Origin of the sequence: Seohaeicola nanhaiensis (assembly GCF_042654245.1) — a bacterium.
GTDB lineage: Bacteria > Pseudomonadota > Alphaproteobacteria > Rhodobacterales > Rhodobacteraceae > Seohaeicola_A > Seohaeicola_A nanhaiensis.
In genome coordinates, this window is sequence record NZ_JBHSGI010000015.1 from 1 (window position 1) to 55,636 (window position 55,636).

Below are 55,636 nucleotides of genomic sequence, written 5' to 3' on the forward strand. Positions count from 1 at the left end.
AGGATGAATCACAGATCAGCCCTCAAGGGAATCCATTCCGATTCAGGTTTTGCGTCGGACGCTTTAGGCCTCGCGACGGATCAGGGCAGGTCGAACGCTGCGCTGGTGCCGAGTTCCCCTTTGATGACGCGGGTGGCGGGCGCACAACCTCTGGCCGGGCTGATCGGGATTGCAACTGCAGGGCCGGGCAGCGTGACGGATGCCTCTATCCCCGAGGGACGCGCCGTTGAGGCGCTGCGCGAGGGTGCAGCGCAGGGCAGTGCCGTACCTCAGGCGGTGCAATCGGGCTTCTATTCGAGTCTTGCGACTCAGCTTGGTGGGATGCGGTTTGAAGCAGGGACGGCGCGAGTGCAGCTGTCGCCGCCCGGGTTGGGCGCTGTGGTCCTTACCGTTACGCGCACCGCGGCGGCTGCGACGGAGGTGACGGTTCGCGCCGAGAACGCGCGCGTGCAGGCGGTATTGCAAAACAACGCCGGGAAGCTGGCAGGCGTGTTGCGAGACGCTGGCGTTTCGGTCAGCCCGGAGGCCATCTCCTTTGCGTCGTCGGGCCAATCGGGACAACCTGAGGCGGCGATTCAGATTCCCGGCCAGACCGATCTGCGTCGTTCGGCGGCGGAGATCAGGCCAGCGACGGTTGTTCCGGATCCAACGGCCGCGCTGTCGGATGGGCGGATTGCGATGTCGGTGCCGGAACCTCTTTTGCCGCGACCGTCGGATGTGACGCCGCCGTCTGCGCCAGCGCATGGCTCGCCATCATCGCATCTTGCGGGAGATGTCACCGGCCAGATGCGAGGCCATCCGATTGCCGAGGGTACTACACGGATCGGGCTGTCGCCCCAGGGGCTCGGCGCGGTCGAGATTGACCTTGGGCATGACGATACAGGAGCGTTGCGCATCACCATAAGGGCCGAGAATCCCGCCGTGCTGAGCGCCCTGCGCGAAAACCGCGAGATGCTGCTGAGCGTGCTGCGCGACAACGGGGTGAGCGTTCAGGAGTCGGCGTTGGGGTTCGAGGAATACGGGCAGGGCGAGCGACAGCAGCGCCAGGCGATGCCGAAGCAGGCCGATTATACGCTGACAACGCCGGAGGATGAGGTGTTGCAGACGCTGCCGCAGATTCAAGCCATTCTGCCTTATGGGCGGATCGATATCATCACCTGAGGGTGCAACGGGGACCCCGATCATGCAGATCGACAGCAGCACGACGACCAATACCGCCAGCGGCACCGCGCTCAAGAAGCTGAGCGAGGATTACACCAGTTTCCTGAAGCTTTTGACGGCGCAGATCCAGCATCAGGATCCGTTGCAACCGATCGACTCGACGGCCTTTGTCAGCCAGCTGGCGCAGCTGACGCAGGTCGAACAGACTGTGCAGTCGAACACAAATCTGGAACAGATCAACTCGCAGCTGGCGGCGGCTGCCGCGATGTCGGATATCCAACTGATTGGGCATGATGTTCTGCTGGCGACGGATCGGGTCGAACTTGAGGATGGTGCGGCGAAGTTCGAATATCAGGTGGACGACGACGCCGGGCTGGTCAAGGCGGTGATCAAGGCGGAGGATGGCACCGTCGTGCGCGAGCTGACCGGATTGGCGGGACTGGCCAGCGAGGTGCACAAGATGACCTGGGATGGGTTGGACAAGAACGGCATGCCAGTGCCGGATGCAGTCTTTACCGTCGAAATCGAGGCGGAGACGACAGAAGGGATATCGGTTTCGGCCAGTGTCTACGCGACAGCGACGGTCGAGGAAATGTCATTTGAGGCGGGCAGGCCGATGCTTATCCTGAGCAACGGCACGACCACTTATTCGGGGCAGATCGTAAGCGTTCGCTGAAGATCAACTGCGCGGCACGTCCTTCTTGAAGAGCGTCAGGAAGAGCACTTCCTCTGCTTCACCGAATTCGGCACGCAGGTTGTCGGAGAGGGTTTTGGACAGCCAATCGGAATCCAGCGAGGCGCGGCGCATCTTGGGGTTTTCAGTGGCCTTGCGAAAGGTCTGCATGATGTTGTCTCGCAGACGAACGGCATTTTCCGCGACGCGGTAGTGCGCCGCCATTTCCGCGCTGGACATCGCAACGCCAAGGTCTGCAACGACGTAGGTCACGCTCATCGGCTTGTAGATGGGTACCGTCACCTGACCGAGTTTTACCACATCGCTGGAAGCCTTCTTCGGCTTGTCCGTCGATTTTGCGTGCTCGTCGGTCTTGGGGTGGTTCCCGGCATCGGCGGCGGCTTTCGGAGTGTGGCCGTGGTCTTCCTGCGCCGGATGCGCGGTGGCGGCAGACTTGTCTTTCTTCTCGGCAGCCTCGATCAACGCCTTGGCTTCCTGTTCGCCGGCATCGGACTGGTTGGTTACGGCGGCTTCGGCTTCGGCGTGGCTGCCGGTGAGCATCTTGCCGGCGCCGAAACCCGCGCCGACACAGAGGACCGGTACGACAGCTGCGGCAATCAAAAGCATTTTCATCCGGACACCCCACGTCAGTCGCGTGGGATATCCTCTGCCTGCGCAATGCGGCGCAATTTATCCCTTAGAAGGGCAAAATTATGTTGAGGGCACCTTCGCCATAGCCGCTTTTCTGCTGGCGCGAAATCTGGCCGCGACCACCGTATGTGATCCGCGCTTCGGCCATTTTCTCGTAGGGTATGGTGTTGTTGGTCTGCACATCCTGGGGGCGGATGATGCCCGCGACACGCAGTTCACGCAGTTCGCTGTTGACCTTGACCTCTTGCCGGCCGGCGATGACCAGATTGCCGTTGGGAAGCTGCTGCACCACCATCGCGGCGACTTTCAGGCTGATCTGTTCGTCGCGATTGATCGAGCCGCGGCCAAGTGCCGAAATCTGCGAGGTCACGTCGACGATATCCTGTCCTTCGGGCAGGTCGTCCTCGCCCACATCGGGCAGAATGTTGTCGAGCTTGTTGCCATAGCCGAAGAACTTGGGATAGCCGATCGTGCCGCCGCCTGATCTCGTTCGGGTCGACGCGTTGGACAGGCTGGCTTCGTCGTTGATTTCGATGACGATGGTCAGAATGTCGCCAACCTGGCTGGCGCGTTGGTCGGCGAAGAAGCCGCCCGAACCTGGCGCCCAGAGAGACGATTTTTCGGCGCGGTCGGGAACGCGCGGTGTCTTCGGCGGGGGCATCGGAACCGAAACGAACTGCATCTCGGGCATGGTCTGCCCGTTCAGCGAGATATCGGTGATGTTCGGATCCTGTTTGAACGGATCGCTGCTGCACCCGGAAAGGACCACACAGAGCGCCATGCAGGAGGCGGTTGCGCGAAAGGCGACACTCATCTGACGATCTCCACGAGGCCGCCCGGCATGGCGACCCCGGTTACAAGGGTGTTGCTGACAAGATTGACGACGCGGATTTCGGCGCCCCGAAAGCCGTCGTCGAGAGCCCGGCCCGGCGCGGAAAGCGACAGGCGGCCATCGTTGAACCGGATCGACACCTTGTCGCCCCGGGTGATCACCAGGGGCTCGGTCACCGATTGCGCCATGACCGGGCGACCCTGAGTGAGTGTGCGGCGCACCTCCTTGCCGACCAGTCCGTCATGATCAGTCACGGCAAAGGCGCCGATACGCGCATAGGGCACGTCGAGGGTTTGCAGATCGGCCTCGGTGATCAGCTCGCCCGGCATCATTCGCCGCACCGGCACGGGCACCTGCAGGGTGAGGATGGCAAGACCTTGAAGGCGCGTGACCGTGCCTTCGCTGCGCACCGCGTTGGCCAGAAACTGGCCTGTGGCGCGGTCCATCCAGAAAGCCGAGATCAGCTCGGCATCGTCGTAGTCCTTTCGCTGGAAGGTGATACGGAAGCGGCCCTGTTCGGGCATCTCGACGCCAAAGCTCTCGGCCGCCTTTTCCGAGATCAGGTCTTCGACAGGCGTTGCACCGGCCGGGAGGCCGCAGAGCGCGAGCAGAGTGGCGAGCAGGAAGCGGTGCATCACTTGATCTCGTTGGCGACGGACATCATCTGATCGGCCGTTTCGATGGCCTTCGAGTTCATCTCGTAGGCCCGCTGGGCTGAAATCAGGTCGGTGATCTGCTGGATGATGTTCACATTGGAGTTTTCGAGAAAGCCCTGGCGGATCATCCCGACACCCGGGTCACCAGGCAGGGCCTGCTGAGGATCGCCCGAGGAATTGGTCGCCTCGAGCAGGTTGTTCCCCAGCGGACGCAGGCCTGCATCGTTGATGAAGGTGGTCAGGGAGAGCTGGCCTAGCTGAACCGGCACAGGATCATTTTCGATATAGGCGCTGACGATGCCCTGTTCGCTGATTTCAATATCGACAGTGTTCTCGGGGACGACGATGCCGGGATCGACCTCGTAGCCCTGCAGGGTCACGATCTGGCCTTCGGCCGAGAGCTGGAAGGAGCCGTCGCGGGTATAGGCGACATTGCCGTCGGGGAGGTTGACCGTGAAATAGCCACGCCCCTCGACGGCCATGGCCAGCTTGTTCTCGGTGCTGATCAGGCCGCCCTGGATGTTGAGGCGGACGGTGCCGACGGTGCGGACCCCGAGGCCGATGTCAACGCCGGTCGGGCGCACGGTCCCTTCTTCGGCGGTGACCGCGCCTTCGCGGCTGCGGTGGTCGTAGATCAGATCTTGGAAGGCCGCGCGCGCAGACTTGAAGCCGGTGGTGTTGGCGTTCGCGATGTTGTTTGAGATGACGTCGACGTTTGTCTGCTGCGCCATCATTCCTGTCGCAGCGATACCCAAGGCCCGCATGGTTCGTCTCCCTTATCCCAGCCGCCCGAGCCGCGCAAGCGTGTCACGCCTCAGGCCATCGCCGTCATTCATCAGATTGATCGCGCGTTCGTAGGCGCGCTGTATTTCCATCATCCGAGTCATCTCTGCGACGGGTTGTACGTTGCTGCCCTCGATCGAGCCCTGAACCACCTCGGTTCGGGTGGCGGGCGGAGGCATGCTGACACCTGCGCCCTGCGGCCGAGCCAGCATACCGTTGCCCAGTCTTTCGTAGGCCTGTAGGTCGGGCAGGTCGAAGACCCCGATCCGCGCGATCGGTCCGATAATCGAGCTTGAGATCGTTCCATCCCGCGCGATCTCGAGGTCACCGGCCCCGGGAGGGATCGAGATTTCGCCGCCGCCAGTGTCAAGCACTTTGGCCCCGGTGAGCGTGACGAGCGTACCCTCGGTGTCGAGCGTGAAGCGCCCGTCGCGGCCATAGGCCGTCTCTCCCTGATCGGTGCGATAGGAGAACCAGCCTTTGCCGAGCAGCGCGAGGTCGAGCGCGTTGCCCGTCTGGGTCAGCGGTCCCTGAGAGTCGTCGGTGAAAGAGCCGGTTTCCGCCACGAAACTGATCTCCGAGCCGGCATTTTCCGCACCGCCCCGGTGCATGTAGCTTTCGAAGACGATGTGTTCGCCCTTGAATCCCACGGTGTTGGCGTTCGCGATGTTGTTCGAGGTCACGTCAAGATCACGGCGCATGGATTGCGCCAGTGACAGCGCCACGTAGGTTGAGTTATCCATTGTCGGACCTTCCGGAATTGGGTCGACTGCCGATCTGTTCTTGTGTATCATGGATAATAATCTATGATTACGCAAGAGAATATACAAAATAGTGGGAAACTTGCGGTTATATTCTTTGAGCTTCTTGGCAGGCGCTGCGGGTTTTTTCTTGTCCGTGATGCCCGTTGTCTCATGGGCCGGCGACCCCGCCGAAACCGTCCTGTTGCCGCCTCAGTTCCGGATGCTGCATTTCGAGCCGGGTGGCTTTGTCGAGCGACGGCGCGACTATTTTGCCCATGTTGCAAATGCCCGCCGGGCCGAGCCACCCGGCGAGAACGGCGAACGGGTTCAAGGCGCGGCAGAGATCCGGGCTCTGCTGGAGCTGGCCGAGTTCGATCTTGCACATGGGCTGGCGTCTGAAGGGCTGGACGTGCTTGCGGGGCTCAATACCGCGCTGCTGCGGACGCACGAACTGAAGCGTGCCGCGCTGGAGCTGGCTCTTTGGGTGATAGATACCCGAGATCTGCCTTTGTCGGACGGGGCGAGGGCCTTGCTGGACCCGAAATACAATCTTTGGCGCGATCAGGCTGTGCTGCTCGCACTTTATCACTGGAAGACCGGTGATGTCGAAGCGGCCGGAAGATACGTCGATGTCGCGGCTAAGCGGCTATATCAGTATTCCCGGCCCTTTGTGCGCCGGGCGCTGCCGGCACTTCTGGATACCGCTGTCGCGTCCGGTGAATGGCCAGCCGCGCGCCGGCTGGCCGGGCGGTTTGCACTGGAACCAGAGCTTGCCGGTTCGTCCTGTTATGCCTTCCAGCTGGCGCGGACGGCGGAGGCTGGCGGCGACGACCTGACCGCCTTCGACAACTATCTGAAGGCTGGTCAAGGGAACGATCTGTGGGCGCACCGGGCACGCATGGGGCTGGTCCAGCTTGGTCTGCGCACCGAGACGCTGGAGCTGGCGGATGCGCGGGTTCTGCTGGCGCAAGTGAGCCGCGACTGGTCGGGCGATGCCTATGGCGTGGCTGTGCTGAAACAGCTTGCGGATATCGACCTGCGGCTGGGTGACACGCTGAGCGCGCTTGGCGATTTCTCAGCCATCATGTCGCGCTATCCTGATGGGGCGGATGCGCAGCTTGCGCGGCAGCAGGCGCGAAGCCTGTGGACCGAGTTCTATGAACGGGGCGCCGCGGGCCAGATTTCACTTTCCGACTTTCTGACCGGTCATCGGCGGATTTCGGAAGGCTATCGGTTCGAACCGGGGTTCGACCTGCAAACCGAGGCGCTGGCGGACCGGTTCATGGCGCTGGGAGCGACGATGGTGGCCGCCGACGAGTATCGTGAGACGCATGATTTTCTGCTGGTCGCTCGCGATCTGGGCCTGGCCGAAGCAGACGACCGCAGGCTGGATCTGTTGCGGCTCAAGGAAGCGGATGCGCTGTATCGCGGCGGGCAACTTGACGAACTGGCCTATCTGCTGGCCGAAGGGGTGCGCAGCGAGGACGCCGACCTTCAGGACAAGCTGAATCTGATGAGGGCCAGGCTGCATGCGGACCGCGGCGAGGACAGGGACGTCACAGAGACCGCGGTTTCGGAACCGCCTATCCGCTATCTTCGCCTGCGCGCGGCCGCCTATTTCGGACGCGGTGAGTGGGAAGAGGCAAAGCGCCTTTACGGTCAGATCGTGGACCGCGCAGGGAACGAGGTTGCGGACAGCGACGCGGTCCGGCTGCTGCTGGCCGCGCATCGGTCCGGCGACAAGGCCGCCGCCATCGACGTGGCGCGGCGGTTCCAGGCCGTGACGCAAAACCCGAAGTGGGCGCGCATCGCGGAGAGCATCACCGAGGAAGCGCCGGATTTGCTGCCTTTGCGCGCGGCGACGGCGCAGGAGCGGCTGGATAAGGCCGGGCAGACGCTGGAAAACCTGCGAAACCTCCAGGCGGCGGGGAACTGATGAACATTTACAAGCAGCGCCGCAAAAAGAAAAATACTCAGTTCTTTAACCCGCATGAAATTTCCCAAGCATACTTTAGGGTGAGCTAAGCAGAAAAACGTCAATAGGGGCACGTTCATGAGCATTTCGAGCGCGATGCAAACCGGGGTCGCCGGGCTTCTCGCAAATTCTTCGGCCGTCAGCACCATTTCGACAAACATCGCAAACGCAAACACCGACGGATATCGGCGCAGCTTTTCGCAGATGGTCACCTCTGCTTCGTCGACCGGGGCGGGCGGACATGCCGGCGTTCGGGCGGTATCGCGCCAGAATGTGGCGCTCGATGGTTCGGCTCGCACTACCGGGGTCGATTCCGACATGGCGATCAGTGGTACAGGCTTCTTCGTGGTCTCGCGCGCCCCGAACGATCCGGTCTCATCGAATTACGCCTTTACCCGCGCCGGTTCGTTTTCGCCGGATGCCGATGGCAATTTGAAGAACGCGGCGGGCCTGTATCTCGCGGGCTTCCGTTATGACGATAATGGCTCGCTCGGCACCATCGACCGATCGCAGTTTTCGGACCTGCAGACGGTCAATGTGGGCGATGTGAAGATCCCGGGCAAGGCTACCACATCGATGACCCTGATGGGCAACCTTTCGTCGCAGATGACCGGCCCCACCAGCCAGATGGCGCTGGATGGCGAGACGATCATCACTTCGGAGAAATACTACACGCCGCTTGGTGCGTCGGAGTCTGCGCAGTTTACCTGGACGCCGTCGACCACGCCGAACGTCTGGACCCTGGCGATTTCGGCGAATGGCGCGGACCTTGGCACCGTCGATGTCGAATTCAACGACAGCGGCCCGAATGTCGGCACCCCGCTTGCCTATACCAACGTCACCTCGCTGGCCACGGCGCCCGCCGCCTTTGCCTTCGACACCTCTACCGGTGTCGCCACGTTGACGATCGACAATGCCTCGGTGCCGCAGGTGATCGACCTGACCATCGGCGCCCCGAACCAGGGCAAGGGCATGATGCAGCTGGCTGGCACCGGCGTCGACATCGAGGCAGATATCGATGGCTATGGTACCGGCGAGATGGTGCGGTTCGAGATTGATGATCAGGGCAATCTTTACGGGATCTTCGACAACGGCGCGCGCCACATCATGTATCACATCCCGCTGGCCGAAGTGCCGAACCCCGACGGACTGAACATGGTGGACGGCAACGCCTATCTGATGACGCAGGCGTCGGGCAGCTTCAAGCTGCTGGGGCCGGGCACCGGGTCGACCGGGACGATCACGACCGGATCTCTGGAATCGTCGAACGTGGAACTGGCCGAAGAGCTGACCCGTCTGATCCAGACGCAGCGGGCCTATTCCTCGAACGCCAAGATCATCACCACGGTCGACGAGATGATGGAAGAGACCACGCGTCTCAAGCGCTGACGGGTCGGCCGGCTGAGAAGGTCACGCCATGAGCGGCATCAACAGCGCATTCAATATCGCCAGGTCCGGCCTGACGATAAATTCGCAATGGTCCGAAATCGTTTCGGGCAATATCGCGAATGCTGACAACGCCGACTATGGCCGGCGCACGCTGAGCCGCACATCAACCGAGAGCGGCAATGTGCTGGCCACCGGTGTCCAGCGGGCGGCTGATGCCTCGTTGACGCGGATGTATCGGGAAGAATTGGCCCGGGCGATGCGGCAGGACGCGCTTTCGACCGGACTGACCGCTTATACCACCGGGCTCGGTTCGCTCGACGATCCTAACTCGCCGATGCAGTTGCTGAACCAGTTCCAGACCAGCTTTGATTTTCTGTTCAACGATCCAGGACAGACATCGCTGCAGCAGGCCACGCTCCAATCTGCCCAGTCGCTGGCGCGGGGGCTGAACCGGGTGTCGAACAACCTGGATACGGCCGTGGGGGAAACCCGGCAGCGTCTGGCTTCGGACATCACCGAGACCAACAAGTTGCTGAACCAGCTTGCCGATCTGAACAGCAAGATGGCGAACACAGAACCTGGGTCGGCGCTGTATGTGACGCTTGAAGATCAGCAGACGGCTTCGCTGAACCGGCTGGCGGAATACGTCGACATAAAGGTCACGCCGAGCGAACGCGGGATGGTGGATGTCCGCACCATGGGCGGCGCGCGCCTTGTAGAGCGCGAGGGGGCGTTCAACCTGGCCTATGACTCTGGCACTGGACAGCTGACGGCCGGCGGGGTCGATGTCACGCCGGGCCGGACCACCGGCGTGAACGAAGGGCTGCTGGCCGGGCATGTCGAGCTGTTGAACGATATCCTGCCGAAGGTACGCCTGCAGATCGATGAATTCGCCCGTGGGCTTGTGCAGACTTTCGAGAACGCAGACGCTTCGCTGGGGGCTGGGGACGCCGGCCTGTTCACCGACGCGGGCGGGGCGTATGATCCTGGGGCGCTGACGGGACTGGCAGGACGGATCACTGTCAACGATGCGGTCGATCCGAGCGCGGGTGGAGCACTTTGGCGCCTGCGAGATGGTATCGGCGCGACCACGTCTGGCAGCCAGGGCGATTCCTCGCAGATCGACGCCTTTATCGCGGCGCTGGACGGACCGCAGTCCTTCAACGGCAGCACGGGGCTCCCGACAGGAATTTCGCTGTCGGAATTCGGGGCGGCGATGATCGCCAACCAGCAGGACGCGCGCGCGCGGGCCGACAAGGCCTTTGAGAACTATGCCACCTCTGCGGCCAGCGTGGACGATGCCCGGCTGAACGCGCAGGGCGTCAACATCGACGATGAATTGCAGCAACTCTTGCTGATAGAAAAGAGCTATGCCGCGAATGCACAGGTGATCAGCACGCTGTCGGACATGCTCGATGCGCTGCTGGCGGCAACCTGATGAACGGAATGGATTGAATGGCCGACCTGCTGAGCAATATCTCCACCCTGCAATCCTCGCTGGCGCGCCGGCGCGAGAACGCGCGGCTGACACAGGGTCTGGCGAGGGCCGAAAAAGAGACCACTACCGGCCTGCGGGCCGACCTGTTCCGGGACCTCGGCCAGCGGGCCGCTGAATCGGTGCGGCTGCGCAACATCGTGTCGCGCAACGAAGGGTTCATCGCGTCCAACAAGCTGTTGGCAGGGCGGATGGAGGTCACCTCGATGGCGATGTCTGACATCCGCAAGGTGGCAGAGGGTTTTCTTGCGCTGGCGGTCAGCGGGTCGAACCCCGGCAGCGCCATCAGTTCGGAGCTGCAGGCCAACGCGCGCATCGCCATCGACCAGATCATCGCGCAGGCCAACACGGTCTATCAGGGCAGCCATGTCTTTGCCGGCGTCGATCAGGACAAGACCCCGATGCAGGGATGGGAGCGGACAAATCCCTCGACCGGCCTTTCTCCGCAGGACGTGATGAGCGCCATTGTCGCGAGCGGACCCAGCAGCGTGGCAGACGTTGCCGCCATTGCCGCCGAAGTGCAGAGCGCGTTTGACGGAACGCATCCCAATTCCGGGTTCAACTACGAGGCCTCCTTCTTCAACGGGACACCCCAGTCGGCAGGTCAGCGTGTCGAAGCGCGGATCGGCGAAGGGGTGACGATCACCCATGGCATCCAGGCCAATGACGACGGTTTCCGTCAACTGATGCAGGGGCTGTCGATGCTGGCTTCCACCGACATTTCTCAGATTCAGGACCAGGCCACTTATTCGGCCTATCTGGATGTGGCGGTGCAGAACATTTCGCAGGGGTCGCAGACGCTTTTGGGCGACCAGACCCGGCTTGGGTCAACGCAAGGGCTGGTCGAGGAAACGATCGAGCGCCACGAGAGCGTCATCCAAGTCTATTCGACACGGATGCTCGACCTGGAGGGGGTGGACGAATACGAGGCGGCGACACGGCTCAACCTGCTCAAATCGCAGCTGGAAGCAAGCTATGCGGTTACTGCACGACTGCAGAGCCTTTCGCTGCTGAATTTCCTGGCCTGATCATTCGGCCGCGACCGGGCGCAATCCGTGGTCGGGTTCGGAGGTATCGAATTTGTAGCCGCGTCCGTGGACGGTTTCGATATAGGGGTAGCCCGATGGCGCGGCCTGCCCGATCTTCTTGCGGATCTTGCAAATATAAACGTCGATAACCTTGTCGAAGGGCTGATCGTCTGACATGCCGTAGACGGCGTCGTAGATTGCGGCCTTGGACGTGACCTTGCGGGCATTCAGGACAAGTTGCTGGAATACCTTGTGTTCGCGCCGCGACAATTTCACCCGGTGGCCACCGACTTCGGGGTCGCGCCCATCGAAGAAGGCCGTAACCTCGCCAATGGTGATGCTGTCCGCCGCGTGACCGTGCGCGCGACGCAGCACAGCATTGATGCGCGCCTTGAGCTCAACTGCGCGGATCGGCATGACAATATCGTCATCAGCCCCGGCATCCAGAGCCTGTGCGGCGTTATCGGCGTCCCGCGCCGCGCGGAGTACGAGGATCGGGTTAGAGATTCCGGACCGGCGGAGTTGCAGGATCTGAGCGATCAAATCGGGGTTGGCGACCAGCAGAAAAGCGTGGGTTTCGTGCCCTGCCCTGTTCAGGACGCGCAGGTCGCCACGGAAGAACTGCGGCCCGATCTCGATCGGCACCATCCGTTCGGACCGGAGGTCATTCAGCGGCAGCTGCGACCGGCCACCGGCCTGATACAGATAGACGTGCATCCTACCCTCTGCGGAACACCGCGTCGGAGACACGGCAGATTTTCAGATCATAAGAATAGAATTCAAATATAGTCAACAATAACTCGGCGGAACATTGCTAGTATTCTTGTTATTCGTAGGAAATTTTGACATTCTGCTTGCTAGGTTGGGCTATGGCATGTTTAAAACTGGATATTCTCATCTGACCCGGATCTGCGCGGTCAACCTTGGAGCGGCACCTATGCGCCCCACGATGCAACGACTGGCAATGGGGTTTTCGGCCCTGTTCCTGCTGTTGGCGGGTGCCGTCGCGGCCGAGGTTCGCATCAAGGATATCGCAATATTTGAAGGCGTCCGGGAAAACCAGCTGGTCGGATACGGGCTTGTCGTCGGGCTGAACGGCACGGGCGACCGGCTGCGCAACAGCCCGTTTACCGAAAAGAGCATCAAAGGCATGCTCGAGCGTCTGGGTGTCGGTAACCTGAACGAGGACGAGCTGAAGACGGCGAATACAGCCGCGGTGATGGTGACGGCCATGCTGCCGCCTTTCGCGCGACGGGGTTCGACAATTGACGTTGTGGTCTCGTCTTTGGGCGATGCCGGCAGTCTGCGGGGCGGCACTCTGGTCGTGACGCCGATGACCGGCGCCGATGGCGAGGTTTATGCCGTGGCGCAGGGACCAATCGCGGTGGCCGGCTATGCCGCGCAGGGCATCAATGCTTCGGTTGTCGAGGGCGTCCCGACTGTCGCGCGGATCGAGAACGGCGCGACGGTGGAGAACGAGATTCCGTTTCGGCTGAGCGAGCTGTCGTCGCTCCGGATCGCGCTGCGCAATCCCGATTTCACCACGGCAGTGCGTGTGGCGGACGCGATCAACGACCGGCTGGGGGGACGACGAGCAGCGGCGCTGGACCCAACGACGGTCGAGATAGATATCTTTGACAAGGCCAATATTCCGCAGCTGATGTCGGAGATCGAGAACCTGACGGTCCAGCCAGACACCACGGCCAAGGTTGTGATCGACGCGCGGTCGGGGACGATTGTGATCGGGGCAAATGTGCGGATCGACCAGATCGCGGTGAGCCAGGGCGGTTTGACCGTCATCGTGAAGGAAGAAGTCAAGGTGAGCCAGCCCGAACCGATTTCGGTGGGGGGTACAACGGTTGTGGTGCCGGACACCACTGTGGTGGTGAACGAAAAGGAAACCAAGTTCACCATCCTGGAGGGCGATGTCAGCCTGCAGAAACTGGTGGACGGACTGAATGCCATCGGGCTGGGCGCGACCGAGACAATTTCCATCCTTCAGGCCATCAAGGCCGCAGGCGCGCTGCATGCCGATCTGGAAATCATCTGACGGGGCGCCATGAAGATCACCGCCAATCCTCTCGCTTCGCTACAGGTCGCCAATGCCCGGCTTCAGGCCCAGGCCGAGGCCGCCGCCTCTCCCGCGGCGAAAAAGGCCGCAAAGGAATTCGAAGCGGTCTTTCTGACCCAGACGATCGAGGAAATGTTGAAAAGCGTGGGTGTCGGGGATTTCGGCGGCGGCAGTGCGGAAGAAACCTGGCGCAGTTTTTTGGCCCGCGCCTATGCCGACGAACTGGCTGGACAGAACTCGACCGGCATCGCGCGCAGCGTGCTGAGCACGATCTCGGCCTATGAAAAAGGCACGCAGGCGCAGGAGCCCGAAACATGACCGCAGCAACACAGATCATCGAACGGCTGACCCGACTACTGCGGGATGAGATCGCCGCAATCGGCGCTGGAAAGCTGGAAACGGTACGGGACCTTTATCCGCAGAAACTGGCTCTGTACGAAGAACTTCAGGCACAATCGGGCAGCGTGGAGCGACAGATTCAGGCCGGAACGCCCGAGTCGCAGGCGCTGCGCGATAGCCTCGAAACGCTGCATGGACTGATCCGGAAGGATTTTTCCTTATTGCAAAACCTGACTGCTGCAACCGAACGCGTGGTCAGGGAGTTGACCCGTATCCGCGACCGGCACGGGCTGGGAGGCATTTATGAATCGAGTGGTGCGCTGCGTCCCCGTGATGTGGCGCTGCCGCAACAGGTCGACGAGTCGATCTGAAACTTTAACCCTGCGTTAATATCTGGCTCCAATCTCACCGTTCACGGGCAGGTCCCGTTTTCGTCAGAAAGACGATTACGAGAGAGAACTAACAGGAGCAGAAAATGTCCTCCATTCTCACCAACAACTCGGCTATGTCCGCGTTGCAAACACTGCAATCCATCAACAAGGGCCTCGACCAGACTCAGAACCGGATCAGCTCCGGCCTGAAAATCACGTCTGGTAAAGACAACGCGGCCTATTTCTCGATCTCCGAAACCATGACCGGCGACTCCGGCATGTACAAAGCGATCGACGAAAGCCTCACGCTGATGGTTAACTCGGTTTCCACTGCCCGTCTGGGTTCGGAGACCATCAAGGACGTGGCACAGGAATTCGCCGAGCGCGTGGCCTTTGCTCAGGGGGGCACCGCTGAGGTGCGCGCCGACGTTCAAGCAGAACTCGACGAACTCGTGGCCCGAATTCAGACCACGATCTCGCAATCGACGTTCAACGGCGCCAACCTGGTGTCCGGCTCGGCCACCGTCACCGTCGTTACCGGTATCAGCCGTGGTTCGGCCGGTTCGGTGACCACGACCACCATCACCTTCAACGAGCAAGACCTTGGCGCAATCCTGTCGACGCTTTCGGCCATCGACCTGACCACCAGCTCGACCACCGCGCTGATGGAAGCCGATCTGCAGACCGCGGAAGGCGCGCTGGACGCTGCCATCGCTTCGGCAACGGCCCTCGGCATCGCCGAGAAGTCGATCGAGACCCAGAAGGAGTTTCTGGGCGCCCTGACCGACAAGCTCGACTCGGGCGTGGGTTCGATGGTCGACGCGGACATGGAAGAAGAGGCAGCACGCTTGCAGTCGTTGCAGGTGCAGCAGCAGCTGGCCACGCAGTCGCTTTCGATCGCCAACCAGGCTCCGCAGAACATTCTGAGCCTTTTTCGGTGATCTGAACGCTGAGGAATGATCCGCGGGGTCTTTGGCCCCCGGACGTTTTGGTGAAAAGACCGGAGGGGGCCCGGATTCGGGCCCCCTCCCCCTCGAGGCAGAAGCCGAGAACTCCCGCAAACGGGAGAGCGGACCAACAATCTAACGACGCCAGAATGGCGCGGAGGAACGGCAGAATATGAGCATCAGTGCTTACAAGCGCACGTTGCGCGAACTGGAATCGCCGCGACAAATCGAACGGCGGGTGATGGCGAACATCACCGGAAGGATGGCGGAGAGCGCCGAAGCCTTCGACCTTGCTGAAACATCCTTTGATCGGGTGACGATCCTTGCCTCGGGGCTTCGCGATGCGCTGGCGGACAATCAAGCGCTATGGAATGCGCTGAAGCATGACCTTTCGCTGCCGGGCAATGCCCTGCCGCCGGATTTGCGAGCAGGCCTGCTGTCACTGGCGATCTGGGTCGAGAAATCGACGCGTGCCGTGCTGGGTGGCCGAGGCAGTGTGCGGGCACTGGTGACGGTCAACAGCAATATCGTCTCTGCGCTCAACGACACTCCGCTGCGGAGGAGCGCTTGAGACATGGTTCTGAAACTTACCCTGAAGCCCTATGAACGCTTCATCGTCAACGGCTGTGCGATCCGCAATTCCGGACGCCGCCACAGCCTCGTGATCGAGGCGCAGGCGGATGTCGTGCGCGGAAAGGATCTGCTGGACGGATCGCAGGCCGTCACGGTCGTGAACAAGGTCTATTTCCTGATACAGACGGCGCTGACCCGGGCGGATCTGCGCGAGAAACTGGTGCCGACGATCCAGCAGAACCTGGCTCAGTTGGCCACAGTGTTCGGACCGCCGACGGTCGGCCATATCTTCGAAGCAGCAAATTACGTCAGCAAGTCGGATTTCTACAAGGCTCTCAAGCAATTGCAGCCGGTGATGGAGTATGAGAACGAGCTGATGAACCATATCAGCGCGACCCATGCGGATCCCGACGAGGCGCAGCCTTCACAGGTGCACGGTTGATTCCGATTTCCGGTATGTCGAGCTTTCTGGCGCTCAAGCTGGCTGACCGCACGGAACAGGTTCAAAAGGACCAGATCCGCAGCGCCTTGCAGCACAGCCGGGCTATCGAGACGTTCCAGGAGCGGATCGGCGATATCGAGACAGTCGATCAGCTGGTCGACGATCCCGAGGTCTATGCGTTTGTCATGCGCGCCTTTGATCTGGAGGATCAGATCTTTGGCAAGGCTCTTATCAAGAAGATGCTCAAAAGCGATGTGGAAGACCGAGAGTCGCTGATCCGCCGCCTGACCGATCCGCGCTTTCGCGTGATGTACGATGCCCTGGGGTTCGAAGAGAATGGAACGCGCAACCCCAATACTCCGGTAAAGGACTGGCAGGACCAGATCGTCGAGCGCTATGTCGATACGCAGTTTGTGAACGGACTGGCCGAGCAGAATGAAACCGTCGGCGCCGCCCTGGAATTCCGGCGCAAGGCTGCTGACATCGAAACACCGTTCGACATTCTGAAGGACAGTGAGCTGTCTTCCTTCATGCGCACGGTTCTGGGATTGCCGGCGGAATCGGCGCAGGTCGATATCGACCGGCAGGCAGCGTTCATCGAACGCCGGTTTGATCTCGACAAGCTCAAGGATCCGGCCGAGGTAGAGCGCCTGGTCGCGCGTTATGCCATCGTTTCTGACGCCTTGAATTCGACGGCATCGTTGAACAATGTGGTTGTCCAGATGATGAGCAGCGCTGTAAGCGTCGGCTACGGTGGCAGTTTTACGCCCATCACCATCGATATCGCATCCATCAGTTTGATGCGCAGCACATATTAGGCAACACAAAACGGGAATATTGCGGGTTGATCGCCAGCATCGAGGCCAACTGGACGAGACGCGCTGGATTCCCGCAAAAAGGGCAATGCAGCATGCAGGATGCACGCGGACGCGTATCTTCCCATATTCATCGCGCCGATGATGCGAGGCGCCACACCGGGGCTGTTTGCGATGTTGACCAGCGCAATGATGATGACTTGCCTGCCCACTTTCCTTGACCGTCTGCAGTCGGGCGGGTTTGACTTGTTAACTTGAATCGGACGGACACGAATGGAACTGAAGCGTATCCTTCACGCAGATGACGATCCGGATATCCGGGAAATCGTTCAGATGTCGCTCGACTTCTTTGGAGACTTCGAGCTGAAACAATTCCCGGACGGCGGCAGCGCCTTCGAGGCTTTCCAAAGCTTCAAACCGCAGCTTCTGCTGCTAGACTACATGATGCCCGGCATGACCGGCCCGGAGCTTTGGCAGAATATCGCCAAGTTCGAGGGGTACGAGCGCATCCCGGCCATCTTCCTGACGGCCAAGGCCGAGGCTTCGGTGTCAGAGGTGCTGATGCTAAAGGGCGCGGCGGCTGTGATCCTAAAGCCCTTTGCGCCGGAAGCCCTGGCCAACGAGATCGTCTCGATCTGGGACAGCTGGAACGCGAAGCGATAGAAAACGCCGCAGCATATGATTGTGTGACAATCTTGGGCATCCGCGCATGCCCCAGCGGGCAAGAGGCGCCGATTTGCAACACCCGCACGACTGTTTCCAGATCGCGCCACATTTCTGCCAAGACCGTTGATCAAAGAGACGTCCAATCATTGCGCCAACGCCGCGCCTGCGCGTCGGACCTATGCGCGCGAATCAGGGACGACAGGCAGACATGATTGGGAAGTTCTCTCGCAAGATTGCACATTCCTACGTGGCCTTCGCGGCCGCTGTCGCGGTCATATGCCTGAGTTTCGGCGTGGTTCTGGTCCAACGCGAAAACGCCGCCTACATCCGAGGCCAGCATGCGGCGGCATCCTCGGAAATCCGCCGCACCGCCAACGCGTTGCGCGAAAAGCTATTCGGCATGGGACTGGTGGCCGAGCGTTTGGCAACCTTCGCTTCGAGCCCGAAAGGCCTGTCGCAGGCCGATATTGAAAAGATCGCCAATCGGTTGGTGCGCCACCACTCGGATGTCATATCGGTTGCGATCGCGCCCGATCTGGTCGTCACCCAGGTTTCCCCGCAGAAGGGCAACCAAAGGGTAATCGGCACAAAATACTGGCAAATTCCCGGGCAGTTCGTTGGCATCGCCCGCGCTTATCGCGAGCAGGCACCGGTCTTTGTCGGGCCAATCGATCTGGTTCAGGGCGGACGCGGTTATATCCTGCGGTATCCGGTTTTTCTGCCGGGAAGATACAGTGACGCGGGAAAGTTCTGGGGTGTCGTGTCGATCGTGCTGTCGGAAAACGGCCTGATATCCGCGGCGGATTCCAGCGACGGCCAGTCACCCCGAATTGCGCTTCGCGAAACTCGGCCCGACGGAGTCGCGCGCCAGAACCTCTATGGCGATCCGGCGATCTTCGACTCTGACCCGGTAACCGAGACACTGTCTGTCGTCGGCGGGAAATGGCAAATTGCGGCAATCCCGGCTGGTGGCTGGGCCACGTATTCGCCCAAGAGTCCGTTGATCGCTGGGACGGTTGTGCTTGTGACGATTCTGCTGGTCTCTGCGATCCTGATCATCCGCCATTACGCTGTGCGAAGCCACGAGACCTTCAACGTGTTGTCCCATGCCATCGAGTCTCTGGAGGAAGGTTTCCTTCTGTTCGATCGCGAGAACCGTCTGCTTATGGCCAATAAGCGCGTCGCGGAATATTACCGCATCGCCCCTGACAAGCTGAAACCCGGGTTGCCCTATGATGAAATCGTGCGCCATGCGATCCGTCGTCAGCCTGACGAGGTGATCGAGGGCACGGCAACAGTGGCGACCGAGCGCGATCAGGCCATCCAGGTGGAAGAGGCTGAAGCGGCGGATGGCGTGCAGCAGTTGGTGGACGGACGCTGGCTCAAAACCTCCAACGCGAAGACGCCCGAGGGATATACAGTCGGAATTCGTTTTGACATTTCGGCGCAGAAATCGGCGCAGCTGGCCGCCGAAGCCGCGACCCGGCAGCAGTCCGAGTTTCTGAGCACGGTGTCGCATGAGCTGCGGACTCCCCTGACGGCCATCGCCGGCCGTGCTGCCTTTCTTGCCAAGGCGCATCTTCTGCCCGCCTCAAAACAGCTGATAGCGGCGATCGGCCAGGATGAACCTGATATGGCCGAGCTGCAGAGGCTGGCCCAGGCGCATATTGACGGTATTTCGGGTCAGGGACAGAAGATCATCAATGCCTCGGAGCTTTTGTTGAGTCTTGTCAATGATTTGCTCGACTGGGCCAAGGCCGAAGGCAGCGAACTGAAAATGACGCCGGAGATCGTTTCCGCCACGGATATTGCCACCAATATCGTCGACGAGATGAAGATCCAGGCCCAAGCCAAGGGGCTTTCGCTGATCTGCATGTGCGCTCCGGCCCGGGTAATGGCGGATCCGTCGCGGTTGCGTCAGGTCATCTACAATCTGGTAGGGAATGCGATCAAGTTCACTCCGAAGGGCACGATCACTGTCACCGTGCGCAACAAGGGTACCCGCGTGATCATCGGGGTCGAGGACACCGGCGTCGGTATCGCGCCCGAAAATATCGAGATGATCTTCGAGCGGTTCAAACAGGTCGATGGGTCAGACACGCGTTCGTTCGGCGGTTTTGGTCTGGGCCTGACTATCGCGCGCCGCATTGTCGAGCTGCATGGAGGCCGGCTGACCGTGACCAGCAAACCCGGCGAGGGCTCCAGGTTCGAGTTCGATCTGCCGAAGGCCAGCGCGGCGACCGCCCAGTTTTCCGCGCAGGCCGCTGCCAAGGCCAGCAAGGATGCGCAGAATGCGGCGGCCCTGGCCGAGCAGAAGTCGGACGAAATCACGTTGGTCCGGGCCGGAAGCTGACTCTTTCGGTCTCTTCGCCGGATGGAAGGAAATCAAAGGTGGAACGGGCAGGTTCGACAAGGAAGGAAAAGCCGTCCCCTTGGGTGCAGGCCGCGCCATCGGAGGTGCGTCACAATTCCGCCGTATTCAACCACAACAATAAAAACAAAAGGGCTTGGCCCGTCGAAGGCATGGCTGGTGTCGATATCCTGAAGATGCCGTCGCGCCGGGACATGAAAGAGGCAGAACATGCGCATCCTTGCAGTCGATGACGATCCAATCATTGTCGAGCTCCTGTCGGAATTGCTGACGACGATCGGCAATTACGATGTGGATACCGCCGGGTCTGCAATAGAAGCGCTTGAAAAGATCAAGGATCCTACGCACACGCGCTATGATTGTTTCCTTCTGGATATCCAGATGCCGGGCATGACCGGGATTGAACTGGTGTCCAGACTTCGGACCAATGCCGATTATGCCCGTTCGCCAATCCTGATGATCACGGCCATGTCGGACAAGACCTATATCGATCGGGCCTTCAGTGCGGGCGCGACCGATTACATCACCAAGCCCTTCGATATCGACGAGGTGCGTTTCCGCATAAAATCGGCAGAAGCCCGGCTGAAAGACGCGGGCGGCCTGACGCGCAAGATCTTCTCGGTCAACAAGCTGCGCGAGCAGCAGCCGACCAACGAGAAGGTTGCCCTGAACGAGCCCGTCCCTATCTTCGACGTGGACGGCGTGATCGACTATTTCGCCTTTGAGAACTATGTCACCCAGCTGTCGCGGAGTTCGCTGTTCGGCTCGACTGTCTTCGGTATCGCAATCCGGCAGATCGACAGGCTCTACAGAGAATCGACGGCTTTCGGGTTCGAATGTCTGATCACGGATACATCCGAGGCGATTTCCGATTGTCTCAAACCCAACAATTTCCTCATCGCCTATGCCGGCAACGGCACATTCATCTGCGTCATCGAGGGCGGCGCGCGCCCGGACCTGGAGCGACTGACGGATTCGATCAACCTGCGGCTTCACCAGATGGATCTGTATTTCTGTGACGGCCGCAAACTGGACTTCCGCGTCTGTGCAGGCCAGCCGCAGCGGCTGATCTGGCGCGGAGGGCGTAACGCCATCGATGCTGTGATTCAGGCTCACGAAAGCGCCGAGGCTGAGGCAATAAAAAGAGAAAAAACTCTTAACGATTTCTGGATCACGGAGCAGGCAGGATGATCGAAGTGCAGGAAAAACTGCCGGGCCTCGAACGGATAAGAGCCCGGTTTCTGGAAATGCTTGTCGAACGGCTGGGAGAGATCGACCGGTTGTGCGACTCGACCGTCAGTGGACTCTCGCCGCGCGAGGCCCTGGAGCAGGTTCAGACGATCCTGCACAAGATCGCCGGAACCGCCGGTACGCTGGGCATGGGCTCATTGGGCGAAACGGCGCGGACGGGGGAGAATACCATCATTGCCTTCCTCGGATCGGGCGGCCCGCCGAAAGAGCAGGTGTACCGATCCGTGGCGGATTTCATCATACTCGCGGAAGAAACGCTGGAATCCGCGAGACGGTGACCGCCGGAGTGCCCCGGCGCTGGCGCGGTGGGGTAACGCTGCCGCCGGCCGTCAGCCGGGCCCCTCGACCGGCTGACGGGACCGTTCCTTCTCTCCCTTCGGATGCAAGCGCAGAATAGCGTCCAACTGCCGGTTTGTTACCGAAGTGCTTGCGCTTTAGGGCGGGTTCTGGTCGGAATGAGGCACAACGAGCTTGCCAGAAGAAACGCGACCAGCGCGCCATGCCGAATTCAGCCCCTACCCTCGCCGTCTTCCGAAACCGGACCTTTCGCAGTCTCTGGATAGCGACGCTCGCCTCGAACTTCGGCGGTCTCGTGCAGTCGGTGGGCGCTGCCTGGACCATGACCAACCTTACCTCGTCGCAAAGCATGGTGGCGCTGGTTCAGACATCCGTGACGCTGCCGATCATGGTCTTCTCCCTGACTGCCGGGGTGTTCGCCGACAATTTCGACCGGCGCAAGATCATGCTGTGGGCGCAGTGCTTCATGTGCGCCGTCTCTGTGATCCTGGCGCTGCTCGCCTATCATGGGTTCCTGACGCCCTGGCTGCTTCTCTCATTCACCTTTCTGATCGGTTGCGGCACCGCAATGCACAATCCCTCGTGGCAGGCTTCGGTCGGTGATATCGTCACGCGGGAGGAACTGCCGGCGGCCGTTTCCGTGAACAGCATGGGATTCAACCTCATGCGCAGCGTTGGCCCGGCAGCGGGAGGCGCCATTGTGGCGATTGCCGGCGCCGCAGCGGCGTTCGCGGTGAATGCGTTGAGTTATGTCGCCATCATAGCGGCCCTCTTCCACTGGCATCCGAACCATGCGCCCCGCAGGCTGCCGCCCGAGATGTTCGCTGGCGCCTTTGCGGCCGGGCTGCGCTATGTCGCAATGTCGCCGAACCTGCTGCGTGTCATCGCGCGCAGTTTCGTCTTTGGCCTGTCAGCCATCGCTTGTCAGGCTTTGCTGCCCCTTGTCGTGCGTGAACATCTCGAAGGCAACGCCATTGTATATGGTGTTCTGCTGGGTGCCTTCGGTTTTGGTGCGGTCCTCGCCGCGCTGGCGAATTCGCAGTTGAGAGCGCGATTCCACAACGAACGCATCACCCGGATGGGATTTCTGGGCTTTGCCATCAGCATGGTGACGCTTGCGTTCAGCTCCCATTATATTCCAAGCGCGCTCGCTTTGCTGCTTTCGGGGTTTTGCTGGGTGATCTGTCTGTCGCTGTTCAACGTGACTGTACAGCTGTCAACGCCACGCTGGGTCGTAGGCAGGGTCATCGCTCTCTATCAGACCTCGGTCTTTGCAGGGATGGCCGCGGGTAGCTGGATGTGGGGCGCGATTTCGGACAACCTGGGTTTGTCAATCGCGCTGATCGGAGCAACGGGCGTCCTGGTCTTCGGCTCGGCCATCGGGCTCGTTGCGCCCTTGCCGGACTCTGGCGACTTGAACCTCGATCCCCTGAACCGCTTTCGCGAACCGCCGCTGCAGCTGGATATCACGCATCGCAGCGGACCAATCATGGTTCTGGTCGACTACCGGATCGCACAAGAGAACGTAGCGCGCTTTCTTGCCCTTATGAGCAAGCGGCGCAAGGTGCGCATCCGCGATGGGGCGCAGCAATGGGCGCTGCTGCGCGATCTCGAGGATCCCGACAATTGGACCGAGACCTATCATGTGCCAACCTGGGTGGAATACATCCGTCATCATGAACGCCGCACGCAATCGGATGCAGAGGTATCGGACGCGCTCTTGGCGCTGCATGAGGGCCCCGAACCTGTGCGCGTACATCGGATGATTGAGCGTCAGACAGTGCCGGCGCAAGACAACACGCCGCGCAAGCCTAGGGACCTTCCCCCGACGAACTAGACAGATCGGGGCGTCGGGGCGATGCCGGCGTCTTCCAGTTGTTCGATGTCCGGCAGATCGCGCAGCGAGGTTAGCCCAAAGGTTGTCAGAAAAACTTCTGTCGTGACGAAGGTGTAAGGCGCTCCGCGGCGAGGACTGCGCGGACCGGTGGCGATCAGATCGCGACCATGCAACCGGCCGATCAGGTCCCTTCCGATCTCGCGACCGAAGATCTCGCGCAAGCCGTCGCGGGTGATGGGTTGATGCAGGGCGATGGCCGCCAGGACAGCGACTTCAAAGTCAGACAGATCGATATGCTGGGCTTTCACATCGGCGGCCACGCGAATGGCCGCTCCAAAGGCGGGTCGGGTGCGGAACATCCAGCCGGCGGCAACTTCGACCACCTCATATGGGCGGTCGCGCAGGTCTGCCTGGATGTCTGCTATGAGAAGATCGAGCGACGCCCCCTGCCCCACCACACGCCTGAGAGCGTCATTGGACACCGGCGTCGCGCTGGCGAATAGGACGGCTTCGATCCTGCGCATCCATTCGCGCCAGCGCAGCGCTTGGGGCAAGTCCTTCAGTTCACGGTCGATACCGGTCAAGTTTCGTCGCCGGCGCGAGGGCATGCCGGGGCAAGGTTGAGGTCGATCTGCGTTGCGTCCGCTGATACCTGAAGGGTCAACTTGGAACCTCTGTCATCTGACCAGCGGGATAGAGTTTCCGGGTCCAAGAGGCAAGATCAGAGACCGTAAAGGCGAAAGGCACTTCGGCCGGTCAGCTCTCGGATGGCGCCGAGGGTGCACAGGCGGTCGCAGAGACGGCGGGCGGCGCGGTCGGTCATCGGAGTGGCGGTGTGGCGGATCTGGGGAGAGAGAGCGATTGTTGGCGAAAGGGCGTCTTCGGTAAGGAAAAGCCACAGCGCCTGAGCCGAGGGTTTCGCGCGGAGTTTGGGCGCGATGGAGGCCAGATGCGAGGCACGGCGGGTCAGGTCGGTGGCGAGGATCAGAGCCTGCCTGCCAGCATTCATCAACGCCTGGTGGAGGGCTGCGCCGTCGGGGTCAGCTCGCCTGAGAGAAGTCGAAAGTAGTGGCAGCGGGTGGGGCCAGCGGAGGGCGGCCGCGAGGGCCGAGTCTGCGGCCATGGTGGCGGCAGGGAGGTCGGCAGGATCGGATCCGGCGAGCGCAGTGATGGCTGCGCCGAGGGGAGAGATCCCTGAAGGGCCGGCTGTGATCGGAGTGCGGGCCCAGGTGCGGAAGCTGGCGAAGACGGTCCCGCCGGGGCCGAGGGTATCGCCGGGGCGGGCGAGGTGGACCTCGTCACGGAGCTGGGCTGCACGCTCGGGCCGGCCGAGGGCGATCATGGCGGTTTCGGCGGACTGGAGGGCGAGGCGGTCGCGGAGGAGGCCCTGCGGGACGTCGGGGTGATGGACAAGAATATCGAGTATGGCCAGCAGGGCGCCGGTGCGGAAGGGGGCGTCTTCCGGGGCGCCGCCACGGCGGGGAGCGAGCCAGGAGGGGAGCTTGGGGAGAGGGGCGGTTGGGGTCATGGAGGAGAGGTTAGCCTGACGCGAGGGCCGACGCCACGGGGTGTTCGTGGTCTTATTTCGGGGCAATTTTTGGATGTCCCAGCTAGGACGGGGGGTCATGTATTTGAAAATAAAAGATGTTTCGAATGTACCTGCTTCTTGGTTAACGTCGTAACGAATAGCCAAAGCGAATTCCGTGCACCTTGAGCGGAGTGTCAGCTTTTGTAGTTGCCCCCTCCCCTCCCCTCCCCTCTTTTCGAACCGCCGGTTCAGGGCGCGGAAGGTGCGACGAGAGCACCGCCATTTTCGTGATAGAGTTCTATCGCCTCTCGTGAGGCGATATGGCTGGCGCGCATGATAGCGCCGGCCAGATGCGCCTGACCGCCGGAGTAGGCTTTCACCAGTTGAACGTGATCTTCCATTGATTGCGCCAGCCGGCCCGGTTGTGCAATCGCCAGGCGTCGGATTGCCAGCATCCGCAGAAGGAGGGAATCGTGAATGCGTTTGGCTGTGCGATTGCCGGATATGCGGGTCTCGATCTCGTGGAAGTGCACCGAAAGCCAGGTGAAGGCGGTCGGGTCCCCCCGTTCGACTGCTTGTCTCATGTAGGTGAGCACCTGTTCCAGCATCGCGATTTCCCGCTCCCCTGCCCTTTCGGCGACTTCCGTTGCAATCAGTTCGAAAATCACCGTGCGGGTCGTATAAGCCTCGCGCACGTCCTGAATGGTGTGAACGTGCGCTGTTGGCCGGCGTCTGGGTGGTAGATCGACGAGCCCTTCGCGGTCGAGCAGCAGGAGTGCCTCGCGGACGGGAGTGCGACTGGTCTGATAGCGTCGAGCGAGATCGACTGTGTTGAGATCGTGCCCGGGAGGGATGTGACCCTCGACGATTTCGGCGCCGATTTCGGATGCGATCCGCGGCACGAGCGATGGGCGGTCGTGGCGTTCGGCGACGATCCGGTGGATCACCCGGCGGGCCTGTGCCAGCGACTCAGCACGGGTCATAGGCCCCCTGCCCGGCACGAGTGCATTGAAAAGCGCCGCCGTTCCGCTGCGCGTCCTGTCTGCGTGTGTCGTCTGGTCGTGGCCAGTCTCGAGTCCGGCACACATTTCCGCCCCCCCACTTCAGGCGATTTGAAGTATGCACACCCAGCAGTCAGTTAAAATATTTCCGTTACGTCGATTCTTTTGCGCGGCTGCGGGGGGTGCTTCTGGCAGCGTTTCTTTTTTCGGATGTAACGCGTGTTTGGTTTACAACTGTAAACCTGTCTGTTCTGATGGACCGCATATAGTCGGGTTGCTGTAGTACAGACACTAAATCAGCGAAAATCCTTGACTTAGTCTCGTGAATCACTGCTTTTGACCTCAAGTGGCGCGAAAAAGGCCACATTTCAGAATTTGGGGCAACCACATGATTCCGGTGACACCACTGACGACAGAGCGACCCTCTGCCTTAGCCACCGAAATTTCCGAGCGGTTGAACGCGGCCATCCGCGAGCATCTGCTTGCTGCCTTTGCCCCCGACAACAAGAAGACGCTGCGCAGTTTTGCGGCGCCGGAGGCCGCCGCTTTGCTGGGCGTTTCCGGACAGTTCATGCGGAAGGTGCATTCCGAGGGCACTATTCCCGAACCAAGCGAGATCCGTAGCGGGCGCCGGTATTACTCGGCCCAAGAGATATGGACCGCACGTGAGATCCTCGAACAATCGTCGCGCAAGAAGGGTCGATATGTCCCCCGCAGACGTGGCGACGAGAAGCTGCAGATCTGGCAGCTGATGAACTTCAAGGGTGGGTCGAGCAAAAGCACGATGACGATTCACCTGGCACATTATTTCGCGTTGCGCGGCTATCGTGTGCTTGCGCTTGACCTTGACCCGCAGGGGTCGCTTACGTCGATGTGTGGCATCAGTCCCGAAATCGAGTTCGATGGGCTGACGATTTATGACGCTATCCGGTTTGACGACCCTGTTCCGATGGCGGATGTGATCGTTGAGACCTATTTCCCGGGGCTTTCTCTGGCGCCGTCGCGGTTGTTGCTCTCGGAATTCGAGACGGAATCTGCGGTGCATTCGAACCCGGATCAGCCATTCTTTACCCGAATTCGCAACGCCCTGGCGCAGGTGGAGGGCGAGTTTGACCTCGTGCTCATGGATAGCCCCCCGCAACTGGGGTTTCTGACAATATCCGGCATGGCGGCGGCCAGTTCCCTGATCGTGCCGCTCACGCCCTCGATGCTGGACGTGTCTTCGACCGCGCAGTTTCTGGAACTGGCGGGCGCCTATATGGGCGTGATCGAGGAAGCCGGAGCCGCGCTGCGCTATGATCATTTCAAGTTTCTGATCACGCGCGATGAGCCGACGGATGTCCCTTCGCAACAGCTCACTTCGTTCATGCGGGCGTTGTTTCAGGACCGGGTCATGTCGGCTACAGCGCTGAAGAGCACGGCGATCAGTGACGCAACGATGCTTAAACAATCGATTTACGAGGTGGTGCGGTCGGAAATGACGCCCGCGACATACGACCGGGCGAAAAGCTCGATGGATGCGGTTGGCCATGAGGTCGAGCAGATGATGCTTCAGGCATGGGGACGTGTGTGATGGCGCGAAAGTCTTTGAGCGACATGTCGGGGATTGCCAGCACGATCGCGCGGTCTGGCGCAGGTACTGGCGACAAGCGGCAGCGCACCGGTGCTCCGGCCTTGGGCGCGCTCCAGGGATCGCTGGCCGCGATCCGCGAAATCGATCCCGCGCTGATCGATGACTGGGGACCGGTGGACCGGCTGGACGAGTTTACAGCTGTAAACGCCGAAGATGACGACGACGGGTTTGAGGCGCTCAAAGCGAGTTTGCGGGAAACCGGGCAGCAGGTGCCGATCCTGGTGCGGCGGTCCAAGAGCGACGGCCGATTCGAGGCGATCTACGGGCGGCGTCGCCTGAGGGCCTGCCGCGAGCTTGGCGTCAAGGTGCGGGCCAATGTGCAGGATCTGGACGATTCGACGGCGTTGCTTGCGAAGGGGCTGGAGAACGCAGCGCGGCGCAATCTGTCGTTCTACGAGAAGGCGCGGTTTGCTGAGGCGATCCAGGCGGCAGGTCATGATAGTGCGACGGTGCGCCAGGTGCTCAACCTTTCCGCCTCGGGTCTGTCGCATCTGGGGCGGGTGACGCAGAACATTCCGCGTGCTGTCGGCGATGGCATCGGGTCCGCGCCGCGGTCGGGGCGGCCGAAATGGACGGCGCTGGCCGATCTGTTCGCGTCGGGAAAGGTCACCGAGCAGGTGGCGCTGGATCTGTTGCGGCGGGCTGGCGCCATGGGGTCGGATGATCGGCTGGAGTTCCTGTTGCGCGAGGCGGTGAAACGCGGCGCACGGCCGGCGGGGAGCACGACGGAGACCGAGGTGCTGGAGGGCGTCACGGTGCGGTCGGGGCGCGGCGGCGTGTCGCTGACAGTGCGCCGATCCGGCGAGAGCGCGGCGTTCGCCGCGTGGTTGGATGACCATCTGGCTGAAATCATCAAGCAATCCTACGCCGCATTTACAGCTGTAAATGCGAAGGATGAAACCTGAGGTAGAGCAGAAAGGAGGAAGGCGACCAAAGAAAAACCCCCGAAACCGGAGCTTCGAGGGCTGCTGCGCAGAGCGCATTTTCTAGCTTAGACACCTGGATTCTAGCAGCCACCGAATCGCCAAACAAGAGAAAACGCTCTGGGGCGAACGGGTAATTTTTGTTTGCCGACTAAAGATGAGACATTTCAACAATGCTCTGGAGAGAGCGACCGGGCCTGTAGAGCCCCGGATCGATAGAGTTTTGCCTAATGTGGGCCAATCTACCGGGTGGCGGAAGGCAACGGCTGGGCTGGTGATCGCAGAACGTCTGGCTGAAGCGGGGGAGCTCGGGGATGTCCCGAAGTCGCGGGCGTTTCTCGCGGTCAAGCGGGTCGGAGCACACGTGGGGCTGAAGGCCGGGGACATGATGTTGCTGGATACGCTGGGTGCGTTCACTCAGACCCAGGACTGGGCCGCGGGACAACGCCCGATCGTCTGGGCCTCGAATGCCTATCTGATGGAACAGACCGGTTTTTCGCTTTCGGCGCTGAAGCGGCACGCGAGACGGCTGGCGGAATTGGGGATGATTGCCTTCCAGGACAGCCCCAACGGCAAGCGCTGGGGCCGCAGGGATGCCGAGGGTGTCATCGTGGAAGCCTATGGCTTTGATCTGTCGCCCTTGTCGGCGCGTGCCGAGGAATTTGAGCGGCTTTATGAGAGGCTTCAGGCGGAGCGCGCGATCTGTCAGCGGCTGAGACGTCAGATTACCGTCGCGCGGCGCATGATCCGAGCCCGGTTGGAGGCCGCACAGAGTGCGGTCCAGGCGGGGCCATGGGCCCAGCTGTGGCAGGTCTTCGAGGAACAGCTGGCGCGGCTGCCTTCGCGCCACGAAACTGCTGAGACGCTGGAGGCTGCCTTGGCCGGCTTCAAAGCGTTGCAGAAACGTGTCGAGGCAGCTTTTCTGGCTGTGGTTCAGCCTGTGGGCACGTCCCAGGTACTGAGCGAACAAGATGCTGAACTGATTCAGAAAATGAACCCCAGGGAGGCCAGTTCCGAACCGCATATACCAACTACAAATCAACTTGATCCTGTACCCTGTAATTCCTCAGAACATGAGGAAACCGGCCGCCGCGCTTCAACTTGCGGATCAGGCACTGGCACGGATGGCGGGCTGGAAGAATGGGTTGCGGCAACGCGGCGGAAACGAACAGCGTTGGATTTGCCCACAATCCTGCAAGCCTGTCCGGAATTCACCGGGTGGGCCAGAAACATCGGTGACTTCGTGCGCGATTGGAGCGATCTGAACCGGATCGCCGGACAACTGCGGCCGATGATCGGCGTTTCGGAACATGCCTGGGCTGTGGCGCAGGAACGATTGGGAAAACAGGTGGCCACAACAGCGCTTGTGCTGGTCTTCGAGAAACATTGTGCAGGTGAAGTGGCGTCGCCAGGTGGCTATCTGCGCGGCATGGTCGAGAAGGCCGGGGCAGGAGCCCTGCATCTGGAACGCAGTTTCTATGGCCGGCTGAGTGGCCGGGCGGCCTAAGGCTGCGCACCCATTGCCCGATAAAGGTCATTGGCATATATTGCCAAAAGGAGGCCGCGATCATGGTAACACGCAATGTCGTCCTGACCGACACTCAGGATGAACTGGTGCAGGCGCTGGTCGCCTCGGGCCGGTATCAGAATGTCAGCGAGGCGATGCGTGCCGGGCTGCGTTTGCTGGAACGGGAAGAGGCGCAGCTTGCCGGTTTGCGGCAGGGACTTTTGCACGGACTTTCGCAGGCGCGGGACCGCGAGTTGGCCGACGGCAGCGGTAAAGACGCCATTCGCCGGGCCTTTGCAAAGGCCCGTGGGGGGTCGTGAGGCGCAGCTTCCGTCTGACGCGCCGTGCCGAGGCGAGCCTGACTGACATTGCCCGCTGGACCATCGATCAATTCGGCCCGGCGCAGGCCGAGCGCTATGAATCAGAGCTTCTGGAACGGTGCGAGGCCATCTTGGCGGGAACCGTTCACAGTCGCAGTTGTGCGGTTCTAGTCGATGGGGCGGAAGATCTGCGGTTCGTTAGGGCAGGGGAGCACTTTCTGGTGTTTCTCGACGGCGCGGAAGAGGTCATCATCGTCGATATTCTCCACGGGCGCAATGACCTAGCGGGCCATGTAGCGCGGCTGATCGGGTGAGGGCGCTTCAGAGCCCTGCGGCTTTGGTCAGGTTCACACGGAACCGGTCGCGGCGTCGTTGATAGCGGCGTGTCATCTCGGCCGACGCATGTCCGAGATGCTTTTGCACATAGCGCTCATCGACTTCGGCCGAGCTGGCAAGACCGGCACGCAGGGAATGCCCGGAATAGAGTGCGAGTCGGTCGGACAGGGGGAGGTCGGGCCGCAGGTTGGCATCCTGTACCGTCTGCTTGATGAGACGGGCGACGTGTTTGTCGCTGAGACGGTCGGGAAGGGCCCTGCTACCGTCGCGCGACGTCCGCACGAAGACCGGGCCAAAGTCGATCCGGGAAAAGTGCAACCATTGTTCCAGCGCATGAACCGGGCAGGTCTGGTCGGAGGATCCGCGCCCGATTTCGACCTCGCGCCAGCCGGTCTTGGCGTTGAGAGTGAGGAGGGCACCATCGTCCATCACGTCGATCCAGCCGTCAGAGTCGGGCGTATCGTCCTTGTGAACATCAAGGCTGATGATTTCAGAACGGCGCAGACCGCCGGCATATCCGATGAGCAGAATCGCGCGGTCGCGGAGCCCGCGCAGGTCGAAGGGCAGGGTGGCCACCATCGCACGGATGTCCTCCGCAAGGATTGCCTCTTTCTGCACCGGGGGGCGGGCGTGTCGACGTCTGATCCCGGCCAGCACGGTGGCGATGTGACGGTTCTTGCGATCGAGGGTGAAGCCGCGCTGGGTATAGTTCCAGGACAGGCCGGAGAGGCGCCGCTCGATCGTCGACACCGAGAGGGCAGGGCTCTTGCCAGTGGGGGCGGCGAGATCGGCGAGGTAGAGGCCGATCATCTCGGGCGCGGGGGGCAGAGGATCGGTGCCCTTGAGGCGACACCAGGCGGAGAAATGGGCCCAATCCTTGTGATAGGCTTTGAGTGTATTGTCGGCCGCGGCGGCGCGGGCGTAGTCACGGGCGGTACCGACCAGACGATCAAGCGTACCGGAGCCGGCAACGGTGTCGGGCAGGGCTATTTCGCTATCTTTGGGCGGTTCTTGAGGCATGGCTGGGCCGGTTTCCATATAGTCCGATAATGCAAACTTATTGGACATTGGTATGTCATTCAAGCGGCGGCGGTTTCCGATTTTCTGGCGCTACAAATGCGCCGGGCGTCAAGGTCGCAGGCGCAACTGGCAGTTGATTCGCTGCGAGACGCTGTCGCGGAGGCCTGCCGGAGCGCGAAAGTGCGGATAGCCCAATTCGTTTAAAGGGAGAGTGACTCACCCGTTGGCATCCATTGGAAAATCGGGAAATAGGCCCGAAAATGGCCTTATTTCGCAACGAATTTGCCTCAATTTCTTGATGATATGTCTGAGATAACAGTTTCCAAGGGATCACAATCCACCCCCGCAACTTTCAGTTGAACATGTATTCCAACTATGTTCCGCTGGCCGTGGGGGCACAAGAACGACGGGAGTCAATCGTGGTGCTTGCCCACATTCTCATTGGTACGATTGCCGGGTTGATCAGTTTCGTGGCGGCCATGGCTCAGGGCGCGACCTTCTGGTCGGCGCTGCTTGTCTATAGCGCCGTCGGCGCCAGTGCGACGCTTCTTACCGCAGTCATGCAGTTCGCGCTTGGGCGCAGCGGTGCGGGCGAAGCGGCCGAGTTGACGGCGACGACCGGTTTCGGCGCGATGCCGATCGAGGTGACGGCAGAGACTGCGCCCGAGGAGGTCGGTCCACGGACGATGCGCATCCTTGCAGTGGACGACGACCCGTTCATTCTGGAACTGGTGCCGAAGATCGCCGGGATGGTCGGTTGTGACAACATCACCGTTGCGACCTCGGGGCCGGAGGCGCTGGACATCATCGCAAAGGCCGAGGCGCCGTTCGATTGTCTGCTGCTCGACATCAACATGCCGAAGATGGACGGCATCGAGCTGTGTTCGCGCATTCGCAAGCTGGACGACTATCGGGATACGTCGATCATCATGCTGACGGCGATGACCGATCTCGATCACCTGGACCGCGCGTTCCGCGCCGGGGCTTCGGATTACACAACGAAACCGTTCGACATCATCGAGTTCGGCGACCGGCTGAAGACGGCGCAGAAACGCACCGACGACAACTGGGCGCGGGCGCATCTGCCCGAGGCGAACAACGTGGAACCCGATGCGGACAACGACTGGGGTTCGGGGCGGATCGCGGCGCTCGCTTCGGTGCCGGCGATGATCGGCTATTCGGCGCTGCAGAACTATCTGACGCGGCTGTCAGGACCGGCGCTGGCCGATGCCTTCGTGATGGGCATCAATGTGGACCAGACCCAGGCGCCGGCGGACGATACGCAGCCGGTTGTTCCGCTGCGGACCCTCATTCTGCTGGCGCGGGCCATCGACGAGGTATTCAAACCGTCGAAATACATGATGGCATACGCGGGCAACGGGCAGTTCGTTCTTGTTTCCGGGGGGCAGAGCCTGCCCCGCGCGGCAGCCATCGAAGGCGCGATCCAGGAGAATCTGGCCCGCAAGAGCGGCAACATCAAGCTGGATGGCGCGATTTCGGTGGGCACTGCGGTACGGCCGACCGGTGGCCGGATGCGTCGGGCGCGGATCGCGTTCGAGAGCGCGCTGAACAATGCCGATATGCGCGCCGCGGGCAAACGGGGCGAGTATCAGTCGCCACTGCGGCAACAGTTGGGGGCGTAATCTCGACCGGCCATTTGTTGTGGCCAGTCGGTCCACCAACGACGCTATGAGCCAGGAGGGTCGCCCATGGGCGGCCCTTTCGCTGTACGCGCACCCGTCTCTGGTCGCACCAGTCAGTAGTGGCGTCGCTTGGCCGGGGCCGTGGACCGTGTGGTCTGCCAGAGACTCTGACGGCTATTCACTTCGATGAGCGCGACCCCAGCCTTCCTCTGACTTCGCTGAAAGCGGGCTTTCCAGGCCATCCCCGAGGCGGGCGAGATGGCATCCAGAGAGAGGGCAGGGGTGTGCCAGCTGAGGTCAGGGTTGGGTGACTGTGGCAAGCGATCATGCTGTGATGGGAGGCGGTTCGCTGCATAACGTTATCCGGCGCGGTGAAAGAGTGCGGCGGTTCGTTCAGCTGGACCAGAGGCAGCGATTTGCATGGCGCTGGTGTGTTTGCAGGTCATGGAAAATGCGAACAGGCGCGGGATACGCGCCTGTGCGATGTGTTCGTTGACGTCGGGTGAGTGCAACAGGCAGCGGCGCTCGCCCCCTAGTGACTGACCATCACGGGCTTTTGCTCTGTCTTTTCGGCCTTGGCCGGAAAATCGACATGGAAGACTGTACCTTCGCCCTCGACGCTGTCGAAACCGATGGCGCCTGCCTGGTGTTCCATGATCAGCTGGCAGATATAGAGACCCAGACCGGTACCATTGACGTTGCGCGACTGGCCGGAGGCCTGGACGAAACGCTGGAAAATCCGTGGTTGCAGATCGGCCGGAATGCCCTTGCCGAAGTCGCGCACATTGATGCGGACACGCTCTTCGGTCTGTTCCATGGAGACCTCGATCCGGCCGCCGGGCGGCGAGAACTTTGCTGCATTCGACAGGAGATTGGTGAGAACCTGCAAGGTGCGGTCGAAATCGTATTCGGCGAGAATCTCGGGGTCGAAATTCTTTTTCTGAACCGAAACGTCGAAGCGGCTGGCAAAGGGTTCGTTGGCGACGATCGCTTCGTCCAGCACGTTGATCAACGGCGCGCGCTTGAAATTGAATTCCATCTGACCGGCCGCGATCTTTTCGACATCGAGGATGTCATTGACGATATTCACCAGCCGGTCGGCGTTGCGGTGAGCAATCGACAGCATCGACCGCGCCTTGTCGGACATTTCTCCGGCGGCGTTGGACAGCAGCAGGCCCATGGCGCCCTTGATCGAGGTCATCGGCGTGCGCAGTTCGTGACTGATCGTCGAAAGCAGTTCGGACTTGGCCTGCTCGATCCGTTCCTGATCCGTCGTGTCGCGCATGACGATCACCACACGATTGGTCCCGTCGGCACTGCGAATGAGGTTCTTGCGCACGTCATATGGCACACCATTGATACGACGGATGCTGTTGATCTGTTCGACCTCACCGCGCATCAATGTCCCCAGCCGTTCGCGGAATTCGACGACGTCGAATTCTGGATCGTTGTCCCACAGAAACTTGGAGCGACAGTCCTCCTCGCTCCACCCGGTGCGCGAGAGCGCCGCCCTGTTCATGTAGGTATAGGCGAGGGTTTCGGCGTCGACCATGTAGACCTCGTCGCCCAGGCCATCCAGCATGGAGTAGAGATCCCGTTGCTCTGAAGCCGCTTTGGTGGCGGTGATATCTGTGCGGATCGAGATCGAGCCGAGCAATTTTCCATTGCGATCGAGCCGCGGGAGGATGGTGGCCAGAGTCCATATGAAATCACCGTTCTTGCAGCGCAGCCGCATCTCGCCGGACCAGGGACGTCCCCTGTCGAGACCATCGCGGATCTCTTCGAACAGCGCCTGATCTTCCTCGAAGTAGAACATGCTTGTGGGTTTGCCGACCACCTCTTCGGCGGTGTAACCGGTCGCCCTCAGCTGGTTTTCGTTCACGTGAAAGATGCCGGCCTTGGGATCGGAGAGCGCAACCATGGAGTGGCTGTTCAGCGCCTCGGCCTCGTGTTGGAGGTTGCTCATCATGCGCCGGCCGCTGCGAAAATCGATCAGCGGAACGAAAATGAGCGCCATGGCGCCTGACGCGAGAACCAGAGCCAAAACCGGCGAAATATGCTCGTGAATGACATGAGCCGAGCTCACTACGGCGGCGGTGACTGCCACGGAAATGAGCGCAATCTGTATATTTGTCTTGCCTGCCAGCATAATACTGTGCCTCGTCCTCCGCCCGTTCTGGTCGGGTCCCTAATCGTGTGGCTCATTGTGCCCCACCCCCATCCGAGCCACAGGTGCGGGGGTGCTTCGCGTAATGCGGTGACTGATGCGCAATAATAGCGTCGCGAAAAAGGCAAAACTGAGGTTTCGGGCCGAGAAAATCGGTAAACGTGCTGCCGTTACGTCAGGAAGAAACAATTCTCTCTGGAGAACAGCGGGTTTCCGCTGTTTCGTGACGTTTTCAGGACAGTGCCAAGGTGACGCGAATTGGTGTCACGGACAGCTGATTTCGACCGCGTTGCGCCCGGAATTGCATGATTTAGTCCGGAAAGAGGCATGTGTCGGGTGACGCGCTAGCGCATCATGCGATTTCGGGTGCGGCGGGGAGGTCGACCTGGACGCCGGCTTCTCCGAGCAGGCGGTAGAGCGTGGCGAAGGTTTCTTCTGAGGCGGTGAAGTCGCCCTTGCGCTGGTTCAGGAAGGCCTCGGCCGGGGCGAAGAAGCGGATGGCGGCATCGACCTCGGGATCGGCCCCGGAGCGGTAGGCGCCGATGCGGATCAGCTCTTCCATATCGGCGTAGCGGGCGAGGGTGCGGCGGGCGGCCTGGAAGATGGCGAGCTCGTCTGGGCGGTGGCAGTCGGGTAGCATCCGGCTGACCGAGCGGTAGAGGTTGACGGCGGGAAAGCGGCCGCGTTCGGCGATGTGGCGGTCGAGCACGACGTGACCGTCCATGATGCCGCGCACGGTGTCGGCGACGGGTTCGTTCATGTCTCCGCCATCAACGAGCACGGTGTAGATGGCGGTGATGTCGCCTGTGCCTTCGGGGCCGGGGCCTGCGCGTTCCATCAGCTGCGGGAGTTCGGAGAAGACGGTGGGGGGGTAGCCCTTGGTCGTCGGAGGTTCGCCGCCGGAGAGGCCGATCTCCCGCTGGGCCATGGCGAAACGCGTGACGCTGTCCATAAGGAGCAGGACCTGCAGGCCGCGGTCGCGAAAGTATTCGGCTACCGCGGTGGCGGTCCAGGCGGCTTGGCGGCGCATCAAGGGCGGTTCGTCGCCGGTGGAGACAACGACGACCGAGCGGGCGAGCCCCTGGGGGCCGAGGTCGGACTGGATGAAGTCCTGCACCTCGCGGCCACGCTCGCCGACGAGGCCGACGACGATGACGTCGGCGGCAGCCTGGCGGGCGAGCATGGCCATCAGGGTGGACTTGCCGACGCCCGAGCCGGAGAAGACGCCCATTCGCTGGCCGCGGCAGAGCGGGGTGAAAACGTCGAAGATCTTGATTCCGGTTTCCAGCCGCTCGCCGGTGCGGCGGCGGTCGAAGGCGGCGGGAGGCGGTCCCTTGACGTCGCGGGCGCGAGGGCCCTCGATCAGCGGGCCCTTTCGGTCGAGCGGTTCGGCCAGCGCATTCATGACGCGGCCTTTCCACGAGATATCGGGGCGGATGGTGTCGCCGCGCGGACTGAGCGAGACGGGATCGCCGGCGCTGACGCCGATCCAGTTCCCGAACGGCAGCACGTGGGTGCCGTCGCCGTCGACTCCGACCACTTCGCCCAGGACCGGACCGCGGGCTCCATGGACGACGCAGCGGTGACCGACCCACATCGCCCGTTCCAGTCCGACAACGGTAAGCGTCAGTCCGACAACGGCACTTACCTCGCCAACAATTCTTGAACTATCCACGGATCGGACAAGTGTTGATAGCTCGGAAAAGGCTTTCTGCATGTATAATCCGCTGGTCTCGGAGGTTAATCCATGATACTCATGAATTAACGGAAAGGAAAGGTCCCGTGAAGCTCGAATCCATGTCCTTCTTCAGTCTGGCCTCGCGGAAGATGGAGTGGCTGACCGCGCGGCAGAAGGTCGTCGCGGAGAATGTCGCGAATGCGGATACGCCGGGATACAAGGCCCGCGACGTCGCGCCCTTCGAGAACATGCTGACTTCCACGACATCGGGCACGCATGTGGCGCGCACGGCCGCCGGCCATATCGCGAGCACCGATCCGGTGGCTCCCGGCCTTGAGGTCGTGGAGGACGAAGCGGCATGGACCAGCACGAGCATCGACGGAAATTCGGTGGTTCTGGAGCAACAGGCTATTCAGGCCACCGAGATCAGCGAGAATTACCGGCTGGCCGCCAGTCTCTATCGCAAAGGATACGAGCTGGTGACGCTGGCCGTCACGGGCATCAGGTAAGCGAGCAGATCATGGACCCATTGAAATCCATTGCCCAGATCGCGGCCAGCGGGATGCATGTGCAGAGCGCGCGTCTTCAGGTGGTCGCGGAGAACGTCGCGAATGCCGATACAACCGCGAAGGCCGAGGGTGGCGATCCCTACCGGCGCAAGACGATCAGCTTTGAAGAGTATCTCGACCGAGAGTCGGGGCTGAACATGGTCCGGGTGGCGGATGTGGGCCGCGACAATTCGGCTTTTGCCTTGCGCTATGACCCGTCGCACCCGGCGGCGGACAAGGATGGTCTGGTAAAGATCTCCAACGTGAACCCGATCCTCGAGATGGCCAACATGCGCGAGGCATCGCGCAGCTATGAGGCCAACCTCAACCTGTACGAGGCCGGGCGCAAGATGCGCGGCATGATGATCGACCTCTTGAAGTGAATAAGGGCCCATGGCGGAGATCAGCACCACCATCGTGAACGGGGGCGCCGTAACGGGCGCCTATCGCAATTCGTTCAATCTTAAGGGCACGCAGCCGCTGCCCGATACGGAAAAGGCCGGCAGTTCGTTCGCCGAAATGGTGCGCGAGGCGGCGACCGATGCGGCGCGGACGATGCGCGAGGCCGATGCGGTGGCGCGTTCGGGCCTGGCCGATGGCGCCACCACGCAGGAAGTGGTGCAGGCGACCATCGCGCTGGAATCCACCGTCAAGGTGGCGGTGGCGATGCGGGACAAGCTGGTCGCAGCCTATCAGGAAATCATGCGGATGCCGATCTGAGGGAACGACCCGGTGAGTGAAGGCGATACCTACGACATTCTGTCCATGACCTTCCTGACTGTTCTCTATGGCTCGGGACCGATCATGATTCTGGCGCTGGTGGTCGGACTGGCCATCGCATTCTTCCAGGCGCTGACCCAAGTCCAGGAAATGACGCTGACCTTCGTGCCTAAGATCGTCGTCATCATGCTGGGACTCGTGGTGCTGACGCCGCTGATGTATCTTGTGCTGAAGCGGCTCTCGGATCAGGTGTTCGACATGCTGATCGTCGGTGCGCCGTGACCGCGTGGACGCGCCTGTGGGCTTTCGTTCTGGCGGGCACTGCTGCCGGGCCTGTGGTGGCCGGCGGCTGGGAGGGTCTCTACACGTTCGCCGAGGTGCCGCACGTCGAGGTGGCCCTGCCCGAAGAGGCGGTCTGCGTGCGCGAGATCCTGGATGCGCAGGAGCTGTACAACATCCCGAACAACCTGTTGCTGGGCATCGGCCTGCAGGAGGCGGGGATTCGGCTGGGCGATCTTTATACGGTTTGGCCCTGGTCGGTGAACGCTGCGGGCGAAGGGCGGATTTTTGACAGCCGGTCGGCCGCGATCGACTGGGTGCGCGAGAGGCGGGCGCAGGGCGTGACCTCGATCGACATCGGCTGCATGCAGGTGAACCTGCAATGGCACCCGGACGCGTTCGAGGCGTTCGAGGCCGGGTTCGAACCGGCTCGCAATGTCGAATACGCCGCGCGGTTCCTGCGTGATCTCTATTACCAGACGGGAGACTGGGAATTGGCGGCGGGATCCTATCATTCGTTCACACCGGCCCTGCGGGAAACGTATCTGACGTCACTGCGCCAGAACGTGGTCTCGGCCAATGCCAATATCGAGGTCTTCCGGCAGATCGCGGGTACCCTGGGCGCGACGGCCGAGGAAGTGGTGCCAGTGGCGGCGCAGGGGGGAATCCTGTGGTCTTCGGGGATGAGCCGGGTCAAGCAGGGCGAGGACGGCACGCGCAGCCTGTATTCCAATCGGGCACTGCTGCCAGTGCTGCCGCAATTCCTGAAGGGTGAGTGATGGCCGTCGTGGCGCCTGAGAAAGAGCTGGTCGGCCAGGGTCTGGCGCATCGCGACGTGGCATTCGCCATCGGCGTGACGCTGGTTCTGGCGATGCTGTTCATTCCGCTGCCGCCGTTGATTCTGGACTTTGCGCTGGCGTTGTCGCTGTCGGTTTCGGTGCTGATCCTAATGGTGGCGCTTTGGATACCGAAGCCGCTCGAGTTCAACTCGTTTCCGACGCTTCTGCTTGTGGTGACGCTGCTGCGGCTGTCGCTGAACGTCGCGTCGACCCGGCTGATCCTTTCGGAGGGGCATACCGGCCCAAGCGCGGCGGGCGGTGTTATCGAGGGTTTCGCCAAGTTCATCGTGGCGGGAAACTTTGTCATCGGGATCGTGATCTTTGCAATTCTGGTGGTGATCAATTTCATCGTCATCACCAAGGGGTCAGGGCGGATCGCCGAGGTGGCGGCACGGTTCTCGCTGGATGCGATGCCTGGCAAGCAGATGGCGATCGACGCCGATCTCGGCTCGGGGCTGATAGACGAGGCCGAGGCGAAGCGGCGGCGGCGGGAGCTGGAGGGCGAAAGCGGGTTCTTCGGCGCGATGGACGGTGCGTCGAAATTCGTACGCGGCGATGCGGTGGCGGGGATCATCATCACGCTGGTGAACGTGGTGGGCGGAATCCTGGTCGGCACGATCCAGCACGATCTTTCGCTGATGCAGGCGGCAAACAGCTATACCACGCTGACCATCGGAGACGGGCTGGTCAGCCAGGTGCCGGCGTTGATCGTCTCGCTGGCGGCGGGTCTGATCGTGACCAAGGGCGGCACAGAGGGCGCGGCGAACGAGGCGGTGCTGAGCCAGCTGTCAAACTTTCCCAAGGCGATATTCGTGGCGGCCGGTCTGCTGCTGGCGATCGGCTGTCTGCCGGGGTTTCCGCTGTTCGTCTTCCTGCTGCTGTCGGGCGGGCTGGTGGCGCTGGGGCTGTACATGCAGCGGCTGACCCGACAAAAGACGCAGGCGGCGGCGCGCGCCGAGACGGAGCGGGCGCGCAGCGAGGCGAAGAGCCAGGAAGACGATCTGCGCACGACGATGAAGGTGGATGACCTGCGGCTGGATCTGGGCACGGCGCTGGTGCCGCTGACCAGCGGTTCTGACGCGGCGCTGCCAGGCAAAATCCGCAGTCTGCGCGGGCTGTTCGCGCGCGACTACGGATTTATCCTGCCGTCGGTGCGGATCAAAGACGACGCCGCGCTTGACGTGAACCATTATGCGATCTCGGTGCAGGGGGTCGAAGTGGCGAGGGGGCAGGTGCGGCCCAATCTGATGATGGTTCTGAACCCGGCCGACGCGCCGATTCATCTGCCAGGCGAAAAAGTCAAGGATCCGACCTTCGGACTGGACGCGATCTGGGTGGACCCGGCCAGCGCGGCGACGGCGGAGGCGCAGGGCTATACGGCGGTCGATCCCGAGAGCGTGATCACCACGCATCTGACCGAAGTGATCAAGGAACATATGCCCGAACTGCTGAACTATGCGGCGGTACAGGAGCTGATCGGGAATCTGGACCGCGATTACCAGAAGCTGGTGGGAGAGCTGTCGGGCGGAACGCCGGCGATCACCTTGCAGCATGTTCTGCAGGGGCTGCTGTCGGAGCGGGTATCGATCCGTAACTTGCCGCTGATCGTGGAGGCTGTGGCCGAGGTCGGGCGGCAGAGCACCAATGCGACGCTGATCACGGAACATGTGCGCAAGCGGCTGGCGAACCAGATCTGCCGGTCGCTGGCGGATCCGAGCGGGTTCATTCCGGTGATCACCATGAACAATGCCTGGGAGAAGGAGTTTCTGCAGGCGGTGCGCCAGAACGGAGACGAGCGGACCTTCCTGATGTCGCCGCAGCGGGTGCAGGAATTCGTACTGGCCGCGCGCCAGGCGATCCAGAATTTCGCGCAGAAGGACGAATGGCCGGCGCTGATGGTGGCACCCGAGGTGCGGACCTTCGTACGCTCGATGCTGGAGCGGGTCAGCCCGTCGACACAGGTGATCTCCCACAATGAGGTGCACCGGAAGGCAAACCTGCGCACCGTTGCCAGCGTTGGAAACTGAGCGTGGATCTGACCGCGCTCCTTACCTCGCAGGTGCTGGGGTATGCGCTGGTCTTCGCGCGGCTTGGGTCGGTCATGGTGTTCATGCCGGGTATCGGCGAGCAGATGATCCCGGTGCGGCACCGGCTGGCCATGGGCGTTGTCCTGTCGCTGGCGCTGTATCCCGCCACGCCGGTGGGCGCGCTGAACCTGCCGACGCCGCTGGATCTTTTTCCGCTGCTGGTGGTCGAGACGGCCATTGGCATATGGATCGGGCTGACTGCACGGATCCTGTTGTCGGCCCTGCAGCTGGCCGGCTATCAGGTCGGGTTGGTGTCGGGACTGTCCAACGCCTTCGCGCCGAACATCGGGTCGTTCGAGGGATCGACCTTGCTCGCCACCTCGCTGATGCTGACCGGGGTGACGTTGATATTTGTCACCGACTTGCATCATGCCATCCTGCAGGCGCTGCTGATGAGCTATGACGTCTTTCCGCCGGGCGGGATCATGCCTGGGGACATGGCGCAGCAGATCGTGCGCGCGGCGAGCCACAGCTTTTACATCGGGACCATGATCTCGGCTCCGTTCTTCGTCATGGGGCTGGTTTTGAACGTAGGGTTCGGCCTGGCCAACCGGATGATGCCGACCCTGCCCGTGTTTTTCGTTGCCGCGCCGCTGTTGATCGTGGCCGGTCTGTTCGTTCTCGTTGTCGCGGCGCCCGCGATGTTGCGGGCCTGGCTTGAGGATTTCTCGACCTGGCTTGGCATTCTGGCATTCTGAGGTAACCGATGGCCGAAGAAGGCGAAGACCAGAGCACGAAAACCGAAGACCCGACCCCGCGAAAGCTGAGCAAGGCGCGCGAGAAAGGCGACGTTCCGCATTCGCGCGAAGCCGGGACGGCAATGATGATCCTGGCGCTGCTGATCCTGACGGTCTTTCTGATGCCGCAAGTCGCGAGCCCGCTGATGGGTGTGCTTTCGCGGGTCTTCGAGACGGCGGGCACGGCGCAGATCGGCGAAGGCCGGGCCGGGATGCAGGATATCGGCCAGGTTGCCGGATTGTTGTCGCGAGGGATCCTCATCGTTCTGGCGCCGGTGATGGGGCTGTTTTTGCTGGCTGCCGTCGCGGGCGTGTTGCTGCAGGGCGATATCGTGATCGCGGCAGAGCGGATTCGACCGAAGTGGTCCAAGCTGTCGCCAATGGCCGGGTTCAAGCGAATGATCTCGCCCGATGCGCTGGTCGAATTCCTCAAGAGCGTTCTGAAGGTGTTGGTCGTGGGCGCAGTTGCGGTCTGGTTGGCTTATCGGGCGGTGATCGACATCTGGCAGAGCGAGGGGTTTCTGCCCGAGGCCATCGCGCCCTATTTCCAGCATTATGTCGCGGTGCTCCTGGCCATCGTCGCGGTGATGGCGGTCGTGGTCGCACTGGCCGACACGATCTACAAGCGTCTACGCTGGATCGCGAAGCAGCGGATGTCGGTCAAGGACGTGCGGGACGAGATCAAGGAGCAGGAAGGCGACCCGTTGATCAAGGCCAAGCGGATGGAGACGCGCCGGAAGCGGTCACGTCAGCGGATGGCGACAGCGGTGCCGGAGGCCACCGTGATCCTGACCAACCCGACGCACTATGCCGTGGCGCTGAAATACGAGCAGGGCGAGCATGAGGCGCCGATCTGTACGGCCAAGGGGGCCGATCTTATGGCGGCGCAGATCCGGAAACTGGCCCGCGACGCCGGGGTGCCGGTGATCGAGAACCGGCCACTGGCCCGCAAGCTGTACGAGATTGCCGAGATCGACGAACCGATTCCGGTCGAGCATTGGCAGGCGGCAGCCGAGATCATCCGGTTCGTGTTTGACCTGCGCCAGAACATCCGCCGGCAACCGCCGGCGGGGTCTTCGATCCGCGAGGACTGAGGGGTGGTCGCCCCACCCTAGAGCTTCAACCCGTTCAGGCGCTGGTCGCCCGGCAGCTTGGAGCGTTCGAGAATGATGCGCGAGATCGCCCGGGCGCGTACTTTGTTCAGGGCGGCGAGGATGGGGGCGGCGTCGCGTTCGGGCATGGTGGCGAGCACCAGAACCGAGGTTTCGATGTCCATGTCGTCCAGGATCGCGGCAGCTTCCTTGGGCTTCATCGAAGAATAAAGCGCGACGAGGCGATCGAGGTCGTCAGTCTGGGCGCGTTTGACGGTTTCGAGCAGGGTCTCGACCTCGGATTTCAGATCGGTCAGGCGGTTTTGTTCGATGCCGAGCTTTTCCCGGGCGAGTTCGATTTCGGATTGCTGTTCAGCAAGGCGGGCCTTCTGCGTGTCGAGGAGTTCGCGCTCCTCGTTCATGGCCTGTAGCATTTCCTCGGGCGTTTCGCAGACCATCGCCGGCGCGGGGTTGGCCAGCGCGGCCGGCACGGGCATCGGTTTTTCGGTGCCACCGGCGGCCTGAGCAGAGCTGACAAAGGTGCTGGGATCGCTCTCAGAGTCGGGGAAGAAAAGGGCTGTGGTCGTGCGCAGAACGCCCATCACGGCCAACCCGCCCAGGATCAGCAGGAAAGGGCGGGGCGCTTTCATGCCTGACGGCTCCGTACGGTGGCGAAGAAGCTGCGGACCAATTCCGATTTGCCATTGACCGCGGTGACGCCGGCAGGTTCGGGGGCGCGTTCTTGCTCGGCTTCGGGCGCGGGAGTGGCGGCGGGGCGGCGCGTGGTGCGCAGCGAGAGGCCGTCCCGAACCTGGTTTTCGATCGCCTGGGTCACCGCCTTGATGGCCGAGATCGAGCTTTCCGAGCGATCCACTGCGGCTGAGAATTCGTCAACCATGGGGGCCATCTCGCGCAGAACGCTGACCAGGTGGCGGACGCGACGATCGACCAGATAGGCGTAGCCGAGCACACCGGCGAGCAGGAGCAGGATGGCAAAATCAATCAAATGTGACATCGGTCGGTTCCTCTTCTTCGCTATAGTCCCGGATCACCCGCAGCGCGACGGACCCGTTCCGTCGCCGCCCCACGGCGGCGGAAAAGAACTTGAGATTGTCGCAGGCGACGGTGACGGTCTGATCGGGCGTGATGCCGAGTGGCACTGTGACGCCCGGTTTCCATCCGAGAACGTCGGCGAGCGGGATCAAGGGTTCGTGCAGGATGGCGTCGACGGTGATCGAGGTGTTCTGAAGCTTGCCGCTGAGCAGTTCCCGCCATGAGCTGTCGCCGCCGAGCTGGCCGCCGTGGAACGGAGCGGAGAGGATCGAGCGCATCGGTTCGAACACCGAGACCGGCAGCAGGAAGATCATGTGCCCGCCACGACCGTCGAAGTCGATGCTCATCACGACCTTGACGCAGGGGGCCGAGGGGGCAGCGAGGACCATCGCCTGCGGGCTGCTTTCGATGTGGTCTATGGTGAACTGAACTTCGGAAAGGCGGGCGAAGGCTTCGGACAGGGCGTTGAGCGCGGCCTGGCAGAGGCGCTGGCCGAACTTGCGCTCGATGGCCGAGAAGGCGCGGGGGGTCCAGGGCGTCTTGGCGGCATCGCGGCCGCCGAGGAGGATTTCCAGCGTGGTGAACAGCAGCTCGTGATCGAGCACCACACCGATGTCGCCTTCGGTGGGATGGGTGACCGCCACCATCGCCAGCGAATCCAGCGAGAGACTGTCCAGCGCTTCGCCGACGGAGGTATAGCTGAAGGAAGAAAGTTTCGCCTCGGCGGTATTGCCGGCGCAATGGGCCTTCATCACCGGCCCAAGGGCAAGCGTGAAGCGGTCGAAGATAACCTCGAGCACGGGCAGGCGCTGGTAATTGGCCTTGGCCGACCGGATCATCTGGTCGACGACACGGCCCTCGTCTGGTTTGGTGTCAGAGTCAGCCATGGGTCATTGAACGATCAGGTCGGCGACAAGGATTTCCTGCGGCGACATGCTTTCTGTTACGGTTCGGGCTCGGTGCAGAAGCTCCTGTTTGACGAGGGTGAGGCCGAGCGAGCCGCGCAGGTCCTGCTCGGTCAGCAAGCGAAGATAGTCCTGAAAGGAATCCCGGATGAAGAGGCGCCTCTCTTCGATCCGTTCGGCGCCGGCCAGGGTTTCGTCGTAGACCAGAGCGACATTCAGTTTCATGAACCGCGAGGTGGTGCGGCCGGTGGCGGTGGTGGCGTTGATGTTGACGATGATTTCCTTGAAGGGGGTCACGGCCATTTCGTTCTTTGGCACCGGCGCGGTCTCTCCCTCGCCGTGACCGCCTCCATGCACAGCCGCTGGTGCGGCGGGAGGAGGCGTGACATGGGCCGTCTCGGCCGCGGGTTCGGAACCGCTTCCCATGGTGGTGGCGAGGAAATAGCCTGCGCCCGCTCCGACGACCGAGAGCACGCCAATGGCGGCAATCAGCAGCATGGGTTTGCCACCTGAGGCCGCCTGCTCTTTCGCCGGTTGCTGGGGTTTCTTGGCCATGGCCTGCCGGGTTGGAAGTTCTTTGGTTTCAAGGAATACTATCGGGCATTTGACGCCATTTCACAAGTATAAAATTGCTTTTAGTCTTGCATCACAAGGATAGTGCTGTATTAATCTGGCTGAAACTTTTCCAATTCTTCGAGCAGCGAGACCCCGTGAACGCTCTGCTGAGAAATCTCGCCTCTCTGGGCCAGTTGCGGCTTGCACTGCTGGGGTTGTCCGGCGGTGCGCTGCTGCTGATCTTCTTTTTTGGATTGCGGGCGGTGATGCAGCCGGAGTTCGTCCAGCTCTATGGCGGCTTGAGCCCGGCGGCGGCGTCGAACGTGCTGGACACGCTGGAGCAGGAGGGAATCCGGGTCCAGTTGGGTGACAGTGGCGCCACCGTGAGTGTGCCCAAGGAATCTCTGGCACGGGCGCGGATGGCGCTGGCCGACAAGGGTCTGCCGGGCGACGGGACGCCAGGGTGGGAGCTGTTCGACGAATCCGGCGGGCTTGGCATGAATTCGTTTCTGCAGCGGGTGAACCGGTTGCGGGCGCTTGAGGGCGAGTTGGCCCGGTCCATTCAGACCATCGACGGCGTGACTGCGGCGCGGGTGCATCTGGTGCTGCCCGAGCGCGAGGCATTTTCGCGGGATCGGCCAGAGCCGACTGCGTCGGTAATCGTGCGCGGCTCGGCCAGCCGAGCCATCGGCCTGCGGCAGGCCCGGTCGATCCGGGCGCTGGTTGCTGCGGCGGTTCCGGACATGTCGGCCAACAAGGTCATCGTGCTGTCGGCTGACGGTGAGACGATTCTGGGCGAGGCTGCGGATGGTGGCGGGGACGTGTCGATCCAGTCCGTGAAGGTCGGGATCGAGGAGCGCATGTCGCAATCCATCTCGCAGATTTTGTCAGCCCGGGTCGGTGCCGGAAACGTGCGGGTGCAGGTGAGCGCCGATCTGGAGACCGAGCGGCAGATCATCCGTCAGCAGAGCTTTGATCCGGCCCAGCGGGTCGTGCGCTCGACCGAGACATCGGAAGAGAACCGTGAGGATCGCGATCTGGCGGCCGGCGAGGTTGGCGTGAACGGGAATATCCCGCCGGAACTGGCAGATGGTGCGCCTGCGGACGGGGGCAGCAAGAATTCGAGCGAGCGGACGCGCGAGGTGGTCAATTACGAGATCGGCAAGACCGAGAGCGAGGTTGTGCGCGAGCCCGGCGACATCAAGCGGCTGTCGGTCGCGGTGTTGGTAAACGGGATTTACAACGTCGCGGACAACGGGACCGTGTCCTATGAGGAGCGTGCGCCGGAGGAGCTGGCGCGGCTGGAGGAACTGATCAAGTCGGCGGTGGGGTTTGACGCCGAGCGGGGCGATTCCGTCTCGGTCGACAGTCTGAGGTTCGTTGATTACTCGATGGATGTGGGCGAGCCGGCGGGACCGGGTCTTGGGCAACTGCTGAGTGACAATTTCGCGTCGATCCTGCGGGGCGTGCTGGCGCTGGCGCTGACCGGCACCATTCTCGCGGTGGGCGTGCGCCCGCTGATGAAGCAAATGGGAGAGATTTCCACGGAGCGTCAGTTGGCAGTCGCGGCCGAAGCGGCCGATGGTCCGAAGATGCTTGCGGGCGGCGCCGAAGGCGGAGTGCCGCAGGTTCAGGGCGGGACCGCGTCGCCGACGGTCATGGTCGAGCACAGCGCCGGGGCGCAGGCGCCGAGTGCGGTGCACCGATACACGCCGACGCGGGCGCATCAGGAGCTGGTGAACCTGGCTTCCGTGCAGGGCGGAGTGCAGCGCGGCTGGATCGAGACGGTGAGCGACACGATCGAGACACAGCCCGAGGAATCTCTGCGCGTGGTGAAATCCTGGCTGGCAGAAGAGGTGTAACCGGTGGGGCATCTTTTCGACCGCAACTTCGATCTGGAGATCGAACAGGAGCGCGCGGCACGGGAGCGGAGCGCGCGGGCCTGCTATACGCCGGAGGACCTTGAGGCGGCGATGGCGCAGGCGCGTCAGGAGGGGTTTGACGACGGACATGCGGCGGGTCGGGCCGAGGCGACAGAGGTTTTGACGCAGAGCGACCTGCGCCGTCAGGCCGAGGCGTTGGCCGAAATCTCTGGGCAGGTGGGCGAACTGACCGCGTTGATCGACGACCGTATCGCGATCCTCGAGCAGCAGTTGCTGTCCTTTGTCCTGGCGGTCTTCGAAAAGGTTGCGCCAGAGGTACTTGCCACCTGCGCCGCGCCCCGCGCCGAGGCAGAGGTACGGGCGGCCATCGCAATGGCGCGTGGGACGTCGGTGTTGCATATTCATCTGCCGCCGGGCGCCTTTGCCGCCATCGGCGCGACGCTGGGCGGCGCGGTCGGCAGCGGCGAGGGGCGTGTCGAGGTCGAGCCCGATCCGGCGCTGCGTGAGGGCGACGCGCGCGTCGAATGGGACAATGGTTTCATGGAATACAGCTTTGCCGAGATCTGCGAGCGTATCCTGACCGGGTTGCGGCAGGCGGCGGGGCCACGCCCGGGAGCGGAGCGGCGGGAAACAGGGAGTGCGCAGGATGGCTGAAGATTCCGAAAGCGGTGAAGAGACCGGCGGCATTACACAGCTGGACATCAAGGATGCCGGTGCGGGCGCGCAAGCTTCGTCGGGCGGGCGAAATATCGACGCCATGCTAAACGTCGGCTTGCAGGTGCAGATCATCCTGGGCCGCAGCCGAATGCCGATTTCGCAGATCCTCAAGCTGACGCGGGGGTCGATCATCGAGTTGGACAAGAAGATCGGCGACCCGGTCGACGTTCTGATCAATGATCGGCTGGTGGCGCGGGGTGATCTGGTCAAGCTTCCCGGAGATCGCCTTGGTGTCGAGCTAACGGAAATCGTGAAAGATTTCGTTCCCGGAAATGACTGAGAGTCATGAACCCGCAATCCTCCCATCCGGTCCGGGGTTTCTGCCTGCTGGCGCTGGTTGCCGCCGTGTTGGTGTTGTGGGTCCAGCCAGGGGCAGCACAGGAAGCAGGCGGCGAGATACTGGGTGCGATCACCGGGGCGCTGAGCGACGCGCCGGCGGGATCGGACGAGCGCGCGACGCTTTCGGGGCGCATCATCCAGATGATCGCGCTGATGACGGTGCTGGCGCTGGCGCCGGGGCTGCTGGTCGTGATGACCTCGTTCACGCGGTTCGTCATCGTCTTTTCGATGCTGCGTTCGGCGCTGGGGCTGAACCAGACGCCGCCGAACATGGTGCTGAGCTCGATGGCACTGTTCATGACGTTCTTTGTCATGCAGCCGGTCTTCGAGGACGCCTGGGAAGACGGCGTGCAGCCGCTTATGAACAATGCGATTACGGAAGAGCAGGCGATGAGCCGGATCGCAGATCCGTTCAAGCGCTTCATGTTGGCCAATACGCGCGAGAAGGATATTGCGCTGTTCGCCGATTTCGCCGCGCGGGGCGAAGGAGGGCAACCGGAGGCGGGGCCGGTGACGGCCGAAAGCACTGGTTGGCGGATCCTGGTGCCCGCCTTCATGATTTCGGAAATGCGGCGCGCGTTTTCCATCGGGTTTCTGATCTATCTGCCGTTCATCGCGATCGACCTGATCATCGCGTCCATCCTGATGAGCGCGGGCATGATGATGCTGCCGCCGGTGCTGGTTTCGTTGCCATTCAAAGTGATTTTCTTCGTGCTGATCGATGGCTGGTACATGCTCGCCGGGAGCCTGATGGAAGGCTATCTGCCGCTGGCGGGCGGATGAATTGAGGGGAGACCGGGCATGGCCACCGCGACGCTGAGACGGAACACCACTGACCTTGCGGCCGAGAAACCGCGGCGCAAGCGGATGAGCGGGCCGGAAAAGGCGGCCATCCTGTTCCTGTGTCTGGGCGAAAAGCGCGGCTCGGAGCTGATGAAGAAGCTGGATGAGGACGAGATCCAGAAAATCACCCGCGCGATGTCGCGGTTGGGCATGATCGACGGCGCGCAGGTCGAGCAGGTGATGACCGAATTCACCGAAAACGTCTATAACGGCGGGGCTATCGTGGGGTCTTACTCGGTGGCGGAGAAGCTCCTGCGGAATTTCCTGCCGGGCGATCAGGTGGAGTCGATCCTGAAGGACATTTCGGGACCGTTGAAGGAGCGCGATCTCTGGGCGCGGTTCAGTCAGATCAACGAGAACGTCATCGCCAATTATCTCAAGGGCGAGCATTCGCAAACGGCCGCGGCGATCCTGTGCAATGTGGCGACGGATGTGGCGGCGCGGGTGCTGCCGCTGATGGGTACCGAGCGGATGCAGGATGTAATCGAGCGCATGATCAAGATGGAGGCCGTGCCGGGGGAGATGATGGCCGAGATCGAGGAGACGCTGAAGACCGAGCTGATGGGCGCGGCGGAATCCTCGGGGCGGGACATGCAGAAGCAGATGGCGGAGCTGTTCAACAAGCTGGACCGGAATGCCTTCGAGGAAATCTCGGGTGTGCTGGAAGAGCGGGTGCCCGAGGCCTTCACGAGCATCAAGCAGCGGATGTTCACCTTTGACGATCTGATCAAGCTGGATGCGATGGGGCTGGCGCGGGTGATGCGTGGGGTGCCGGGCAGCACACTGCCGATTGCCCTGCGCGGAGCGAGCAAGGAGGTGCGCGATCACTTCCTTCAGGTGCTGCCGGCGCGGTCGCGCGAGATGCTGGCCGACGAGATGAACAACATGGGCCCGGTGCGCGGGCGCGATGTGCGCGCGGCGCAGCTCGCGATGGTGGATTACGCCAAGGAGCTTGCCGACGAAGAGGTGATTACCTTGCCGCTCGATGCGGAAGAGGACGATTTTATCTGAGGCGGTCGGTCTGGCCTATTCCGGACGGCGCGCGCGCCACCACCGGCCTTGGGCCAGGTTGCTGAGTTCGGCCTCTTCCCGAGCTTCCATCTCGGAGACGCGGCGGGCCAGAGCGTCGAGGCGCAGGATCTCGTAGGATTTGATCTCGCGGAATCCTTCGGTGACCTTGTCGGTCATCTCGGCGGCACGCACCTCTATCTCGTTCAGAGTCTGCTGGCTGCGGTCGATCTCACTGCGGACCGAACGGACGAAATCGCCGATATAGCCGCGCAGGGCGGGGTCGTCGCAATTCAGCCCTTCGTCGATACGCGTCTCGAGATCGTGACGCAGACGTTCGAGTTGTGCGGCCTCGGAGCGGAGGCGCCCGAGCTCGTGCGTTTCAGACTCCATCTCGTGGCGCTTGACCCGTTCAAGCAGAGCAAGCGCGGCAATACGGCGTTCATCCAAGTCAGTGACCTGCCTTTTCGGCTTCGTGTGTGGTGGCTTCGGGAGGCGGCGCTCCCCCCATCTTCATTACCAGCGCGGCGCGCATCCGGTCGGTGATGTCGGTCGGGAATTGGTGGCGGGCCGCAGGTATTGTGACATGGAGAACAATCGGGGCGTCTGGCGCGGGCTTGACCGCGGTGGCCGGCATTTCGCCGCCGGCAGCCCAAGCCAGCGGCGGCAGAAGGGCAATCGCTGTGGCGAGCCGGATCACGAGGAGGACAGGGCGCGCTGGCTTTCTTCCACCGCGTAGAAGTCGGGCTGCATCCGGGTCGGAATTGCACCGCGGCCGATCTCGATGCAGATGTTGGGCGCGTGATTGGCGACGATGGCGAGGAAGATGTCGCGGATGACGATGTAGAAATTACCGTCTTCCTCTTCGATCTGTTTCAGTCGGCCGGAGATCGGCTGCACCATGCAATAGGCCAGGAACACGCCGAGGAACGTTCCGACGAGCGCCCCGCCGATCATGCCGCCAAGGATTTCGGGCGGTTGGTCGATCGATGACATGGTCTTGATCACGCCGAGAACGGCCGCGACGATCCCGATTGCTGGCAGGCCGTCGGCCATCGTCTGGATCGCATGTGAAGAGGCCAGCGACTCGTGATGGTGCTTCTTGAGCTTGCGGTTGATCACGTCTTCGGTCTGGAAGCGGTCGTCGAACTGCATGGACAGCATCCGGAAACTGTCGGTGATAAGTTCGAGGGCGAAGTGGTCTTTCTGAATCTTGGGGTAGCGGTTGAATATCTCGCTTTCCTTGGGCTTTTCGATGTGGTCGTCCAACGCGAGGATGCCGCTTTGCTTGTAGATGCGGGCCAGTTCATACATGAGGCTGAGCAGTTCTTCGTAATCCTTGCCCTTCCACTTCGGGCCCTTGATTACCTTGATCACGCCGGCGCCGGCACTCTTGAGCATCGAAAGGGAATTAGCGATGACGAAGGCGCCCACGGCGGCTCCGGCGATCATCATTCCCTCGAACGGCAAGGCATGCATTACAATGTCCATCTTGCCGCCCGACAAGATGAATCCGCCGAAAACCAGCCCGAAGACCATCGCGAGTCCAAGGAATACTGTCATGTGTTGGTCCGTACGGTTGGAGAGATCTCGAAAAACAGGCAACCTTTGCAAGAACATGATAAACATAATTGACTTCTGGACAAGCATAATAAAGTATAAAAACAACGTCCAGCTGCCAGACTGACGCCAAGCACATGAATAACTCCGACGCCTTTGCATATTGTTTCGATGAGGAGCTGGTCCGCAGCGTGCTGCCGGACTGGCCTGCGGATCTGAGCCTGTTGCTGTGTCTGAAGGCGGACGGCACCTGTCGCACCGTTATCTTTCATGTGGAGGAGGGCAGCCGGGCGCTGCGCCGGGCTGCGGCTGCAATGGATCTGCCGACGCGCAGCTTTCCGGTTGCGCCCGAGGTCAAGGGCTGGCCGACGCGCGTGGTGCGGTTCTCGGAAGAGCAGGACATGCTGACCATCGTGGCGGGCGTATCCGGGCTGGCCGAGAAGGCGCGCATTTATGCGCAGGAATATCAGGCGGATAAGGACGCGGCGAAGGCGCCGAAGGCTGTGACCGAAGGTGCAGAGGCGCCGCCGCTCAAGGATAAGATCCAGGCTGGGCCGACGCGCCGTTTGAACCTGGGCTTGGCCAAGGCGGATATCGCCGAGAAGGTTCGGCGCATGGCAGCCGAGGTGCCGCCTCCCCCGTCCGCGCCGCAGATGCCGGCGGGATTCCTGCCAGGCGGGGCGCAGCGGGAATGCCAGTTCGGCGCGGGCCACATCGGGATTGCGGGCGGCTATGTGCGCATTGTCCTCTCGCCGGATCGGGTGACGGTGCATACCGGACCCGAGGTCGTGACCGAGATCGGGTTCAGTGCCGATTTCTGGCGGTTCTATCTGCCGCGCTCGGCCCTGCGCGGATGGGTGCCGGGCAAGGCCGCCGTGCTGGACGTGCCGATCGAATCCTTCCCAGAAGCCTTGCGGCGGGCCTTCGAGGGGCGGCTTTACCATGTCGAGGCAACCATCACGTCCGAAGGTGTCTTCCTTGCCCCCGGCGGGCCGGTCGCAACCGAAGAGGTGCGCACGGAGCCCGTACCGCAGCCGGTCATAAGGTCCAGGCGACGGTGGCTGACCCCGCTGCGGGCTGCGGCGGCGGCATGCGTGGTGGCCGGGACCGCGGCTGCGGCGGTCAACATGGTGCCGTTTGGCCCGGTCGGAACGCTTGAGCGGATCCTGGCCAGCAACTCGGAATGAAATGTGCGGTGATCACGCCGGTCGGGCCCGGACACGCGGCCCTGCTGGAGTCGTCTTGCGCCCCTTCGGTCGAACGGGCGCGGACCTATGATCCGGGGCCATTTGCGTCGATAGGTCATCTGGTGATGGATGACGGCGAGGGCCGTCACGGGCGGTCGAACCGGCGCAACGCCGCACTGGCTCAGTCCGCAGCGGAAGGGTTCGACTGGGTGTTCTTTCTGGACGCCGATGACGTGATGACGCCGAACGCCTTTCAGGCTTTCGGCAGGGTGATCGCGGCGGAGCCTGAGCTGGACGCGGTCTGGGGGCTGATCTGCACGTTTGACGAAAAGGGTGAACCAGCCCTGCGCGACGGCCAACCGGAACGAATCGACAGCCGTATCGATTTGCTGCGCGTTGAGCCGCATCTGTCGCTGCAGATCGGCGCTTTCGTCCGTACCGGCTGCGCGGCGCGGTTCGGGTTCGATGCGGGTATGGATACCGGCGAGGACTTCAAGTTCTATTACCAGCTTTGGGCACAGTGTCGGTGCGCAAAGCGGCCCGAGATCTTCTTTGTCAACCGGCGTGGCCAGCACTCGACGGGGCCGCGGGGCGCGACCGGACAGGACTGGCAGAAGGCGGTATCGCGGCTCTGGTCCGAGCAACTGGCAGAAGTGCCCGTCTTCGCCGAGATCCGCGACGGGGAAGGGGCGCCGGCGCGGATGCGGGTGACCAATCCGCGCGATCTGATCCAGGCGGCGCATCTTCGCGGGCAGTTCTTCGAGGAGAGTTCGCTGGTCAAGCTGAAGCGGCTGCTGCGCCAGCCGCGGCCGAATATCGTGGAGGTCGGGGCCAACATCGGCAACCATGTGGTGTGGTATGCCCGACATCTCGATCCGGCGCGGATCTATCCGGTGGAGCCCAATCCCGAGGCGCTGTCGTTGCTGGATCAGAACATCGCGGCGAACGGCATTGACGGGCGGATCGACCGGCGCGGCTGGGGCCTTGGGGCCGGTCGCGGCGAAGGGCGGTTCGCGGCGGTGACGGATGACGCTGACAATCTGGGCGCTACGCGTCTGGTCGTAGCCGAGCACGGCGGCATCGAGACGCGCAGCCTGGATGCGCTGATCGGTGCGGACCGGATCGACTTCATCAAGATCGACGCCGAGGGCATGGAACTGGAGGTGCTGGACGGCGCGGCGGGCCTGATCGCGCGCGACCGTCCGGTGATCTGGATCGAGGTTCTGCGCAAGAACATCATGGGGTTCGCGCAGGATTGGTGCCGGCGGGCCAATTACCGAGTGGTCGACAGCACAGCCTATCGCAATACCATCGACTATTTCGTTGTTCCGAGGGACTGACATGACCACGCAAGCGCCCCTCAGCCGCAAGGACCGTCGTGTCCAGATTGCCAAGGCTGCCAAGATCTATGGGATCAAGGGGCAGGAATCGCTGGATTTGCACGAGGCGTTCAACGCGCTTGCGCGGGGCGAAGTCATGCGTGCGGTGCAGCTGGCGCATCCGGTCACGCAGAGCCATCCGGCGTGCCATCATGCCTGGACTGTAATGGGCGGCGCGGCGCTGGCGCAGCGCGAGGGCGCGACGGCGAAGGCCTTTTTCGCCGAGGCGCTGGCCGTTCGGCCGAAGGATCCTCTTGTTCTGGGCGGGATGGCCAAGGCACATGTTCTGGCGGCCGAGGTGGAGGAGGCGGTGGGTCTGATCCCGCGCGCCTTTGTTGCCGGCAGCGAGGATGTCGGGCTGGCGCGGCTTTATCTGGAACTCATGTCCAAGCTGGGCCGGCGTCACCTGGCGGCCGATCTCATGGAAGCGCATGTGCGGCGGCTGGGTGATGGAGGGCTGTGCCTGAAGCTGGCCGACATGCTGATCGATGCGGACGAGCCGAACCGGGCGGCAAAGTTCTACGATCAGGCATGGATGATCGATCCGCAATCCGAGGCGCATCGAATTGGTCGCCTGCGCGCGCTGGTGACGCGCTGCCGCTTTGCCGAGGCCGAGCCGCTGGCGCAGGAGTTGCTGCTTACGGTAAAGGACCGCGACGCGGTGATGGGTCTTTACCTGCTGATGTTGCGCGTCGCAGGGCGGGCGGAAGAGGCTGAACGGCTGGCGAACGACTTTGATTTTGCGACGCCCGAAGGGTTTGCCCATGCCCGTGGAGTTCTGGCC

Annotated in this window: 58 protein-coding genes (1 of these 58 cut by a window edge); 40 read left to right on the plus strand and 18 right to left on the minus strand. The window is 62.1% G+C overall.

Annotated elements, in window-relative coordinates; all coding sequences use genetic code 11:
- Both fliK and ACFO5X_RS13120 read left to right on the plus strand, forming a co-directional pair.
- A partial coding sequence (gene fliK / locus ACFO5X_RS13115) for a flagellar hook-length control protein FliK (RefSeq protein ID WP_380717923.1) occupies positions 1-1,161 on the plus strand: 1,161 nt, incomplete at its 5' end.
- Between the two features lie 22 nt (positions 1,162-1,183).
- Entirely contained in the window at positions 1,184-1,837 is a 654-nt protein-coding gene (locus tag ACFO5X_RS13120) for a flagellar hook assembly protein FlgD (protein WP_380717924.1), read from the plus strand.
- A 3-nt stretch (positions 1,838-1,840) separates the two neighbouring features.
- On the opposite strand, the gene ACFO5X_RS13125 is transcribed toward ACFO5X_RS13120, so the two are convergent.
- The 5 genes from ACFO5X_RS13125 to flgF all read right to left on the minus strand — a co-directional run bounded on the left by ACFO5X_RS13125 (position 1,841) and on the right by flgF (position 5,499).
- Complete coding sequence (locus ACFO5X_RS13125) at positions 1,841-2,467, minus strand: hypothetical protein (protein WP_380717925.1); 627 nt, start codon at positions 2,465-2,467, stop codon at positions 1,841-1,843.
- A 64-nt stretch (positions 2,468-2,531) separates the two neighbouring features.
- A complete protein-coding gene (flgH, locus tag ACFO5X_RS13130) occupies positions 2,532-3,299 on the minus strand; it encodes a flagellar basal body L-ring protein FlgH (protein ID WP_380717926.1) in 768 nt (255 codons plus the stop codon).
- Positions 3,296-3,952 carry a flagellar basal body P-ring formation chaperone FlgA gene (gene flgA / locus ACFO5X_RS13135; protein WP_380717927.1) on the minus strand — a complete coding sequence of 219 codons (657 nt, stop codon included), beginning with the start codon at positions 3,950-3,952 and terminating at the stop codon, positions 3,296-3,298. The genes flgH and flgA overlap by 4 nt, the downstream gene beginning before the upstream one ends.
- Complete coding sequence (gene flgG, locus ACFO5X_RS13140; protein ID WP_380717928.1) at positions 3,952-4,737, minus strand: flagellar basal-body rod protein FlgG; 786 nt, start codon at positions 4,735-4,737, stop codon at positions 3,952-3,954. Before flgG ends, flgA begins: the two co-directional genes overlap by 1 nt.
- Before the next feature lie 12 nt (positions 4,738-4,749).
- Complete coding sequence (flgF, locus tag ACFO5X_RS13145; protein WP_380717929.1) at positions 4,750-5,499, minus strand: flagellar basal-body rod protein FlgF; 750 nt, start codon at positions 5,497-5,499, stop codon at positions 4,750-4,752.
- 148 nt (positions 5,500-5,647) lie between these two features.
- Here flgF and ACFO5X_RS13150 point away from each other — a divergent pair, with 148 nt between their 5' ends.
- The 4 genes from ACFO5X_RS13150 (at position 5,648) to ACFO5X_RS13165 (ending at position 11,386) form a co-directional block, all read left to right on the plus strand.
- On the plus strand, positions 5,648-7,435 hold the full coding sequence (locus tag ACFO5X_RS13150) for a hypothetical protein (protein ID WP_380717930.1): 1,788 nt from the start codon (positions 5,648-5,650) through the stop codon (positions 7,433-7,435).
- A gap of 117 nt (positions 7,436-7,552) precedes the next feature.
- A complete protein-coding gene (locus ACFO5X_RS13155) occupies positions 7,553-8,863 on the plus strand; it encodes a flagellar hook protein FlgE (RefSeq protein ID WP_380717931.1) in 1,311 nt (436 codons plus the stop codon).
- A 28-nt stretch (positions 8,864-8,891) separates the two neighbouring features.
- Positions 8,892-10,301 carry a flagellar hook-associated protein FlgK gene (gene flgK, locus ACFO5X_RS13160; protein WP_380717932.1) on the plus strand — a complete coding sequence of 470 codons (1,410 nt, stop codon included), beginning with the start codon at positions 8,892-8,894 and terminating at the stop codon, positions 10,299-10,301.
- 17 nt (positions 10,302-10,318) lie between these two features.
- Positions 10,319-11,386, plus strand: a complete 1,068-nt coding sequence (locus ACFO5X_RS13165; protein ID WP_380717933.1) for a flagellin N-terminal helical domain-containing protein — start codon at positions 10,319-10,321, stop codon at positions 11,384-11,386.
- Here ACFO5X_RS13165 and ACFO5X_RS13170 read toward each other — a convergent pair whose 3' ends face one another.
- A complete protein-coding gene (locus ACFO5X_RS13170) occupies positions 11,387-12,034 on the minus strand; it encodes a response regulator transcription factor (protein ID WP_380717934.1) in 648 nt (215 codons plus the stop codon).
- 289 nt (positions 12,035-12,323) lie between these two features.
- On the opposite strand from ACFO5X_RS13170, the gene ACFO5X_RS13175 reads away from it, so the two are divergent.
- From ACFO5X_RS13175 to ACFO5X_RS13230, 12 genes are all read left to right on the plus strand, one after another.
- On the plus strand, positions 12,324-13,436 hold the full coding sequence (locus ACFO5X_RS13175) for a flagellar basal body P-ring protein FlgI (protein ID WP_380717935.1): 1,113 nt from the start codon (positions 12,324-12,326) through the stop codon (positions 13,434-13,436).
- A 9-nt stretch (positions 13,437-13,445) separates the two neighbouring features.
- A complete protein-coding gene (locus ACFO5X_RS13180; protein WP_380717936.1) occupies positions 13,446-13,775 on the plus strand; it encodes a rod-binding protein in 330 nt (109 codons plus the stop codon).
- Positions 13,772-14,167: a hypothetical protein gene (locus ACFO5X_RS13185; RefSeq protein WP_380717937.1), complete on the plus strand. Its 396-nt coding sequence runs from the start codon at positions 13,772-13,774 to the stop codon at positions 14,165-14,167. The genes ACFO5X_RS13180 and ACFO5X_RS13185 overlap by 4 nt, the downstream gene beginning before the upstream one ends.
- 104 nt (positions 14,168-14,271) lie before the next feature.
- Positions 14,272-15,108 carry a flagellin N-terminal helical domain-containing protein gene (locus ACFO5X_RS13190; RefSeq protein ID WP_380717938.1) on the plus strand — a complete coding sequence of 279 codons (837 nt, stop codon included), beginning with the start codon at positions 14,272-14,274 and terminating at the stop codon, positions 15,106-15,108.
- Between the two features lie 178 nt (positions 15,109-15,286).
- A complete protein-coding gene (locus ACFO5X_RS13195) occupies positions 15,287-15,685 on the plus strand; it encodes a flagellar biosynthesis regulator FlaF (RefSeq protein WP_380717939.1) in 399 nt (132 codons plus the stop codon).
- A gap of 3 nt (positions 15,686-15,688) precedes the next feature.
- Positions 15,689-16,129 carry a flagellar biosynthesis repressor FlbT gene (locus ACFO5X_RS13200; RefSeq protein ID WP_380717940.1) on the plus strand — a complete coding sequence of 147 codons (441 nt, stop codon included), beginning with the start codon at positions 15,689-15,691 and terminating at the stop codon, positions 16,127-16,129.
- Positions 16,130-16,143: 14 nt separating this feature from the next.
- Entirely contained in the window at positions 16,144-16,947 is an 804-nt protein-coding gene (locus tag ACFO5X_RS13205) for a DUF1217 domain-containing protein (protein ID WP_380717941.1), read from the plus strand.
- A 270-nt stretch (positions 16,948-17,217) separates the two neighbouring features.
- Positions 17,218-17,607, plus strand: coding sequence for a response regulator (locus tag ACFO5X_RS13210; protein WP_380717942.1), 390 nt, complete (start codon positions 17,218-17,220; stop codon positions 17,605-17,607).
- A gap of 211 nt (positions 17,608-17,818) precedes the next feature.
- Positions 17,819-19,963 (plus strand): ATP-binding protein, encoded by a 2,145-nt coding sequence (locus ACFO5X_RS13215; protein WP_380717943.1) that lies wholly within the window; start codon positions 17,819-17,821, stop codon positions 19,961-19,963.
- A gap of 228 nt (positions 19,964-20,191) precedes the next feature.
- Positions 20,192-21,172, plus strand: coding sequence for a response regulator (locus ACFO5X_RS13220; protein ID WP_380717944.1), 981 nt, complete (start codon positions 20,192-20,194; stop codon positions 21,170-21,172).
- A complete protein-coding gene (locus ACFO5X_RS13225) occupies positions 21,169-21,510 on the plus strand; it encodes an Hpt domain-containing protein (RefSeq protein WP_380717945.1) in 342 nt (113 codons plus the stop codon). Before ACFO5X_RS13220 ends, ACFO5X_RS13225 begins: the two co-directional genes overlap by 4 nt.
- Positions 21,511-21,659: 149 nt before the next feature.
- Positions 21,660-23,366: an MFS transporter gene (locus tag ACFO5X_RS13230; protein ID WP_380717989.1), complete on the plus strand. Its 1,707-nt coding sequence runs from the start codon at positions 21,660-21,662 to the stop codon at positions 23,364-23,366.
- On the opposite strand, the gene scpB is transcribed toward ACFO5X_RS13230, so the two are convergent.
- The 3 genes from scpB to ACFO5X_RS13245 form a co-directional block, all read right to left on the minus strand.
- Positions 23,363-23,974, minus strand: a complete 612-nt coding sequence (gene scpB / locus ACFO5X_RS13235; RefSeq protein ID WP_380717946.1) for an SMC-Scp complex subunit ScpB — start codon at positions 23,972-23,974, stop codon at positions 23,363-23,365. The genes ACFO5X_RS13230 and scpB overlap by 4 nt on opposite strands.
- 113 nt (positions 23,975-24,087) lie before the next feature.
- Entirely contained in the window at positions 24,088-24,894 is an 807-nt protein-coding gene (locus ACFO5X_RS13240; RefSeq protein ID WP_380717947.1) for a DUF1403 family protein, read from the minus strand.
- 248 nt (positions 24,895-25,142) lie between these two features.
- On the minus strand, positions 25,143-25,877 hold the full coding sequence (locus tag ACFO5X_RS13245) for a GntR family transcriptional regulator (RefSeq protein WP_380717948.1): 735 nt from the start codon (positions 25,875-25,877) through the stop codon (positions 25,143-25,145).
- A gap of 406 nt (positions 25,878-26,283) precedes the next feature.
- Between ACFO5X_RS13245 and repA the strand changes: the two genes are divergently transcribed.
- From repA to ACFO5X_RS13270, 5 genes are all read left to right on the plus strand, one after another.
- Positions 26,284-27,468 (plus strand): plasmid partitioning protein RepA, encoded by a 1,185-nt coding sequence (gene repA / locus ACFO5X_RS13250; RefSeq protein ID WP_380717949.1) that lies wholly within the window; start codon positions 26,284-26,286, stop codon positions 27,466-27,468.
- The gene (gene repB, locus ACFO5X_RS13255) at positions 27,468-28,433 is read left to right on the plus strand and encodes a plasmid partitioning protein RepB (RefSeq protein ID WP_380717951.1); all 966 of its coding nucleotides are present in this window, start codon (positions 27,468-27,470) and stop codon (positions 28,431-28,433) included. The genes repA and repB overlap by 1 nt, the downstream gene beginning before the upstream one ends.
- Positions 28,434-28,608: 175 nt before the next feature.
- Positions 28,609-29,958 (plus strand): plasmid replication protein RepC, encoded by a 1,350-nt coding sequence (gene repC / locus ACFO5X_RS13260; RefSeq protein WP_380717952.1) that lies wholly within the window; start codon positions 28,609-28,611, stop codon positions 29,956-29,958.
- A 62-nt stretch (positions 29,959-30,020) separates the two neighbouring features.
- Positions 30,021-30,278: a type II toxin-antitoxin system ParD family antitoxin gene (locus ACFO5X_RS13265; RefSeq protein ID WP_380717953.1), complete on the plus strand. Its 258-nt coding sequence runs from the start codon at positions 30,021-30,023 to the stop codon at positions 30,276-30,278.
- Positions 30,275-30,592, plus strand: coding sequence for a type II toxin-antitoxin system RelE/ParE family toxin (locus tag ACFO5X_RS13270; protein ID WP_380717954.1), 318 nt, complete (start codon positions 30,275-30,277; stop codon positions 30,590-30,592). Before ACFO5X_RS13265 ends, ACFO5X_RS13270 begins: the two co-directional genes overlap by 4 nt.
- A 7-nt stretch (positions 30,593-30,599) precedes the next feature.
- Here the strand turns inward: ACFO5X_RS13270 and ACFO5X_RS13275 are convergent, their stop codons facing one another.
- A complete protein-coding gene (locus tag ACFO5X_RS13275; protein WP_380717990.1) occupies positions 30,600-31,652 on the minus strand; it encodes a tyrosine-type recombinase/integrase in 1,053 nt (350 codons plus the stop codon).
- Between the two features lie 401 nt (positions 31,653-32,053).
- Between ACFO5X_RS13275 and ACFO5X_RS13280 the strand changes: the two genes are divergently transcribed.
- Positions 32,054-33,277 (plus strand): response regulator, encoded by a 1,224-nt coding sequence (locus ACFO5X_RS13280; RefSeq protein ID WP_380717955.1) that lies wholly within the window; start codon positions 32,054-32,056, stop codon positions 33,275-33,277.
- A 532-nt stretch (positions 33,278-33,809) separates the two neighbouring features.
- On the opposite strand, the gene ACFO5X_RS13285 is transcribed toward ACFO5X_RS13280, so the two are convergent.
- Positions 33,810-35,294, minus strand: a complete 1,485-nt coding sequence (locus ACFO5X_RS13285; protein WP_380717956.1) for an ATP-binding protein — start codon at positions 35,292-35,294, stop codon at positions 33,810-33,812.
- Between the two features lie 502 nt (positions 35,295-35,796).
- Entirely contained in the window at positions 35,797-37,161 is a 1,365-nt protein-coding gene (locus ACFO5X_RS13290) for a FliI/YscN family ATPase (protein ID WP_380717957.1), read from the minus strand.
- A gap of 65 nt (positions 37,162-37,226) precedes the next feature.
- On the opposite strand from ACFO5X_RS13290, the gene flgB reads away from it, so the two are divergent.
- From flgB to flhB, 8 genes are read left to right on the plus strand one after another with little or no spacing between them, the layout of a single operon-like run.
- Positions 37,227-37,631 (plus strand): flagellar basal body rod protein FlgB, encoded by a 405-nt coding sequence (flgB, locus tag ACFO5X_RS13295; RefSeq protein WP_380717958.1) that lies wholly within the window; start codon positions 37,227-37,229, stop codon positions 37,629-37,631.
- Positions 37,632-37,642: 11 nt separating this feature from the next.
- On the plus strand, positions 37,643-38,053 hold the full coding sequence (flgC, locus tag ACFO5X_RS13300) for a flagellar basal body rod protein FlgC (protein WP_380717959.1): 411 nt from the start codon (positions 37,643-37,645) through the stop codon (positions 38,051-38,053).
- A gap of 10 nt (positions 38,054-38,063) precedes the next feature.
- Complete coding sequence (locus ACFO5X_RS13305; protein WP_380717960.1) at positions 38,064-38,390, plus strand: flagellar hook-basal body complex protein FliE; 327 nt, start codon at positions 38,064-38,066, stop codon at positions 38,388-38,390.
- Positions 38,391-38,402: 12 nt separating this feature from the next.
- Positions 38,403-38,672 (plus strand): flagellar biosynthetic protein FliQ, encoded by a 270-nt coding sequence (locus ACFO5X_RS13310; protein ID WP_380717962.1) that lies wholly within the window; start codon positions 38,403-38,405, stop codon positions 38,670-38,672.
- Positions 38,669-39,448 (plus strand): lysozyme family protein, encoded by a 780-nt coding sequence (locus ACFO5X_RS13315; RefSeq protein ID WP_380717963.1) that lies wholly within the window; start codon positions 38,669-38,671, stop codon positions 39,446-39,448. Before ACFO5X_RS13310 ends, ACFO5X_RS13315 begins: the two co-directional genes overlap by 4 nt.
- Positions 39,448-41,535, plus strand: a complete 2,088-nt coding sequence (flhA, locus tag ACFO5X_RS13320) for a flagellar biosynthesis protein FlhA (RefSeq protein WP_380717964.1) — start codon at positions 39,448-39,450, stop codon at positions 41,533-41,535. Before ACFO5X_RS13315 ends, flhA begins: the two co-directional genes overlap by 1 nt.
- A gap of 2 nt (positions 41,536-41,537) precedes the next feature.
- Positions 41,538-42,293 carry a flagellar biosynthetic protein FliR gene (locus tag ACFO5X_RS13325; RefSeq protein ID WP_380717965.1) on the plus strand — a complete coding sequence of 252 codons (756 nt, stop codon included), beginning with the start codon at positions 41,538-41,540 and terminating at the stop codon, positions 42,291-42,293.
- An 8-nt stretch (positions 42,294-42,301) separates the two neighbouring features.
- Positions 42,302-43,426, plus strand: coding sequence for a flagellar biosynthesis protein FlhB (gene flhB, locus ACFO5X_RS13330; protein WP_380717966.1), 1,125 nt, complete (start codon positions 42,302-42,304; stop codon positions 43,424-43,426).
- 17 nt (positions 43,427-43,443) lie between these two features.
- Here the strand turns inward: flhB and ACFO5X_RS13335 are convergent, their stop codons facing one another.
- From ACFO5X_RS13335 to ACFO5X_RS13350, 4 genes are read right to left on the minus strand one after another with little or no spacing between them, the layout of a single operon-like run.
- Positions 43,444-44,073 (minus strand): MotE family protein, encoded by a 630-nt coding sequence (locus ACFO5X_RS13335; protein ID WP_380717967.1) that lies wholly within the window; start codon positions 44,071-44,073, stop codon positions 43,444-43,446.
- Positions 44,070-44,438 (minus strand): flagellar motor switch protein, encoded by a 369-nt coding sequence (locus tag ACFO5X_RS13340; protein WP_380717968.1) that lies wholly within the window; start codon positions 44,436-44,438, stop codon positions 44,070-44,072. The genes ACFO5X_RS13335 and ACFO5X_RS13340 overlap by 4 nt, the downstream gene beginning before the upstream one ends.
- Positions 44,422-45,363, minus strand: coding sequence for a flagellar motor switch protein FliM (locus ACFO5X_RS13345; RefSeq protein ID WP_380717969.1), 942 nt, complete (start codon positions 45,361-45,363; stop codon positions 44,422-44,424). Before ACFO5X_RS13345 ends, ACFO5X_RS13340 begins: the two co-directional genes overlap by 17 nt.
- A gap of 3 nt (positions 45,364-45,366) precedes the next feature.
- Positions 45,367-45,879: a flagellar basal body-associated FliL family protein gene (locus ACFO5X_RS13350; protein WP_380717970.1), complete on the minus strand. Its 513-nt coding sequence runs from the start codon at positions 45,877-45,879 to the stop codon at positions 45,367-45,369.
- A 212-nt stretch (positions 45,880-46,091) separates the two neighbouring features.
- Between ACFO5X_RS13350 and fliF the strand changes: the two genes are divergently transcribed.
- From fliF to ACFO5X_RS13375, 5 genes are read left to right on the plus strand one after another with little or no spacing between them, the layout of a single operon-like run.
- Positions 46,092-47,798 (plus strand): flagellar basal-body MS-ring/collar protein FliF, encoded by a 1,707-nt coding sequence (gene fliF / locus ACFO5X_RS13355; protein ID WP_380717971.1) that lies wholly within the window; start codon positions 46,092-46,094, stop codon positions 47,796-47,798.
- A 3-nt stretch (positions 47,799-47,801) separates the two neighbouring features.
- On the plus strand, positions 47,802-48,473 hold the full coding sequence (locus tag ACFO5X_RS13360; protein WP_380717972.1) for a FliH/SctL family protein: 672 nt from the start codon (positions 47,802-47,804) through the stop codon (positions 48,471-48,473).
- Entirely contained in the window at positions 48,466-48,816 is a 351-nt protein-coding gene (locus ACFO5X_RS13365) for a FliM/FliN family flagellar motor switch protein (protein WP_380717973.1), read from the plus strand. Before ACFO5X_RS13360 ends, ACFO5X_RS13365 begins: the two co-directional genes overlap by 8 nt.
- A 5-nt stretch (positions 48,817-48,821) precedes the next feature.
- Positions 48,822-49,658 carry a flagellar type III secretion system pore protein FliP gene (gene fliP, locus ACFO5X_RS13370; RefSeq protein WP_380717974.1) on the plus strand — a complete coding sequence of 279 codons (837 nt, stop codon included), beginning with the start codon at positions 48,822-48,824 and terminating at the stop codon, positions 49,656-49,658.
- An 18-nt stretch (positions 49,659-49,676) separates the two neighbouring features.
- On the plus strand, positions 49,677-50,729 hold the full coding sequence (locus tag ACFO5X_RS13375) for a flagellar motor switch protein FliG (protein ID WP_380717975.1): 1,053 nt from the start codon (positions 49,677-49,679) through the stop codon (positions 50,727-50,729).
- Between the two features lie 15 nt (positions 50,730-50,744).
- Here ACFO5X_RS13375 and ACFO5X_RS13380 read toward each other — a convergent pair whose 3' ends face one another.
- Both ACFO5X_RS13380 and motA read right to left on the minus strand, forming a co-directional pair.
- Entirely contained in the window at positions 50,745-51,176 is a 432-nt protein-coding gene (locus tag ACFO5X_RS13380) for a hypothetical protein (RefSeq protein ID WP_380717976.1), read from the minus strand.
- A 246-nt stretch (positions 51,177-51,422) separates the two neighbouring features.
- Positions 51,423-52,289 carry a flagellar motor stator protein MotA gene (gene motA / locus ACFO5X_RS13385; protein ID WP_380717977.1) on the minus strand — a complete coding sequence of 289 codons (867 nt, stop codon included), beginning with the start codon at positions 52,287-52,289 and terminating at the stop codon, positions 51,423-51,425.
- 134 nt (positions 52,290-52,423) lie between these two features.
- Here motA and ACFO5X_RS13390 point away from each other — a divergent pair, with 134 nt between their 5' ends.
- The 3 genes in view from ACFO5X_RS13390 to ACFO5X_RS13400 are tightly spaced (at most 1 nt apart) and all read left to right on the plus strand, a layout consistent with a single transcriptional unit that may run on beyond the window.
- Positions 52,424-53,473 (plus strand): hypothetical protein, encoded by a 1,050-nt coding sequence (locus ACFO5X_RS13390; protein ID WP_380717978.1) that lies wholly within the window; start codon positions 52,424-52,426, stop codon positions 53,471-53,473.
- Positions 53,470-54,813, plus strand: a complete 1,344-nt coding sequence (locus tag ACFO5X_RS13395) for an FkbM family methyltransferase (protein WP_380717979.1) — start codon at positions 53,470-53,472, stop codon at positions 54,811-54,813. Before ACFO5X_RS13390 ends, ACFO5X_RS13395 begins: the two co-directional genes overlap by 4 nt.
- Before the next feature lies 1 nt (position 54,814).
- Positions 54,815-55,636 carry the start of a tetratricopeptide repeat protein gene (locus tag ACFO5X_RS13400; RefSeq protein WP_380717980.1) on the plus strand. It continues 1,032 nt past the right edge of the window, so 822 of the gene's 1,854 nt are visible here — the first part of the coding sequence; it begins with the start codon at positions 54,815-54,817; its stop codon lies beyond the right edge, outside the window.

Coding starts and splice junctions, on each gene's coding strand:
- ACFO5X_RS13265 (WP_380717953.1), top strand. CDS start 30,021: ATGGTAACACGCAATGTCGTCCTGACCGACACTCAGGATGAACTGGTG.
- ACFO5X_RS13195 (WP_380717939.1), top strand. CDS start 15,287: ATGAGCATCAGTGCTTACAAGCGCACGTTGCGCGAACTGGAATCGCCG.
- flgK (WP_380717932.1), top strand. CDS start 8,892: ATGAGCGGCATCAACAGCGCATTCAATATCGCCAGGTCCGGCCTGACG.
- ACFO5X_RS13290 (WP_380717957.1), bottom strand. CDS start 37,161: ATGCAGAAAGCCTTTTCCGAGCTATCAACACTTGTCCGATCCGTGGAT.
- ACFO5X_RS13350 (WP_380717970.1), bottom strand. CDS start 45,879: ATGCTGCTGATTGCCGCCATTGGCGTGCTCTCGGTCGTCGGAGCGGGC.
- fliP (WP_380717974.1), top strand. CDS start 48,822: ATGAACCCGCAATCCTCCCATCCGGTCCGGGGTTTCTGCCTGCTGGCG.
- ACFO5X_RS13375 (WP_380717975.1), top strand. CDS start 49,677: ATGGCCACCGCGACGCTGAGACGGAACACCACTGACCTTGCGGCCGAG.
- ACFO5X_RS13120 (WP_380717924.1), top strand. CDS start 1,184: ATGCAGATCGACAGCAGCACGACGACCAATACCGCCAGCGGCACCGCG.
- ACFO5X_RS13175 (WP_380717935.1), top strand. CDS start 12,324: ATGCGCCCCACGATGCAACGACTGGCAATGGGGTTTTCGGCCCTGTTC.
- ACFO5X_RS13345 (WP_380717969.1), bottom strand. CDS start 45,363: ATGGCTGACTCTGACACCAAACCAGACGAGGGCCGTGTCGTCGACCAG.
- flgA (WP_380717927.1), bottom strand. CDS start 3,952: ATGCACCGCTTCCTGCTCGCCACTCTGCTCGCGCTCTGCGGCCTCCCG.
- ACFO5X_RS13190 (WP_380717938.1), top strand. CDS start 14,272: ATGTCCTCCATTCTCACCAACAACTCGGCTATGTCCGCGTTGCAAACA.
- ACFO5X_RS13200 (WP_380717940.1), top strand. CDS start 15,689: ATGGTTCTGAAACTTACCCTGAAGCCCTATGAACGCTTCATCGTCAAC.
- ACFO5X_RS13240 (WP_380717947.1), bottom strand. CDS start 24,894: ATGACCCCAACCGCCCCTCTCCCCAAGCTCCCCTCCTGGCTCGCTCCC.
- flgG (WP_380717928.1), bottom strand. CDS start 4,737: ATGCGGGCCTTGGGTATCGCTGCGACAGGAATGATGGCGCAGCAGACA.
- flhA (WP_380717964.1), top strand. CDS start 39,448: ATGGCCGTCGTGGCGCCTGAGAAAGAGCTGGTCGGCCAGGGTCTGGCG.
- ACFO5X_RS13155 (WP_380717931.1), top strand. CDS start 7,553: ATGAGCATTTCGAGCGCGATGCAAACCGGGGTCGCCGGGCTTCTCGCA.
- motA (WP_380717977.1), bottom strand. CDS start 52,289: ATGACAGTATTCCTTGGACTCGCGATGGTCTTCGGGCTGGTTTTCGGC.
- flgF (WP_380717929.1), bottom strand. CDS start 5,499: ATGGATAACTCAACCTACGTGGCGCTGTCACTGGCGCAATCCATGCGC.
- ACFO5X_RS13205 (WP_380717941.1), top strand. CDS start 16,144: ATGTCGAGCTTTCTGGCGCTCAAGCTGGCTGACCGCACGGAACAGGTT.
- ACFO5X_RS13335 (WP_380717967.1), bottom strand. CDS start 44,073: ATGAAAGCGCCCCGCCCTTTCCTGCTGATCCTGGGCGGGTTGGCCGTG.
- ACFO5X_RS13390 (WP_380717978.1), top strand. CDS start 52,424: ATGAATAACTCCGACGCCTTTGCATATTGTTTCGATGAGGAGCTGGTC.
- ACFO5X_RS13185 (WP_380717937.1), top strand. CDS start 13,772: ATGACCGCAGCAACACAGATCATCGAACGGCTGACCCGACTACTGCGG.
- ACFO5X_RS13165 (WP_380717933.1), top strand. CDS start 10,319: ATGGCCGACCTGCTGAGCAATATCTCCACCCTGCAATCCTCGCTGGCG.
- ACFO5X_RS13210 (WP_380717942.1), top strand. CDS start 17,218: ATGGAACTGAAGCGTATCCTTCACGCAGATGACGATCCGGATATCCGG.
- ACFO5X_RS13395 (WP_380717979.1), top strand. CDS start 53,470: ATGAAATGTGCGGTGATCACGCCGGTCGGGCCCGGACACGCGGCCCTG.
- repC (WP_380717952.1), top strand. CDS start 28,609: ATGAGACATTTCAACAATGCTCTGGAGAGAGCGACCGGGCCTGTAGAG.
- ACFO5X_RS13285 (WP_380717956.1), bottom strand. CDS start 35,294: ATGGCGCTCATTTTCGTTCCGCTGATCGATTTTCGCAGCGGCCGGCGC.
- ACFO5X_RS13305 (WP_380717960.1), top strand. CDS start 38,064: ATGGCGGAGATCAGCACCACCATCGTGAACGGGGGCGCCGTAACGGGC.
- repB (WP_380717951.1), top strand. CDS start 27,468: ATGGCGCGAAAGTCTTTGAGCGACATGTCGGGGATTGCCAGCACGATC.
- ACFO5X_RS13275 (WP_380717990.1), bottom strand. CDS start 31,652: ATGGAAACCGGCCCAGCCATGCCTCAAGAACCGCCCAAAGATAGCGAA.
- ACFO5X_RS13180 (WP_380717936.1), top strand. CDS start 13,446: ATGAAGATCACCGCCAATCCTCTCGCTTCGCTACAGGTCGCCAATGCC.
- ACFO5X_RS13225 (WP_380717945.1), top strand. CDS start 21,169: ATGATCGAAGTGCAGGAAAAACTGCCGGGCCTCGAACGGATAAGAGCC.
- ACFO5X_RS13220 (WP_380717944.1), top strand. CDS start 20,192: ATGCGCATCCTTGCAGTCGATGACGATCCAATCATTGTCGAGCTCCTG.
- flhB (WP_380717966.1), top strand. CDS start 42,302: ATGGCCGAAGAAGGCGAAGACCAGAGCACGAAAACCGAAGACCCGACC.
- ACFO5X_RS13245 (WP_380717948.1), bottom strand. CDS start 25,877: ATGACCCGTGCTGAGTCGCTGGCACAGGCCCGCCGGGTGATCCACCGG.
- flgC (WP_380717959.1), top strand. CDS start 37,643: ATGGACCCATTGAAATCCATTGCCCAGATCGCGGCCAGCGGGATGCAT.
- ACFO5X_RS13340 (WP_380717968.1), bottom strand. CDS start 44,438: ATGTCACATTTGATTGATTTTGCCATCCTGCTCCTGCTCGCCGGTGTG.
- repA (WP_380717949.1), top strand. CDS start 26,284: ATGATTCCGGTGACACCACTGACGACAGAGCGACCCTCTGCCTTAGCC.
- ACFO5X_RS13365 (WP_380717973.1), top strand. CDS start 48,466: ATGGCTGAAGATTCCGAAAGCGGTGAAGAGACCGGCGGCATTACACAG.
- scpB (WP_380717946.1), bottom strand. CDS start 23,974: ATGCCCTCGCGCCGGCGACGAAACTTGACCGGTATCGACCGTGAACTG.
- ACFO5X_RS13170 (WP_380717934.1), bottom strand. CDS start 12,034: ATGGTGCCGATCGAGATCGGGCCGCAGTTCTTCCGTGGCGACCTGCGC.
- ACFO5X_RS13215 (WP_380717943.1), top strand. CDS start 17,819: ATGATTGGGAAGTTCTCTCGCAAGATTGCACATTCCTACGTGGCCTTC.
- flgH (WP_380717926.1), bottom strand. CDS start 3,299: ATGAGTGTCGCCTTTCGCGCAACCGCCTCCTGCATGGCGCTCTGTGTG.
- ACFO5X_RS13125 (WP_380717925.1), bottom strand. CDS start 2,467: ATGAAAATGCTTTTGATTGCCGCAGCTGTCGTACCGGTCCTCTGTGTC.